Genomic DNA, 57,671 nt, shown 5'->3' on the forward strand with positions numbered 1-57,671 from the left:
TTACCGAAGATTATCAAACTCCGAATGCCATATAGATGATGACCAGGAGTCAGACTACACGAGATAAGTTGGGTAGTCAAAAGGGAAAAAGCCCAGACCACCAGCTAAGGTCCCAAAGTGCGTGTTAAGTGGAAAAGGATGTGGGATTTCGAAAACAACTAGGATGTTGGCTTAGAAGCAGCCACACATTAAAAGAGTGCGTAATAGCTCACTAGTCGAGAGGTCCTGCGCCGAAAATGTCCGGGGCTAAAACACGACACCGAAGCTGTGGATAGTAGTAATCTAACGATAACTACTGTGGTAGAGGAGCATTCTTAATACCGACGAAGCGATACCGTAAGGAGTCGTGGAGGGATAAGAAGAGAGAATGCCGGAATGAGTAGCGAGATGAAAGTGAGAATCTTTCAGGCCGAATATCTAAGGTTTCCAGAGTAAAGCTGATCTGCTCTGGGTAAGTCGGGACCTAAGGCGAGGTCGAAAGACGTAGTCGATGGACAACAGGTTGAAATTCCTGTACCTTATAAAAACAGAACTGTGGGGACGCAGAGACAAAGTCAGAGCCGGGTGAGGAATACCCGGTACAAGCGAGGTACCAGTGGAGCAGGAAAATCCGTTCCACAATGGGAAGACGTGATGTGGACCGAAATATAAGTAGGGAAGCTGATGGAGGCACTGCCAAGAAAAGCCGCTATTGTTTTTTATAAGCCCGTACCGTAAACCGACACAGGTGGATGAGGAGAGAATCCTAAGGCCGACGGGAGAAGCATTGTTAAGGAACTCGGCAAAATGACCCCGTAACTTCGGGAGAAGGGGTGCCTGTAGAAATACAGGCCGCAGAGAATTGGCCCAAGCAACTGTTTAGCAAAAACACAGGTCTATGCAAAACCGTAAGGTGAAGTATATGGGCTGACGCCTGCCCGGTGCTGGAAGGTTAAGGGGAGATGTTAGGAGCAATCCGAAGCGTTGAACTTAAGCCCCAGTAAACGGCGGCCGTAACTATAACGGTCCTAAGGTAGCGAAATTCCTTGTCGGGTAAGTTCCGACCCGCACGAAAGGCGTAATGATTTGGGCACTGTCTCGACAATGCACCCGGTGAAATTGAAATACCAGTGAAGATGCTGGTTACCTGCGCCAGGACGGAAAGACCCCATGGAGCTTTACTCTAGCTTGATACTGGGATTCGGTATTGCATGCACAGGATAGGTGGGAGGCTATGAAGCGGTGACTCCGGTTGCCGCAGAGCCGTTGTTGGGATACCACCCTTGCAGTACTGGGTTTCTAACATGTGCCCGTGATCCGGGCAGTGGACAATGTCAGGTGGGGAGTTTGACTGGGGCGGTCGCCTCCGAAAGGGTATCGGAGGCGCTCAAAGGTCCTCTCAGGATGGACGGAAACCATCCGCAGAGTGCAAAGGCATAAGAGGGCTTGACTGCGACACCGACGGGTGGAGCAGGTACGAAAGTAGGACTTAGTGATCCGGTGGTATAAAGTGGGATTGCCATCGCTCAACGGATAAAAGCTACCCTGGGGATAACAGGCTTATCACTCCCAAGAGTTCACATCGACGGAGTGGTTTGGCACCTCGATGTCGGCTCATCGCATCCTGGGGCTGTATTAGGTCCCAAGGGTTGGGCTGTTCGCCCATTAAAGCGGTACGCGAGCTGGGTTCAGAACGTCGTGAGACAGTTCGGTCCCTATCCGGCGCGGGCGTAGGATATTTGAGAGGAGCTGACCTTAGTACGAGAGGACCGGGTTGGACTGACCTCTGGTGTATCGGTTGCACTGCCAAGTGCATGGCCGAGTAGCCAAGTCGGGACGGGATAAACGCTGAAGGCATCTAAGCGTGAAGCCCCCCTTAAGATAAGATATCCCATGCGAATGCAGTAAGACCCCTGAAAGACGATCAGGTGGATAGGTTAGAGGTGGAAGTGCAGTAATGCATGCAGCTGACTAATACTAATAGGTCGAGGGCTTGACCTAAAGATTAGATGAAATCAAAAAAGTGTGTAGTTTTGAAGATACAATTTATATAAAAAGTTGTATTAAAACAAATTATTTGTTTTAATACAACTTTTTTGTTGTCTAGTAGAGATTATTCTAGTTGGATCAAAATTTCTAGTTATTCTATATAAGTGTCTCTGGGTATAAGGCTTTTACACTTGTTTAGATCAGGTCATTAGGTGTAATATATGAAAAAGATCTCAAAAGCGAGGGGATAAATATAATGGAGATAATGACAATTGATGAAAATGAAATTAGTTATTGATTTGGCGGAAGAAGGTATGAAACAGGGAGAACTAACTCCCTGTTGTAAACACTTCGGATAATATTTTGCAATTGACTTAAGCTGTCTAAAATATCTAAAATTACATAAGATCATCTGCTGTTTATCGAAAAAAATATCACTTTCCATTAAATGTAAACTAAAGTATAATGTAATTACTACACATATAGATAAACCCCAACCGATGCTTGTTTGTCTATATAGTAGTAATAAGAAGAGAGGTATATATAATTATTGGAGGTGAATGCATGAACAGAAAGAAATTAACAGCAATAATGACAGTGCTGGCAATGCTGATAACTGGAGTGAGTTTTTATGCACCAAGTGAAAAGGCAAATGCTTACGGTAATCTAATCTATGATGATTTTGAAGACAGCGTAGACGGTTGGGGTCCAAGAGGTTCAGATGCTGAAGTGGTAGCTTTAAGTTCAGAAGAGGCTTATTCAGGGGAGAACAGCCTTAAAGTATCAAATCGGACAAACACCTGGCACGGAGCAACGTGTGATAAAACAAGTGATCTTACACTTGGCGAAACATATGTATTTGGAATTTGGTTAAAATATGTAGGAGATACTTATCCAAGTATATACAAATTTAATCTCCAGCTGCAATATAATGATGGTGTCAGTGACCAATACAAAACTATAAAATCTGCCACTGTAAATAAAGGAAGCTGGACCTATCTGGAAGGTGAATACACAATACCGACAGATGCAACCAATGTGTTTATCTATGTAGAGTCTGAATATAAGACATCTGCGGGTGCTCAGGATTTAATGGATTTCTATGTAGATGATTTTAAAGCAACACCAGCAGTCCTGCCTGAGATTGAGAAAAATATAACTAGTCTAAAGGATGTGTTTGCTCCATATTTTAGTATCGGTGCAGGCGCAACAGCAAATGAAATAGCTCCTGCTCCAGGAAAAGAGCTGGTTAAGAAACATTATAACCTTTTAACCATAGGAAATGAATTAAAACCCGATGCTGTGTTGGATTACAATGCTACAATCGCATATCTGAATGATAATCCAGGTGATCAGGTAAATCCACAGGTGAATTTAAGAGCGGCAAGAACACTGCTTGAATTTGCCAGAGATAATAACATACCAGTAAGAGGACATACTCTGGTATGGCATGCTCAGACTCCGGATTGGTTCTTTAAGGAGAATTATTCAACAGCAGCGGATGCATCTTGGGCTTCGAAGGAAGTTATGCTGTCAAGACTTGAGAACTACATTAAGAATCTTATGAACCTGATAGAAGCAACCTACCCTACAGTGGAATTTTATGCCTGGGATGTTGTGAATGAGGCAGTAGATCCTAATACAGCTACTGGTATGAGAAATCCTGGTTCCAATTCTACAACATCAGGTAATTCGCCCTGGATGCAGACAGTTGGATCAGATTTTATCGTAAAAGCTTTTGAATATGCAAGGAAATATGCTCCGGTAGGCTGCAAACTTTTTTACAATGATTATAATGAATATGAAACAAAGAAGAGCGGTTTTATCTTTGATATTTTAAAAAGCTTGAAGGAAAAAAATCTGGTTGACGGTATGGGAATGCAATCTCACTGGATTATGGATTATCCAAGTCTTGATATGTTTGAAACCGCTGCAAGAAAATATAATACCTTAGGTATTGAATTACAACTTACTGAATTGGACATGAAGCAACCGGATGGCAGTAGTACGGCTCTGACAAATCAGGCAGCCCGTTATAAAATGTTGATTGATAAAGCAGTTAATCTTAAGAAAGAAGGTTTAAATATAACGGCAGTAATATTCTGGGGAGTTACGGATGCAACCAGCTGGCTTGGCGGTTATCCTTTATTATTTGATGCTGCGTATAAGGCAAAGCCTGCTTATTATTCTATCATTAAGGATTGGGATACAGGAGTAACAGCCACGCCAACAGCCACGCCAACAGCCACGCCAACAGCCACGCCAACAGCCACGCCAACAGCCACGCCAACAGCCACGCCAACAGCCACGCCAACAGCCACGCCAACAGCCACGCCAACAGCCACGCCAACAGCCACGCCAACAGCCACGCCAACAGCCACGCCAACAGCCACGCCAACAGCCACGCCAACAGCCACGCCAACAACCACCCCGACAGCCACGCCAACAGCCACCCCGACAGTTACGCCGACCATTACACCGACGGTTACACCAACAGGGGAACCGGCAGCGGGAGTTCCCGTAGTGGAGGTGAGTACAACTAATAATGGAAATTTTATAAGCCAGAAATATACGGTGTCCGCAACACAGGGTATTATTGATGTTTCAAAAGTGTCAATAACTTTTACTGGAACAGGAATGAGTGAGAAGGAGCAAAATTTCTGGTGTGACCATGCTGCATTTAGACTTTCTGTTGCACCTTACTATAAATCCTTAAATGGTTATGTGACGGGTACTATCAGTAATAAGATATTGACCTTAAGTATCGGCAAGAGTGAAGAATTGGCAGCAGGTACTGGAAATTTATCTATTGAAGTACGTTTTGCCAAGACAGACTGGTCAACCTACGATACAATAACAAATCCAGTTCTTAAGGTTTATTATAATGGAAAGTTAGTTGAGTAAGCATAAATTAGTTTAGTGCATTGGTTGAAGTTCATAATTAGGAGAAAATTGGGCCTGTAAACAGTATAGTATTCTGTGTACAGGCTCTTCATAGTTATAAATGAAAAAACAGAATAAAAACAGCAGTATTCCAACTATATAGGTAATTAACACTATTTGTATAATAAGTTTGAATTTTGTAGAAATTTATACTATAATATGATTATCCATTATCGGAGGAAGTAAATAAAACGTAAGGGAAAGAGCTTAAGGGAGGAATAATAATGGAATCTGGAGTTTTGTTGGAAAGCGGAACTAACGAGTTGGAAATATTAGAGTTTAAAATCGGTGATAATTTTTATGGAATAAATGTGGCAAAGGTTAGAGAAATATTACCATACCAAAAACCCACACCAATCCCCAATGCCCACCCCTATCTGGAAGGTATCTTCATGCCTAGAGAAGATATCATTACTCTGATTGATTTATCCAAAGCTCTTCATGCCCCTGAGACGAATATTATAGAAGGGCATATGAATATTATTACTAATTTCAATAAATTAAATATTGCTTTTCATGTTCACGGTGTTGTCGGTATTCATCGCGTTTCCTGGGAGGATATCAATAAACCGGATCAGACTATAAATGCTTCTGCAACCGGTATTTTAAAATGGAATAATAAGCTGATTGTTATTCTGGATTTTGAAAGAATTATTACAGATATAAATCCTGAAACTGGTTTGAAAATGTCTGATATTATGCACCTTGATAAACGTGATAGAAATGACATACCCATTATGGTGGTGGAAGATTCTCCTTTATTAGGTAAGTTGATTAGCGAGTTCCTGGTTAAGGCAGGTTACTCAAATATTATTATGAAAGAAAATGGTGCAGAAGCCTGGGAAGCAATTCAAAAATATAAACAAGATGGAATACTAAATGACAAGGCAAAATGTATCATTACAGATATAGAAATGCCCCAAATGGACGGGCATCATCTTACGAAATTGATAAAATCCGATAAAGAATTAAAACATTTGCCTGTAATCATATTTTCATCCCTGATTAATGCCGAAATGAGGGTAAAGGGCAGTTCAGTGGGAGCTGATGCACAGATTACCAAACCGGAGATTGGAACATTAATTGAAGTAATTGATGGTTTAGTGAGCAAATAGTCGGGGTTTAGAAATTTAAGTTTCTTGCCGATATTAATGTTATGAGAACCTTACGCAAGGTACAGCCTGATTATTAAGAGAATATTGTAGCATGAGAAAGGCCGAATTATACATGAAGGATGAGAAAGATATATTTAACAATAATGGGGATTCAAAAAGTGATGAATTAAGCAATGATGATATCTTTAGCCGATTAGATGACAATTCTGAGATGGAAGATGCGGATGATGATCTCCTGGCATTATTGGACATGATATCTGCACAGGATGAAATGCAAAAGGGCGGAAATAGTGATTATGCCTCTTCCAAGGATTCTCCTAAAAATGCAGTGCAGGAGGAAGAACCTATCTTTTCATTGGATGATTTTGATCTGGAAACGAGCGGTTTGGATATGGCTGGTATGGATACTTTCAATCCAGAGCCGGAAGATGAGATAGTCGATAGCTTTGAAGCAGACAAGATACTTACAGCCCAAGAACTAAAATCTGATGCAAAAGAAAAAAGCCTGGATAATATGGGAGACGTATTTTCCGATGCCTTAAGTGCCATGGATCGTTTGGAAGATGAAGAACTTCCTACTGCAACCAATGCTGCTGAGACAGAGAAGAAACCAGGATTCTTTCAAAGATTTTTTGGAAATGGTAAAAAAGACAAATCAGATGCAGAAGAAGAACCAAAACTATCAAAAGAGGATAAGAAAAAGGCGAAAGCAAAAGAAAAGGAAGCTGCAAAAAAGAAAGCGGTGAAGGAAAAGGCTGAGAAAGCAAAAGCTGCCAAAGCTCAGGCTAAAGAACCGGAACCTTTATCGGCAGAAGAGAAGGCAAAGCAAGAAAAAGTCAAAGAAGCAAAAGCTAAAAAGGCAGCCGCTAAAGCTGAGAAGAAGAAAGCCGCAGATGCTAAAAAAGTTGAAAAGAAAAAGGCAGCTACGGATAAAGCAGCAATAAAAGCTGAGAAGAAGAAAGCCAAAGCTGAACTTAATCCACCTGATCCGGAGGACAATATTAAACTTAATCCTCTCGGTATTGTGTTCATTATGACTTTTTTTATACTGATTGCAGGTTTTGTAATAATAGGAACAAATACGTACTCTTATAATCTGGGAATAAAGAATGCCAGTACCAGTTACTCCAGGGGCAGATATATGGAAGCATATGATAGTATCTATGGCCTTAATGTCAAAGAGAAAGATGCCGTAACTTATGATAAGATTATTACGACTATGTATGTGTATAAGCAATTGAATTCCTATTACAATTATACAGAACTTCAGAAAAAACCGGAAGCTCTGGATTCCTTGCTTAAAGGGCTTAACAGATATGATACGCATATTGAGCATGCAACTGAACTTGGAATAGAAAAGAACCTGGGTTCTATTAAGAAGCAGATCCTTAAGGAATTAAAGGAGAACTATGGAATGACAGAAAAACAAGCAAAATCATTAAATGCCATTCCTGATCATACAAAGTATAGTCTGGAAGTAATTAATATTGCAAGTGATAATAAATAATACATAATATATGCTGATTATATTATGTAAATTATGTTAATTGAGTATATAATAATATTATTAGGAAATGCCATGAGCTGCGTAAAAGAAGCACATGGCATATTTTTGACTCTGTAATAATAGTTAGGAGGAAACATTGCTCTTCCATTACCAGATAAAGAATTGTTAATATGTTGTTACTAATATAGTGCTAATATAGGGGATATAAGTTATGTATATTTGCTTGCTTGTATAATGGAGTTATGAAAGTTGATGCTCTCAGTCTTATACAAAAATACACCAGCGAACTCCAAATTTATCAATTAGATCTGCCATAAGCGGACTATAATCACATTTGCTCAATGGATTGATAATATTTGCTCCGTCTTTTATAGAATCATAAATTTTTTGAACAATGGATTCCTTTCCTTCTCCAAAGTGCAAACAGAACATCATTGTATTGCCTGAAACGGTATTTTCTTTCTCTAATTCACTCACTGCTATAACTTGACCAAAAACATCAAGCTCAGAGTGCATTAATGTTCCGTCTTCATTATAATAACTGCATATCAACACAGCATCAAATACGTTCTGATAAAACTCAAGAGCTTGAGCACTTCTTTTAACAAAAACCTGCATCATAGACCTGTACATTTATGTTACCTCCGATAATTTGAGAGAATAGAAAGAATTGGATTGCCTGTGCGAAGTTTACATTCAAAATTATTCACATGAAATCATAAAAGATGCGAACTATTACATTATAGACTAAATCTTATCTCTTTATCAATCTATTTATAGAAATTAAAAAATTTTTAAACTTGACATAAGAGAATCAAATTGATAATATAAATTTAATATGTATATACATATTAAATAGTGATTAAATCAAAGTAATAATAATATATTTTATGTTTATGTATGAAATTCTCTAGAATTGAGCCAGATAGTAATAAGTACTTGCTTGTTAAAAAACTGACTTACACATAAAAGGAAGTATAATAATTATATTCAAATATATGTATATACATGAAAATCAATTTTATTAGAAAGGAGAAAGAAATTATATAAATCAATATCCAATGAAACAGGACCCAAGTAAATTTAGGAGAATAGAGGCTGTAAATTAAGTAAAGAAATCAAACGAAGAAAACAAACAAAGAAATCAAACGAAGAAAACAAACAAAGAAACCAAACAAAGAAATCAAACGAAGAAATCAAACGAAGAAAACGAACGAAGAAACCAGACGAAGAAAGCAAACGAAGAAAGCAAACGAAGAAAGCAAACGAAGAAAGAAAACGAAGAAACCAAACGAAGAAAGCAAACGAAGAAAGAAAACGAAGAAACCAAACGAAGAAAGCAAACGAAGAAAGAAAACGAAGAAACCAAACGAAGAAAGCAAACGAAGAAACCAGACGAAGAAAGCAAACGAAGAAACCAGACGAAGAAAGCAAATGAAGAAACCAAACGAAGAAACCAAACGAAGAATCCAGATGAAGAAAGCAAATGAAGAAATCAGACAAAGAAATCAAACATAGAATCAGAAATAGAAACCAATCGAAAAATAATTGGCAAAATACCTGATGAAAAGTACAGGTAAAGATATAAGGCGAAGCTCCAGACAAAAATAAGAAATGATAATAGAAAACAGTCGGGAATATAGATTATTGACTTAGAAACTAACAAAAGGATTGGTGTTAATATGAATAGTATAGAGAAATTAATAGAGCAGAAGGCAATAACTTTGGGTTTTGAAAAATGCGGTATCATACTTACTGATCGGATGAAAGGTTATAAGGATAAGTTTAATGAACGGTTGGAGAAGGTAAAAGAATCTGAACCCTTTTACGAAGGGCAGAAAAGACTCCTTCAATTTCAATCAGATTATCCTTGGGCAAAATCCATTATTGTTATCACTATCCCTTATTCCAAATATAATGTACCGGAGGAATTGGAAGGTCATATCGGTAAATCCTATCTATATGATATTCGAATAGATAAGAGTGCCGAGGAAAACAAAAAACGTGATGAATTCGAAAGATTTTTGGAGGGGCTTGGGTTGAAAATAGCTGCAAACCATAAATTTGGTATAGTAGGTATGCGATGGGCTGCTTTGGAAGCCGGCCTTGGGGTTATAAGAAGAAATAATTTCTTCTACTCAGAGTCTGGTTCCTGGGTACATCTTGAGGCTTGGATCACGGACAGAGAGATGGAACTATGTCACGTAACAGATATGAAGACCTGTCCCTCTGGTTGTAATCGTTGTGTAAATGCCTGCCCTACAAATTCTTTAGAGGAGGGGTATACCATGAATCCATTGAAATGTATATCATTTCTTACCACCCATGGTGGCAGAAATCTTCCGGCTGAACCTCTGGCAGAGAAGTTCGGACAATGCATATATGGATGTGATATTTGCCAGGACGTGTGTCCTATGAATCACAAAAAGTGGAGGGGAGGGCAAGACTTCAACGGTTTGGCTGAAATAGCACCTTCACTTACTGCAGAAGGTATTATGAATATGAAAGAAGAGTACTACAGGAACAGGATTCAGCCAAAATTCTTCTACCTTACTGCTGAGGAATTATGGAAATGGCAGGTAAATGCGTTAAACTATATGAATAACCAATATAAGGAAAGCTATAGGGAGCTGATTATCAAAGCCTGTAATAGTGAATATGAAAAAGTTAGAGAAATGGCTGAGTATGTCTGCAGGAAGCGGAGACTGATAAGTGATAATAGTGTTGACATAGGCTGATATCTACTTTAAGATAAGTATGTCAAGAAATAAATAATATAAATCTAAAGTAAAAATAGTAAAAAACAGTATATATAAATGTAACCTTATATAAAATTATCACAAACTAAATCACCTTTAATATATTACAAAAGTGCTTTCTGTACGTAGGAGGAGTAAAGAGATGAGTAAAATGACCGAAAATAATTCGAAATTGCATGAGTGTGCATGCCGAAACCTCCGAATGACCACCAGAGTGATAACACAATATTATGATAAAGCCTTACAGCCGGCAGGAATTAAATCTGCTCAATATTCCTTATTAAATGATATTTCGGTCAAGGAAGAAGGAATATCGGTAAACGAACTGGCAGAACATGCCATGATGGATCAGACGACTGTTACCAGGAATATAGAGCTGCTTCGCAGAAATGGATTGGTTAAAGTTGAGATAGAAGAAAAGGATTCCAGAAAAAAAAGAATAACCGTAAGTACAGATGGGAAAGCGGTACTGGCGGCTGCATTGCCTTTGTGGAAAGTGGCGCAGGCAGAATTAGAGCAGACTGTTGGAAGAGAAGAATACGAAAACTTTCTAAAAACGTTGTCAGTTCTAAAGAAGATGAAGTGAGCCTTACCTTGGGATACATAAAATTCCAACCTTAGAATGCATAAATTTTCTTTTGGACTTGTATTTATGAATATGCTATTATAGAATAATGACAAAGTTGGTTAATTAGAGCTGATCAGAATTACATTCACGGAAAGGACAAAAACATGATAGCTATCATTGATTATGATGCAGGTAATTTAAAGAGTGTGGAAAAAGCTCTGCAATACCTGGGAGAAGAGACAGTAGTAACAAGGGACAAAGAGGTAATATTGGCAGCGGATAAAGTTATCTTACCTGGTGTAGGAGCTTTTGGCGATGCTATGAATAAACTTCACAATTATCATCTGGTGGATGTTATCAAAGAGGCAGCAGCCAGTGGTAAACCTTTCCTTGGTATCTGTCTGGGACTTCAGCTGATGTTTGAGTCCAGTGAAGAAGCCCCAGGAGTTGAAGGGTTAGGTATTTTAAAAGGTAAGATCGTATTGATACCGGACACCCCTGGACTTAAGATTCCTCATATGGGATGGAATTCTCTTGAGGTAAATGATAAGACAAGATTGTTTAAGGGCATCCAACAGCAATCCTATGTATATTTTGTGCATTCTTTTTATCTGAAAGCTGAAGCAGAAGAGGAAGTGGCCGCATCTGCTGAATACGGTGTTCATATTCATGCAGCAGTGGAAACAGGTAATATCTTTGCCTGCCAATTCCATCCGGAAAAAAGCGGTGAAGTTGGGCTTAAGATACTGAAAAATTTTGCAGGAATATAGGAGGCCAGTAATGTATACGAAACGAATAATCCCATGTCTGGATGTACATAACGGACGAGTAGTTAAAGGCATTAATTTTGTAAACTTAAGAGATGCCGGTGACCCGGTAGAAATCGGGAAGGCATATGATAAAGCAGGCGCTGATGAACTGGTATTTTTAGATATAACTGCTTCTTCTGACGCAAGAGATATAAAGCTTGATATGGTAAGAAGAGTGGCTGAGACTGTTTTTATACCTTTTACTGTAGGTGGTGGAATCAGAAGTATAGAAGATTTCAAAGTAATTCTAAGAGAAGGCGCTGATAAAATAGCAGTAAATACAGCAGCTATCTTAAACCCCAATCTTATTTCAGAAGCTGCGGATAAGTTCGGACGTCAGTGTGTGGTTGTTGCCATGGATGCAAAAAAAAGGCCGGATGGCTCAGGCTGGAATATTTATAAAAACGGTGGAAGAGTAGATATGGGAATTGATGCAGTTGAGTGGGCTATGCAGGCAGATAAGCTTGGGGCAGGAGAAATCCTGTTGACCAGCATGGATTGTGACGGAACAAAAGATGGTTATGATTTAGAGCTTACCAGAATTATATCTGATAATGTATCTATTCCGGTAATCGCTTCAGGAGGAGCAGGGAAGAAAGAACATTTTCTGGAAGCATTAACAAAGGGAAAAGCAGATGCTGTATTGGCGGCATCACTGTTTCATTATAAAGAGCTGGAAATCAGAGATTTGAAAGATTATCTGGCAGAAAACGATATAAGTGTCAGAAGGGACTAAAGATATGAGTGGAATTACAAATGACTGGCTTAAGGCGATTGGCGGAGAATTTCAGAAACCTTATTATTCTAACCTATACCGTTTTGTAAAAGAAGAATATGGGTGTTACGAAATATTTCCAAAGTCAGAGGATATATTTAATGCATTTCATCTTACTCCTTTAAGTGAAGTTAAGGTGGTTATACTGGGACAGGATCCCTACCATAATGTTAATCAGGCTCATGGACTGTGTTTTTCCGTTAAGCCCGAAGTTGATATACCGCCTTCGCTCCTGAACATCTATAAGGAACTACAGGAGGATATGGGACTAAAAGTACCTAATAACGGATATTTGGTGAAGTGGGCAAGTCAAGGTGTGCTGATGCTGAACACTGTTCTTACAGTAAGGGCGCATCAGGCAAACTCACATCAGGGCAGAGGCTGGGAGGAATTTACCGACGCTGTAATTCATGCTGTAAATGCAGAGGACAGGCCTATTGTATTCCTGCTTTGGGGCAGGCCAGCCGGACTTAAGAAATCCATGTTGACTAACCCGAAGCATTTAATATTGGAAGCACCCCATCCAAGTCCACTTTCTGCCTACAGAGGTTTCTTTGGATGTAAGCATTTTAGTAAAACAAATGAATTCTTAAAGGCAAATGGGCTTGCAGCTATTGACTGGCAGATTGAAGATGTATAGTTAAGAGATAAGCTGTATAAAGGTATCATGCTGCAATAAGGGGATTTGCAATCTCATGGAATCGATAAGGTGTATAATACATGATAAGGCGTATTATACATAATAAGGCACATAGTATAATAAGACACAGAGTACATAAAAAGGCAAACGAATATTTATAGAAACACGAATAATTGGTCTGATATATTTTTCTTTAAGTAAAACTGTAGTCAGACATAAAGGTTACTGTAATAAGGTCTGTCATTGAAAACACCATGGCCTTTAGAACTTTTGTAGGATTACTCATAAGATTATTTTGATACGAAGAAAGCCCTCACACCCCTACTAAAGAGTGGGAAGGGGAGGAGAGCCCAGTGTAGATATTTTAATCAGGAGGTTTGCGTAATGGTTAAATCTTACTAAGATAGAATAAGGAGTACCCTTAAACTGCCAAATCTCTCTTTGTATACAACTTATAAGCACCCCAAATAAGAAAAACCGAAAGAAGCAGCGTCAGGACAACAATAAAAATATTTAACCCATTCCCTTTTATTATTTCCGGATAGCTGAAATATTTAAAAGGAGAGAGGATATTAAGAAAATTTAATCTGTCCGTGAGATCTGTAATCTTAGCAAGAAAATATGTGGCTATTACGATACCGGAGGCAATGGAACCAGTTGCTTTCGTTTTTATCTTTCGTGAGGCTAAAAGAGTACCGAAGGATAGGAAGAGCACCTGGAGTATCAGCATACTGACTAACAGCCATATGATAACGGAGGTAAGCTCACTTCCGCCATCAAAGGAAGCGGCAATAAGCAGAGAAGAAACCAGTGTAACTGCATTTAAAAGAACAAGATTAATTGCCGCGCTTAGAAGCTTTGCTGTAAGGATTGCTCTTCTTGACACCGGTTTTGCCATTAAAAATTCAGTTGTTTTGTCTCTTTCTTCTTTGGCGACGATACTGTTTCCGAGTAGAACTGCATGAATAGCCAGAGTTATAGCAATATAAGTAAACAGAAAAGCATAGAAACCGCTCAGAGTCTTTACGTCAAAGGAAGCAAACCCAAACAAAGCTTTCATAGTATGTGGCATCTTGTCAAATATGTCACTGCTGTCACCTCCGGCTGCGTAAGCCGTGTACTTTCCCATTCCGCTTATTACCAATAAGGCCATGGATATGCTCCAGATAAGCAGTGATTTAAGATTGGATTTCATTTCGTGTTTCAATATATTCATACCTTCTCCTTTCCCAACCTGTCAGCTGACAGCATGGATATCCTTTCTTAGAAACAAAATATAACTGACGGCAATGGAAATTACGGTTACCCCTAAACCCGTTAAAAAGTAGGATAATTCATAACTTCTGTGCTGGATGATGTACACGATATCGAAGTACTTAAAAGGAGAAAAATAACGCACGATATTGCCATGTTCACCGGTTGTTAGTAAGGAACCTGCCAGGTATAAGCCAAATACGATACCTAAAGACAGTGGTAATACTGTTTTGAGTTTTCGAAAGAAAACAGAAATAACAAGGCCCAGGGAAAAGAAAATTATCTGAACGGATAGTAGGGTTAAATTAATTAAAAGAAATGTTCTGAATTCAAAAGCTTCTTGTTTTACCAAAGTAGCCAGGAGAAAAGACCCGCCAAAGAATATTGCATTCGTTATTATCAGAAGCAGAATAGCAGCAGCTATCTTAGCGGTTATCACAGTGGTCCTGGATATTGGTTTCACAAAGAGAAAATCAGCAGTTCTTTCTCTTGATTCCTTTGTTAGAAGAGAAAGCCCCAGATTCATAGCCTGAATGGCACCACCTAATAAAACAAAGGAAAAGATCATGGAGTAATAACCCAATAGGGACGTCAGATAATCAATCTGGATTCCCAGCATCTCACGTATGGAAGGTGAATAATTTGCAAGCAGATTTTTGTATTCCTCACCATCCTGTGCGATTAGCGGAAACATGGATAAGTAAAGAGCAGCCAGGGCAAGCAATGAAAAAATCCAGATAAATGTACTTTTTCGCTGGCTTTTTAACTCAAAACCTATTATATTCATATTTTTAATCCTCCTTTGCATAATAATGCAGAAAGATTTCTTCCAGATCCGGCTCGGTAATGGATAGGTTTCTAAGATCAAGTTCTGCTATTTTTCTCAAGATATCATTCAGATTACCCTTAAATATAAAATCTGCTGTATTTTCCTTTACCTTAAGATCATTGATACCAGGTACTTTGAAGCCTTTCAGATCCATTGTGGTCTTGGCCTCCAGGTGAACTCTCTTATAGCTGTTTTCCGAAAGAGTGCTCATTTTCTCAAGCTTAATAAGCTTACCATCTTTAATAAAGGCTACACGACTGCATAATCTCTGGACCTCACTTAAAATATGGGAAGAAAAGAAGATGGTAGCCCCCTTTTTATTTTCTTCCTCCATCAGTTCAAAGAATTTCTGCTGCATCAGAGGGTCTAGGCCACTGGTTGGTTCATCCAGTATAATCAGCTTTGGCTCGTGGAGAAGACCCTGTACGATACCAACTTTTTTCTTATTACCAAAGGAGAGGTCCTCTATTTTCTTTTTTAGGTCCAAATCCATGATTCTAGCAAGTTCCTGAATTCTCCTGCTGCAGTCTTTTTTATAAAAGCTGGCTGAATATTCTAGCAAATCGATGACTTTCATATTATCGTAATAAAATACTTCAGAAGGCAGATAACCTAGATCTTTTCTTACTTCCGGGTGAGCAGTGCAGTTCTTTCCGAAAATAGCTGCGGTTCCTGAATCAGGATAGATAAGACCTAAAAGGGTTCGTATAGTAGTTGATTTACCGGCTCCGTTTGGTCCGATAAAGCCAAATATCTCGCCTTCTGTAACCTGAAAGGATACATCCGAGATGCCTCTGGAATTACCATAGCTTTTGGTTAAATTGCTTATATCTATAACATTCATAATAACCTCCTCTTTCTCCGTTATAACGGCAGAAATCTATTAAATGAGCCGAAAGGCTAACTGGAAAATTAATAGCAGAAAACACATTACCTATTGCGGGAATAAATCATATCAATGGAAGCTGTATCTGGAACTTATAAAGAATATTCTACTTATACAAATTTGCCTTTAGTATATCCATGCATCTGTAATACTCCTGGCAGCGGGCTTCTAAATCTGTATAATTATGCGATGAGAATTCTTTTGCAAAACCCTCAGCCATCCAGACCAGCATTTTCATAACCAGTTTGACATCAACATCTTCTTTGAATTTTGAAATATCCATATTTTCAAAAGCTATATGGTTCCGATAAACCTCGCCTTCCGCAAGAATTACCTTTATTTCATTTCTAACGGCAGGGTCTTCTTCAAAATAAATATTTGTCAGAAAGGCAGGTATGGCTGCGTATTGCTTCATTACTGCAATTTTAACATCAGAAGCTAAAATTATACGGTCAAAAAAATCTGTGACACTCTCATCAAAATTCGATTTGATTTCGTTTAACAGAAGATCGCTGCAAAATCGAACCAGATAAAGATACATATCTTTTTTTGTCCCAAAATAGTGAAATATCATTGCCTTTGAAATGCCAGCTTCCGCTGCAATATCGCTTACAGATGCTTTCTTATAATTGTGGCTGCCAAATACTTTTAAAGCGGCATCAATGATTTTCTGTTGTTTTTCCTCGGGCAGATTATTGAAATTTTCCATCGTAAACCTCGTTATTTCTGTATTATAGAAAAATTATGAGTTATATTCGACCGATTCGGTTAATGCTATTATAATCTTATAAACCGATTCGGTCAATAATAAAAATTATATATTTTGTAAATTTTACACTTGACAAATCAGAAAATGCTCCCTATAATAGCTTTAATTTCATACAAACAAAAAGCTATGATAAGAAGAAGTAGTAATCAGTAATCCATACAGAAAGCAACCGGTTGATGAGAGGTGCATGGCAATCTGAGTATGAATACATCTTTGAGCTGCGCACCGAACAATTTAAGTAGGCTGCGACGTAACCTGCACACGTTATCGTGCTAGAGTATAACCCATCATGAATGGAGTACTCGAAGAGGTAAGCAATGTGAATTGTTTATAAATTAAAGGTGGTAACACGGGATATATGCTCTCGTCCTTTTTAGAAGGATGTGGGCTTTTTTTACGTTCTGGGAAAGTTTTTTATTCCTTTTCTGAGCAGACGCCTGGAGGTTAAGGTATCGATTAAGGCACCGTGGCAGTAGCAAGTGTCAAATTATTGTACTGAGGTTATACCTTACGGGTTTGATATCCCAAATGCAGTGATTATAAACAGTGCTTATCTCATAAATATTAGATGAGAAAGGACAGAAAAAATGATATCCGTTGAAGAGCAGATGAAAATCATAGCCAAAGGGGCTAAAGAAATCGTAGGAGAGGAGGATTTAAGGAATAAGCTGAAGAGAGCGGTAGAGCAGAATAAGGGACTTACTATTAAGCTTGGATTGGACCCGAGTGCTCCCGACATTCACCTGGGACATAGTGTAGTACTGCGAAAGATCAGGCAGATGCAGGATATGGGACACAAGGCAGTTATCGTTATTGGTGATTTTACAGGAAGAATCGGGGACCCTACCGGTAAATCCAAAGGCAGAACCGCACTTAGTGAAGAAGAAGTGAAAGAAAATGCAAGAACCTATACGGAGCAGATATTCGAAATTATGGACAGAGAAAAGACCGAAGTGGTATTTAACAGCAGCTGGCTGAAAGAACTTAATTTTGAAGAAGTCATACGTCTTGCCTCCTCCGTAACAGTTGCAAGAATATTGGAACGGGATGATTTTACAGAAAGATATAGGAATAATATTCCCATCGGACTCCACGAATTCTTCTATCCCCTCATGCAGGCATATGATTCCGTGGCTCTGAATGCGGATATTGAAATAGGAGGAACCGATCAGACCTTCAACATTTTGATGGGGAGAAGTCTCTTAAAGTGGATGGGGAAGGAACCTCAGGCAGCTATCTTTCTTCCTATTCTGGAGGGACTTGACGGTGTGGAGAAGATGAGCAAGAGCCTTGGCAACTACATCGGTATTCATGAAGATGCCAGCGTTATGTTTAAGAAAGTAATGGAAGTGCCGGATGATTTGATTATCAGATATTTCGAACTTGTGACAGATGAACATCCGGACAGGATAGCAGCACTGCAGGAAGAGTTGGAGAAAGGAGCTAATCCAAGAGATATCAAATACGAGCTTGCAAGAGTAATTACAACCCTCTATCACAGAGATAAGGCTGCGGAGGCCGAAAACTACTATCTGGAAGCCTTTCACCGAAAGGGCATACCGGATAGTATCCCTGAACTGACCATAGAGCTAGATAAAGATACCCTGGCAGGTGTCATTCCCATACTTGTGCAGGAAAAATATGTACAGAGCGGCAGTGAATTCAGAAGGCTGTTGTCCCAGGGAGGTATTTCAATTAACGGTGAGATTCTTACCACCCAGGAACTTGACAGAGTTCTGATTTGTCAGGATGTTTTAAAAATTGGTAAAAAGAAATTTCTTCGGATCATTAAATAACAAATTGCCATTCCTCTAAGAACAACAGAGTATTGATCAGCTGAGTAAATAAGGAATCCGATGGGGTATTAAGTAAGGTTTTGGCTTTTGAAAGGCGATACCGGATGGTATTCTGATGCTGGAACATCTCCAAAGAAGCAGCTTTTATATCCCAGTTGCATCGGTTTAAGGTCCTTAAGGTTCCTGTAAGATCAGAATGGTTTTCGGTGTCATAGCGGATTAGCTTATCCATTAACGTGTGATAGTATTCCAGGGCAGATTTATTCTCTGTCAGTGGCAGCAGGAAATGATACAATCCCAAGGCTGAGCTTAACATCTCTGGCACTCCTGTAAAACGGGCGGTAAGAGCGGAATAGATGCTTTTTCGAATACACAGGTCTAATTGTTCCAGGGGATGGTAAGAGTCACAGATACCGGTATAATATTGCTCCCTGTCAAGGTACAGGGAGTTAAGCAGATAGGACAAGGCCTTATCTGCCTGAGGATAGATCGGTGTCCTGTCATAATAGTAAATGATAAGAAACCCTTTTTTGTATTTTGCTAAGAAAAAAGGCGGCAGGGTGGGGTTTTTTCCTCTCTGATATTGAAGTTGATTAAAGGTACGAAATATTTGATTCTCTCCTTCTGATTCTTTTCGAAGCAAATAGAAAGAGGCAATATTGGTTCCAAGATCAGTACTCAGCTCCTTGGCATAAGCAAGGACTTCAGTGGGAGTGAAAGCGGAGTTGAGAAGCTTTTGTATTTTTTCTTCATGATAATAATACCTTTGCTTGGACTTTATGTAGTCGTATACGTTAATAACGACATCCTCCATATATACATCGGAAAAGAGGAAAATTGGTATGCTTTTCTCATCTGCAAGTCTGATACAAGCAGGTGGCAATTCCTGAAAATACACAGTTTTTACACCAATTCCTGATATATCACGTTCCATTAGATGCAAAAAAGCATCATAAATATAATCTGTTTGGTCTTTTGCAAAAAACAGAGAGGTTAGTACAAAGTCACCTTTGTTAAAATCATTATAGTTGTTTTCGATACTTTCGTATTCTAATATAACTACATTGGAAATTGTCTTAGTTAGTCCATCTTCTCCTGCAATAAGGTTAAATCTTTCAAATATATTAAGGTGAAGTAATTCAGATAGTTGTATCATACTCATATAACCTTTCTGGAAAGTGATTGATAATTACCGTGTTGCAGGTATATCTGACTGGAGGCGGTAATGCCCTAAGTCATACTATAAAAAAATCTTATGATTTCTATTATGCGAAGTAAATTTTATTATGTCAATAATTAACTCTTTGTAAAAATTACAAGCACGCAGGAGAATTTTCATAAGATGAACAGTAGCAGGGTCCAGTTCGTAATTATATAATACCTATATCAGAAAATATATAAAACACCATTTATAATTTGAAGAAAGGCTTTTAAATTTTTTAATAAATCAAAAGCCATATTTGAGATAGTATTTTGTTTATGGAAGGTCGAGAAATAGTAATCTTATATAGAGATAGAAATAGCGAGGGTGCTTAATTAGTAAGCATCCTTTTTTATTCACCAAAACTTGTTCTGTGGAGTAGATTATTTCTGATGGCAGAGAAAAAATCAGGGAGGAAATTTCATGTTCGATGAAATCAGGGAGTTAACGAAAAAGCTGGTAGCCATACCAAGCATCAATACTACTGTTGGTGAAAGGGATATTGCACTGTATATCAAAGATTATCTGAGCGAAATCCCATATTTTCAGAAACATCCGGATTATATAATAATGCAGGAATTAGAGAAGGATTATTATGATCGAATGAATGTCTTTGCATTTATTAAAGGTGAGAAGACAGAGTCTGAGGACACAATCCTTTTGCATGGTCATATAGATACAGTTGGTATAGAGGATTACAAGGGGTTGAAGGAGTATGCTTTTGACACCGGGAAATTGGCAGAGAAGCTTACAGAAATGGAGCTGCCAGAAGAAGTATTTAAGGATTTGCATTCGGGAGATTACATGTTTGGCAGGGGTGCCTGTGACATGAAAAGCGGTGATGCGGTATTTCTTGTGCTTCTAAAGAAACTAAGTGAACATCCTGAGAAATTAAAAGGAAATATTCTGCTGTCTTTGAATCCCGTGGAGGAGAATCTCCATACAGGTATTATTGAAGCCCTTAAGGTTTTAAAGGATTTGAAGGAGAAGGAGGGGTTTGCATATAAACTGGCAATCAACAATGATTTTATCTGTCCTTTGTTTCCGGGAGACAGCAGAAGATATATCTATACCGGAACAGTCGGCAAGCTTCTTCCCTGCTTCTATATACAGGGCAAGGAGACTCATGTAGGACAATGCTTTGAAGGGTTTGACGCTTCCATGGCAGCTTCTATGCTGGTAAATGAAATAAATCTGAATACAGAGTATTGCGACGGATATGACGGTGAATATACCTTGCCGCCATCTGTTTTAAAAATAAAGGATCTTAAGACTTGGTATAATGTTCAAACAGCAGACGGTGCTTTTGTGTACTTTAATTATTTTGTTCATAACAATACAGTGGAAGAAATCATCAAGAAACTAAAAGATGCTGCAGGAAAGGTACTTTTGGAATTAGTCAGTAAATATAACCTGGAATATAGGAAGTACTGTAAACTGTCAGGAATGGAGTATAAAGAGATAATTTATGACTGGGAGGTCTTGGAGTATCAGGAACTCCACAATCTGGCCCGTATGGAATTTCCTGGAGACCTGGAGGAATATCTGCGGATAATTACAGATTCAGAACTTTTGGAGGGGACGGATAAACGTGATATCCCACTGCGCCTTACCAGGGAGCTTATGACGATAGCGAAAAAGAAAAATCCAGCCATGGTCCTATTTTTTGCAGCACCTTATTGCCCCCATAATCTGCTGAAAGAAGAAGGGGGAGAAGGAAAGCTGGTTCAGGAAATCGGAGAAATTGCAAAAAGAGTTGGTGCGGAATATAAGGAGGATTACAAACTGTTAAAGTTCTTTCCAAGTCTTTCAGACAGCAGTTATTTAAAGTCCGATGATTCTCAGGAATCTGTGGAACATCTCATTCATAATTTCCCTCAGTTTGAACAATTGTATCCGCTTCCGGTGGAATCTATAAGAGATTTAAATATCCCCTGTGTTAATTTTGGGTGTTACGGAAAGGATGCACATAAATGGACGGAAAGAGTATTTATGCCCTATTCATTTCGAGTTCTGCCGCAACTGATATGGGAGACTATTCAGTATTATCTGACGTGATATTATTGTTTTGGCAGACAGGAAACTTATGATATGAAATCATAAACAAGAGGAGGGAATCCATTCCCATACCAAAAGGAGGCAGTAATGTTTGTAAAGAACGGAACAGGGGTACTAAAGAAAGTTCTTTTATCAAGACCCACCTATTTAAAACCTGCACCAATTAATGAGATTGCAAAGAAGTGGGAGAAGAGCCTGCTTGATAGAGATCTGATGGAAGAGGAACATCAACTGTTTATCAAGGCTTATAGAGAAAATGGAGTTGAAGTTGAACTGCTAAAAGCAGAGGAAAGCAGACCAAATGCTGTGTTTTCAAGGGATTTCGGTGGTTGTGTCAGAGAAGGTTATATTCTTGGGAGATTCAAAGAACCCATTCGTTATCAGGAGTATGAAGGTTATAAGCAGAAAATGGGAGAATTGGGAGTACCTCTCATTGCTGAGGTGAAGGAAGGTTACTTCGAAGGCGGAGATTTTGCATTCCTGAGAGAAGATCTGATCGCTTTGGGAATGGCTGCCAGGACAGATCAAAAAGGTGCAGCAGAAATCAGTGAAGGGCTTAGAGAATACGGATACCGTATCCTTACAGTGCCCCTAAAAGAGAAATATCTGCATTTGGATATGTGCTTTAATCTTGTTGATGAAAACTTAGCGGTTGCCTGCACCTCGGTACTTCCGGAGGAATTTTTAAAGAAGCTTAAGGAGCTGTCAATAAATATTATTGAAGTCTCTGAGGAATCCATCTTTGCCCATAGTTGCAATCTTCAAAGTCTGGGGGATAAAAAGGTATTCTCGTTAAAGCAGAACGGGAAGGTGAATGTGGCATTGGCTGCCAAAGGTATGACAGTAATAGAACTCGATATTACTGAAATTCTGAAGGCAGGAGGAGGTCCTCACTGTATGACCTTTCCCTTAGGCAGAATTTAGAGGAGGAATTTTATGAGTAAGTTTTTTGACAGCAGATACGAGGAGATGGAGGCATATGTTCCCGGAGAACAGCCTGCGGACCGCAGATATATAAAGCTAAATGCAAACGAAACGTCAATGCCGCCCTCACCAAAGGTATTGGAAGCAGTAAATTCAAAGGAAATCCTTGGTATGGGCTTGTATTCGGACCCTTATTGCACAAGGTTAAGAGAGGCTATTGCAGGGGTGTATGGCTTGGAAGCTGATCAGGTATTTGTAGGTAATGGATCTGATGAAGTACTTAGCTTCTGTTTCCTAAGCTTCTTTGGTGAAGCCAGCAAAATCTGTTTTCCGGATATCACTTATTATTTTTACCACACGTATTCTAAAACCTATGGACTTGATGCCCTTGAGATTCCTTTAAAAGAGGATTTTACTATAGATGTCAAGAATTATATCGAGACGGACAGACATGTAATTATTGCAAACCCCAATGCACCAACTGGATACCGCCTTTCAAGAAACGAGTTGAGAGAGATAATTTCAGCTAAGAAAGAACGCCTTGTAATTGTTGATGAAGCTTATGTGGACTATGGTAATGAATCCTGCATAGAGCTCATTAAGGATTATTCAAATCTTATTGTTATCCAGACCTTTTCAAAATCCAGGAATCTTGCCGGATTAAGACTTGGTTTTGCAGCAGCCTCAAAGGAAATCATTGAAGATATGAACAAGATTAAATTCACCTTTAACCCGTATAATTTAAGTGCACTGACGATAGCAGCAGGAACGGCTGCTATTCTGGACACCGGGTATTATAAGGAATGTATAGAGGAAACCATCCGTATCAGAGAAGAAACAGCAGAAAACCTTCGAGCAAAAGGTTTTTACGTGATGAAATCCCATACGAATTTTCTGTTTGTTAAGCATGATAAAATCCATGCTTCGGAATATTATCTCAGGTTAAAGGAAGAAGGTATACTGACCAGATATTTCAAGAGTGAAAGGATAAAAGATTTTCTTAGGATTACGGTAGGAACGAAAACGGAGATGGCGGAAGTACTGAGAGCCACGGAGAAAATCATAGCAGGCTGTTGAGAAAAATATCTTATCCCCAGTCAAGAAGTATGAAAGGTAAGAAGATTAAGAAGTCAGATGCAGTCAGGAGGAGGGAAATGAATATACTCATTAGTGACAGCAAAGAAGAGCTGAAGCTGTTGGAGCAGTCAGATATAAATAGGATACGAGAGAACCTGCCGGATTGTATGGTGGAGTTATATCCTTATGTCAACAAAAAGGAGTTTCTAAAAAAAATAGCAGACGCAGACGCACTTTTAACTGCATTTCTACCTATTGATAGTGAAGTTCTAAAAAAAGCTGGCAAACTTAAGATTATCTGTATAATGGCTTCCGGTTATAATAATGTTGCGGTTGAAGAAGCTAAAATGCGTGGAATCGCCATATGTCCGGCAGCAGATTATTGTACCTCGGAGGTAGCTGACCATACCTTGGCGCTGCTTTTGGCTCTGATAAGAAATCTAAAGCATTATGAAAAGGATATCGAGAAGAGAAACATATGGAATTATGGAACTGCCCCGGGAGGAATAAGACTACAGGATAGTATTCTGGCGATTTACGGATTTGGAAAAATCGGTAAAGCAGTGGCGCAGAGAGCCCTGGCCTTTGGGTTAAAGGTCTTGGTAAAGGATCCTTATATCTCAGCAGAGACCGCAAAAGCACATGGGGTTATACTGGTAGAAGATACTTATATAAAAGAAAAGGCTCATATAATAAGTAATCATATGGCCCCTACCAAAGAAAATAAGAATTATTTCAATTTTAATTATTTCAGGGAGTTGAAACAGCAGCCTATATTCTTAAATTTAGGAAGAGGAGAAACAGTTGATGAGAAAGCATTGACGCAGGCTTTGGATATAGGGTATATCAGTGGTGCAGGCCTGGATGTGCTGAAGGAAGAACCGCCTGTACTAATATCTAATCCACTGTTATATAGGGAGAACGTAATTCTGACACCGCACAGTGCTTTTTATTCGGAGGCGTCTATAATGGAACTTAAAAATATAACCTTTATGAATTTGATAAACTTCCTAAAAGGTAATTATACAGCTATAAAAGGCAGAATAGTATGACTTGGCAAAGAGAAAGAGGTAAAATTCTGATTAGGCTCGTACTATTTTGATTAGGCTCGTACTATTTTGATTAGGCTCGTACTATTTTGATTAGGCTCGTACTAATCTAATCAGGCTCGTAATAATATATTTAGGATCGTATTATTAAATGAATGTTATAAGATAATGTCGCATTGTTCTCTTTCATATAAAAACTGCCGGTATAAAATCAGTAAATAAAAGCTTTTACTGAAATGATAGCGGCAGTTTTTGGTTAATTTATACCAGGGTGTGTCTGAAAACCCAATGTCTTAAATTACATTCCGGTATCAAGACTGGTCTTTGCGGATACTGGTATCTGTTTATGGCTACTCTGAACTTCTGTCTGATGGAGGGTAGTCTTCTCCATGTTTTTAACGGCGGTAGAGAGCATTAATTTAATTCGGTTAAGCTGATTTACTTCACTGGCTCCGGGATCATAATCGACGGCAACAATGTTGGAATCCGGATACCTTTGCCTTAACTCTTTGATTACACCTTTTCCTACGATGTGATTAGGCAGGCAGGCAAAAGGCTGTGTACATACAATGTTGCTTACACCGGAATGAATCAGTTCTACCATTTCACCTGTTAAGAACCAGCCTTCACCGGTCTGATTACCTACAGAAACAATGGGAGAAGCATACTCTGCCAGTGTCTTGATAGGGACAGGCGGTGTAAAGCGCGTACTCTTTTCAAGGCATATCCTTGCTTCCTTACGGCAGAGCTCAACTGCCTGAATTAGTATGTTGCTTATGGTAGCGGAGGACTTCTTAAAGCCCAGGTATTCAGCCTTAAAGCTGGAATTGTGGAAGGAGTACATAAAGAAATCAATTAAGTCAGGAACCACCGCTTCCGCTCCTTCCGCTTCTAGTAAATCCACCAGATAGTTATTTGCAGCTGGTAAGAACTTAACAAGGATTTCTCCGACAATGCCAACTCTTGGCTTACGAATATCTTTTAGAGGCAGGTTATCGAAATCTTCAATGATACCACGAATGTTCTTTTTAAACTCTCCCCATTTTCCGTTGGCAACTGATTGCTTACATCTTTCATTCCATTTCTCATGCAGTGCATTTGCGGAACCAGGTACTGCCTCGTAAGGCCTTGTGCGGTATAAGACTCTGAGGAACACATCTCCATAAACCAAAGCCTGTACGGCACTCATAAGCAGTTTGGGAGTATACTTCATACCTGGATTTTTCTCAAGCCCGGATACACTTAAAGAGATTACCGGAATCTGAGGCATACCAGCTTTTTCAAGAGCTCTTCTGATAAAGTTAATATAATTGGTTGCCCGGCAGCCGCCGCCGGTCTGGGTAATCATAACACCGACTTTGTTCACGTCATACTTACCGGAGAGGAGAGCATCCATAATCTGTCCTACCACCATCAGGGAAGGATAGCAGGCATCGTTATTGACATATTTTAATCCCACATCAACGGCAGTACGGTTGTCATTGGGAAGGATTTCAACATTGTAACCACCTGCCTTCAGGGCGCTCTGCAGGATGTCAAAATGTATAGGCGACATCTGAGGGCAGAGAAGAGTATAATCCTTGCGCATTTCTTCTGTAAATACCACTCTCTTAAAGGCATCGGAGACAATAGGAACCTCGCAGGAGGTTTTCTTTCTGTCTCTGTCATTGACAGCGGAGAGAAGAGAGCGTACTCTGATTCTGGCAGCACCCAGATTATTTACTTCATCTATCTTTAAAACAGTATAAACCTTACCGGATTTGGTTAGAATATCATTAACCATATCTGTAGTAACGGCATCCAGACCGCAGCCAAAGGAATTCAGCTGTATAAGCTCCAGATTTGGCATGGTTTTCGCATAGGAGGCAGCAGCATAAAGCCTTGAATGATACATCCACTGATCCACTGCAACCAGAGGTCTGTCGACTTTACCTAAGTGGGAAATAGAATCCTCTGTTAATACAGCGACACCATAGGAATTAATTAATTCAGGAATACCGTGATTAATTTCCGGATCAATATGGTAAGGGCGTCCGGCCAGGACAATACCTTTTTTACCGTTTTCAACGAGATAGGCGATTGTTTCTTCGCCTTTTCTCTTAATATCTTCCCTTTTGGCCTCAAGCTCAGCCCAGGCTTTGGTAACTGCAGCCTTAATTTCCTTATCGGTTGCCCCTGCGATTTCCTTCATAACCTTAAGCAGGCGCTTCTTTAAGATCTCTTCACTTTCAAAGGACATAAAAGGGTTCTCATAACGGATATTTCCATCCTTCAGTTCTTCTACATTGTTTTTGATGTTTTCACTGTAGGAGGCAACAATGGGGCAGTTGTAATGATTATTAGCACCTGGCACCTCACAGCGTTCATAAGGAACACTTGGATAGAAGATAAAATCCACACCCTGTTTGATGAGCCACATAATGTGACCGTGAGCCAGCTTGGCGGGATAGCATTCTGATTCGCTGGGTATGGATTCAATACCCATTTCATAAATCTTTCTGGTAGATTCGGGAGAGAGGATTACACGGTAACCTAACTCTGTAAACAATGTATACCAGAAGGGATAATTTTCATACATATTTAAGACTCTTGGTATACCTACAACACCTCTGGGAGCTTTCTCAAGGGGAAGGGGTTCGTAGGAGAACAGGGTCTTTAACTTATATTCAAACAGATTCGGGATGTTATCTTTATTCTTAACCTTACCAAGTCCCTTTTCGCAGCGGTTACCGCTGATAAACTGTCTTCCCCCGGTAAAGCGATTGATGGTCAGCTGGCAGTTGTTGGTACAAGCACGGCATCTGGTCATGGAAGATTCTATTTTCAGAGCATTGATCTGATCCAGGGTAAGGAGCGTTGTTTCCTGTCCTTCAAAATGTTCTCTTGCTATTAGAGCTGCACCAAAGGCCCCCATAATTCCGGAGATATCAGGTCTTACCGGTTCACAGCCGGTTAATAACTCAAAGCTTCGAAGAACTGCTTCGTTATAGAAAGTACCTCCCTGGACTACGACATGTTCTCCTAAATCCTTAGGATCGGTAATTTTAATTACCTTAAAGATAGCATTCTTAATTACCGAATAGGCAAGACCGGAGGAAATGTCAGCAACCTGTGCTCCTTCCTTCTGTGCCTGCTTTACCTTGGAATTCATAAATACCGTACATCTGGAACCTAAGTCTACCGGATTCTTTGCAAAGAGAGCTACTTTTGCGAAATCAGCTACTTCATAATTCAAGGATTTTGCAAAGGTTTCAATAAAGGAACCGCAGCCGGAGGAACAAGCTTCGTTTAACATGATACTGTCAACCGTGCTATTCTTAATCTTAATGCATTTCATATCCTGACCGCCGATGTCCAGTATACAATCAACCTTGGGGTCAAAGAAAGCGGCAGCGTGATAGTGGGCAACGGTTTCAACTTCTCCTTCGTCCAGCATAAGTGCTGATTTAATAAGTGCTTCACCATAGCCGGTTGAACAGGAACGTATAATATTAGCACCTTCCGGGAGAAGGGAATAAATCTCTTTTATGGACTTTATGGCAGTCTTTAAGGGACTTCCGTTGTTGTTGCTGTAGAAGGAATAAAGAAGAGAACCATCGTCTCCGACTAACGCAACCTTTGTGGTAGTAGAGCCGGCATCAATTCCTAAAAAGCAATTACCCTGGTAAGTACTTAAGTCACCTTTCTTAACGGCTTGTCTGGAATGACGTTCTTTGAATTCATCATAGGCAGCTTCATCTGCAAAGAGAGGGGCCATGCGGTTTACTTCAAAATCCATGGTAATACCCTTAGACAATTTCTCGATAAGATTGCTAAAGGTTTCGATGGTTTCGTATTTGCTGTTCATGGCTGCACCGGTTGCCGCGAAAAGATGGGAGTGCTCAGGTGCTATTATGTTTTCCTCAGAAAGATCCAAGGTTCGGATAAAAGCATTCTTTAGTTCTGCTAAGAAATGGAGAGGGCCACCCAGGAAGGCAACATTGCCTCTGATAGGTTTTCCGCAGGCAAGACCACTAATTGTCTGGTTAACAACTGCCTGAAAGATAGAAGCGGATAAATCCGGTTTGGTTGCGCCGTCATTGATTAAGGGCTGAATATCGGACTTTGCAAAAACTCCGCATCTTGCAGCAATTGGATAGATAGATTTATATTCTTTCGCATACTCGTTGAGGCCGGAAGCATCCGTGTTCAACAGGGTAGCCATCTGGTCAATAAAAGAACCGGTACCGCCTGCGCAGATACCGTTCATTCGCTGTTCTATACCACCCGTAAAATATATGATTTTGGCGTCTTCGCCGCCAAGCTCTATTGCAACATCAGTTTGTGGGGCGAAATCCTGCAGGGAAGTAGATACGGCAACAACCTCTTGAACAAATGGAATTCCAAGATGTTTCGATATGGTGAGACCACCGGAACCGGTTATCACTGGTGCTACTTTCATGTCGCCAAGCTGTTCGGTTGCATTCCTTAGCAGCTTTGCCAGAACGTCCTGAATATTGGCGTAATGCCTTGCATACTCAGAAAACAGGATTTTATTTTCTGTATTTAATACCGCCACTTTTACGGTAGTGGAGCCTATATCGATTCCTAAAGTGTATGGTTTTTTGTAATCGCTCAAACGGTTTACCTCCTTACAAGAATTGTAACACTATAATATATGAGAGGAATGAAAAATGATTACAACCTCATATAGCGTAATTCCGATAAGCTATATTATACGACACAAAAATGTGAAGTTCAACACCCGAATTTGCCTTAATTACGAATAATGGTAATGAGTGCTAAATAATAACAAAACAAGTATGGATTTACCGTAACAACTCCCATAGTCTGTTAATATAATATAAGGAAACGAAACGTTAAGAAAACCACTCCCTAAGTAAGAATGATTACTGAGATTGGTGTAGAAGGAAGGACTATGAATTTCAAAGAGTACAGTTGCATGAATTATGTAATTGGCCAAGGGGATACCCTTTACAGTATCACTAGAGAATATAATGTTCCGCTGCCGCTTATCTTAAGACTGAATCCTTTTGTTGATATATATAATTTACAGGTGGGAGATGAAATTTGTATACCTGTAATGGAAGGATTTAGTGATGATACCGTATTTGAATATGTCGTGGAAGACGGAGATTCCTTACAGGTGATATTGGATAAATTCGGTATCGATTTGCAGGATATAACAAGGAATAACAATTTGAATCAGATAATGCTGCAGCCGGGAAGCACTCTTCAGATACCCAGCCATGATGCTTAATATTTATTTCCGAAATTTCACCTGTTATCTTACAGGTGAAGTTTCGGAATTTTTTACTTTGCGTAAAAAGTCTTGATAATTTTCTGAAAAATTACCCATTATATTATTAGTACTGCGTTGGGTAAGGTTTTTGGAATAAAAAAGCTTTGAATTATCAAAAATTATGTACGGCAGTGCTGACTCCTGTAACAATTGTCGTTCGACTTCCTCCCCACTGAGGTTCATGAAATTTTAAGAATTTTCATGTTTCTTTTCAAGTTTTTTATTTGACATTAAATATGAGAAAACATATAATGTAGTGGACACCAGATAACAACTATACAAAGATGCTTTTGGTATCGAAACAATAAGAAAGGACGTAAACACCGTATGGAAGCGGGACCCAGTTGTGAGTATCGACGATTAAAACCAAATAACGCACTGTACGGGGCAGTTTAGCAGTTCTTAAACTTCTTCTGCTTTGCCGTGCAGTAGAAGGAGTGTATCATGATTGAAATTTTAAAGACTTTTGAAGACGGCACACGCTATCTTGACGCTACCGAACCAGGCTGCTGGGTGGTTATGACAGACCCATCAGCAACAGAATTGCTTGAAATATCAGAAACCTGTCATATTGATATCGATCATTTGAGAGCACCTCTCGATGAAGAGGAACGTTCAAGAATTGAAGTGGAGGATGATTATACATTAATTCTTGTGGACATCCCCACAATGGAGGAAAGAAATAATAAGGACAGGTATGTAACCATACCTCTTGCTATTATTGTTGCGAAAGATTTAATCGTCACCGTCTGCCTGGAAGAGACAAAAGTATTAAAAGGTTTTATGGATGGCAGGGTCAGGGATTTCTACACCTTTAAGAAGACAAGATTTATTCTGCAGATTTTGTACAAGAATGCTTCCGTATTCTTACAGTACTTAAGAATCATAGATAGAAAAAGTGAACAAATTGAACATAAACTGCATATTTCCACTAAAAACAGTGAATTGATTGATCTTCTCGAATTGGAAAAGAGTCTGGTATATTTCACAACTTCCCTAAGATCCAACGAGGTTGTTCTTGAGAAGATGTTAAAGATAGACACGATCAAACAGTATCCTGAGGATACGGAACTGTTAGAGGATGTTATTATTGAGAATAAACAGGCTATTGAGATGGCGAACATATACAGCGGTATCTTAAGCGGAACCATGGATGCTTTTGCATCTGTCATATCAAATAACCTGAATATTGTAATGAAATTCCTTGCAACTGTAACCATTGTTATGTCAATTCCTACGATGATTGCCAGCTTTTTTGGTATGAACGTAGGCGGAATACCCGGTGAGCATTCGGGTTTTGGATTTGTTCTGATTATTGTATTTACCTTGTTGGTAACTTTTATTATAGCAATGGTATTTCGTAAGAAGGATTTATTCTAGATAAAAATAAAAGGATGTGAATGGATGAATTTTTTGAATAAACTGGAGCGTAAATATGGGAGATATGCTATTCATAATCTGATGCTGTATATATCCATATTATATGGTACCGGATTTGTTATTAATCAGATCAACCCTTATTTTTATATGCAGTATCTGATGTTAGATATTGAGAAGATACTTCACGGAGAAGTATGGAGAATTATTACTTTCCTGATACAGCCGCAGTTTAATAATATTCTATATGCTGTAATCGGTATATATTTTTACTACTGGATTGGATCAACGCTGGAAAGAGCATGGGGAGCATTCCGATTTAATCTGTACTACTTAAGCGGTATGTTATTGAATGTTTTAGCAGTTGTTGTTATATTCCTTGTCACCGGTAACAGTCAATTTCTTGGAATGCAGTACATCAATTACGCTATGTTCCTGGCTTTTGCGGTTTTGTTTCCCGATGTTCAGATTTTATTGTTTTTTATTATACCAATAAAAATAAAATACATTGCATATCTGGATGCAGTATTTATTGCAATAAGCCTGATTCAGTATTTTGCCGCAGGTAATTATTTTATGTGTCTGGCTATTCTGCTTGCACTGGGGAATTTTATTTTCTTCTTTATGACAAGCAGGAATTATAAAAGATTTTCTCCTGGGGAAGTCAAACGAAAACGTAATTTTAAGAGTCAGGTTAGAAGCGGACAGCAGGGCAGCAATGTAGTAGACTTTAATGGAAGAAAGAAAATTACCAGGCACAAATGTGCTGTCTGCGGAAGAACAGAATTGGATGATGAGAATCTTGAGTTCCGTTTCTGCTCTAAGTGTGATGGTAACTATGAATATTGTATGGATCATCTTTTCACACATGAACATGTTAAAAAGCCGGATGGCGGCAATAACTAAATAGCAAAAATAAGATTCACACACAGGCAGATAGAAGTTAACGACTAATTATCTGTCTGTTTTTATAATCAGAAATGAAAGGATAGGAGGAAATATGGCGTTATTACATGTTGATTTCTTTTCAGATGTTTTAGGAATGTGTATGCAGATGGATGTAATCCTGCCTCAGCAGACAAGGGGGCAGATTGGAATGGAAGGAAGAAAAAACGAAGGGAAAATACCTACCTTGTATCTTCTTCATGGTATGAGTGACGATCATACAATATGGCAGAGAAGAACTTCCATTGAACGTTACGTAAGTGATCTGGGGATTGCAGTTGTGATGCCCACGACTCATCTTGGCTGGTATACGAATATGGCCTGGGGAAACAGGTACCAGACATACATAGCAAAAGAATTACCTGAAATATGCCGTTCGTTCTTTCATAATCTTTCGGATAAAAAAGAAGATAATTTTGCGGCAGGGTTATCAATGGGAGGGTACGGTGCGCTAAAACTTGCTTTATCTGCCTCTGAGAGCTTTGGTTATGCTGCTTCCTTATCCGGTGGAGTAGACGTTGTACAGCTATGCAATAAGTTAGAAACGGAAGAAGAAAAACATTTCTGGCAGGGAATCTTTGGCCCCTTGGACCAGATAGAAAACAGCACCAATGACCTGTTTGCGGAAGCTGTCAGATTAAAAGAATCCGGTCAGCCCCTGCCAAAACTCTATATGTGGTGTGGGACGGAGGATTTTCTCTACAATCATAATGTAAAAATGAAAGAGCACCTTATGAAATTGGGATATGATTTGACTTATGAAGAGGGACCAGGGGATCACCAATGGAAATACTGGGATGAAAACATACAGAATGTCTTAAAATGGATTATGGAAAACAGACGAACGAAGGAATAAACCAACCGGGGGCTTAAGTAATAAAAGCCCCTTTACTCTAATTTATTTGCAGAGGACTGGTTTAATTACGGAATAATTGGTATAATGTAGAAAGGCAAAAAGCTTTATGAAAGAACCAGGAGGAAATAGCGAGAATGAATAAGCATTTAAGGGCAGTATGCAAAGATATTGAGAGAGGAAAAGAGCTTGACAGAAATCTGCCTGTATTCACGAATCAACTTATTAATATTTACAATCAGTATGCAGAAGTGAAATTCACCATACATTACTATACATTCTATGAATATTATGCTGAAAGTTATCCAGAAGGATGGGAAGAGGAAGGATTGTTAAAAGAATTTAACAATCTGTTAAAGGAATATTACTTAGAAGGTGAAGCAGGCCTTAAGACGGAGGAAGGAATCGAAAAGCTGAACAGTCTTAGAAACAGCTGCATTAAGAAGATGCAGGTGCTGACTGCTTATACTGACATCTTTCAGGTATTTGAATACGTATTGAACCGAATAGAATATCGCTTTAAGGAAATAACAGATGATATTTCAGCAGAAGATTTCTCAAGCAAAGTCATTTCTTATATTTTTGATACCCAGGATAATGTTATAGTTAATAGCAAGATCAAAGAAGTCCTCGGTCAGCTTCCTATCAGGATGACCAAGCAGAAATATTTTGAACTCTTAAAGAACAGTATTTCGGTTTATAAAGATGGTGATATAAGTTCTCTGGACAGTTTTTTATATATGATAAGAACCTGCTCCATGCTTTATAATACGGAGGAAATGAAGGAATATCCTTATCTCCTGGATTTGAGAAAAGAATTTATTGACGAAAATTACAAGGATATAACGAAAGAACGTTATGAGGAACTGACAAAGTTACTGGAAGAATCTGCAGATTATATCAACAAAAGAGTAGATTATTATTTTGGTCTACAGGAGTGTATCAATAACCTATATGTTATGCTGCTGTCCACTCCCTATATTTATATGGAAGGCGGATACAAGCTTGAGAATTTAAAAGGTGAGATGAAATACCTTATACTGCCCCAGGACAGAGATAAGTTAAGAAATATTATAGAGGGAATTAATACCAAGTTCCTGGAAGAAAAATTAACACCATTGGGAGAAGAACTGGAGGAGAAGCTTTCGTATACGGAAGGAAAACAAGAAATCTTAATTGATGAGGTAAGTCAGTTAGAGGCTTATCTTCCGGAAATTAGCAGCAGGTATGGTGAACTATTGGAAAGTATGATGTTAGGCAGAGTATTTTCCTGTTTATTATTGTCTGAGAAGCTGCTTTCCAGCAGCCTGTTCATAGACCTTGATAAAGCGGAAAGCAATGATAAAGTGGATGACGCATTGATAAATAAAACCCAGGATGAGGTCTTAAAAGAGCTTGGTGATTTATTTGCAGGAAGTGAACGTTCAGTCATAAGGGCCGTTATGGCAAATACCCTTTCTAAACTTCCGGTGTTTTTTAAGAATCAGGCAGAGATTAAGGAGTTTATTGCAAGCAGTCTGGACCAATGTCAGGATAAGGCAGAGAAAACCGCCTGTATGCGTATCATACAGTCATTTTTTGAGAATTAAACTGTATTTTTCCAATATAACTGTGGTATAATGTACACGTTAGACCTATTATTCCAGAAAAAACCAGGAATCATAAGTAGAAAGGCATGGATATATATGATTAAATGGGCAGACAAGCTGTATGTTGGTGAAAGTATCCTTTCGCGAAAGGAAAAGGTCATGAGGTCGTTGGAAAACGGCAAGATTACCTTTGCTGTTTATCTGATAACCCATGCCACAAACAGGGATAATCTGTTGGATATCATAAACGCAAATGAACTTAGCTTTCCTTACTACCAAAAGAAAGAATGTGTGATTATTGGCCTGGCCGGCTCAGCAAGTGAGGCAAAGGGATTGGTAACGGACATGATTGAAGAAATATACCGTAATACCGGAGCTTTTAAGGTAAGGGAATATTTTCAATAACAGCTTTATTATAGGAGGAACCGAGAATATATGCTCCAAGTTGTTTTACTGGTGTTAAAAATAATAGGGATAATTCTTGCCTCCGTTTTAGGCCTACTGATTGCGCTGATCTTAATCGTTTTGTTTGTTCCTATTCGATATAAAGTAAAGGCAGAGTGCCAGGAACAGCTGAAAGCAGCAGCAAGAGTTTCCTGGCTGTTAAGGATAATCTCATTTTCAGCTGAATATAATACAAAAGACTTTGCATTAACAGACAACTTGATAAATACGGAAGAAGCAGAAATTAATCTGCGAATGAGATTAAGGATTTTTGGAAGAATAATATTTGACAGCAATCGTAAGAAAGAGGACATACCGGAGAAAGCGTCTAAAGATAAGAAATTGCGTTTTTCCTTCAAAAGGAGATCACCTTCAAATGAAGAAAAAGTTCCTGCACAGGATGAGAAAGGGAATGACGAACACAGCTTAAAGAAACCTGAACCAGCCTTGATGGCTGATAATGAACCAAGAGATATAAGGGATAAAGCTGCCAGGGCTGAATTGACAAGAATATCCCGTGCCAAAGCCGAAGCGGTTACCGGATCGATTGAGAAGGAAGAAAAAGACCATAGTTCAGAAACAACCCCTTTCAGTGTTCATAATCCAATGGACCAGGCAGTAGCTGAAGAAACGCAGGGGCAGAAGGCAGATACAAATGAATTCATTCCTCATGAAATACAGGAAAGTGAAAAAGAACGAAATAAGATAGATCTAAAAGATTCTGAACAAATCGGTATTAAACAGAAAGATATAAAGCAAATAGATAGTAAGCAAGAAGGTATACAGAAAACAGTATTAAAAGAAAACCAAAAAAGTATCGAAGATTCGCAGGAGCAGATAAAAGAAAAAGGAATTTTCAACGCTTTTAGAAGATTCCTGCATGGGTTAAAAAATATAACTATCAAAATTAAAAATTTTATTACCGGTATAAAACTGAAAGCGGAAAGTATAATTGCAACACTCAGGAAATTATATGACAAATACAGTCTGGTGAAGCTGTTCTTTCAGGATGAGAATAATAAGCTTGGTTTAAAATATGGATATGACAATCTAAAGGGGATTTTAAGACATATCAAACCCAGAAAGGTCATAGCCAATATAGAATTTGGTACAGGAGATCCAAGCTCCACCGGTCAAATACTAGGAGTGGCAGCTGTATTTATGGGAATTTACGGTAACTCCGTAAAGATTATTCCGGATTTTGAAAATGAAGTGATAAAGGGAGACTTTTACTGCAGAGGCAGAATACATTCTTTTGTTCTGCTGATAATAGGCATTAAGGTTATTCGTAATCGTAATATCAAAACACTGATCAAAAACTTTCAAACATTGAAGGAGGAAATTTAATGGCAGACAACAATTTTAATAACACAGTTGAATCTCTATTTAAAGGAATGGATAGTTTCATAACCACGAAGACCGTAGTTGGTGATGCGGTAAAATTTGATGACGGCACGATTATCCTGCCTCTCGTAGATGTCAGCTTCGGAGTGGGTGCAGGCGCTTTCTCAAAAGACTCAGGCAAAAGCAATGCCGGCGGTGGTATGGGTGGTAAGATAACACCCAGTGCGGTTTTGGTAATCCAAAACGGTTCCACCAGACTTGTCAATGTTAAGAATCAGGACAGCATAACCAAAATCCTAGATTTGGTACCGGATGTTCTTAATAAGTTCAAAAAAGAAAAACCGGTGGAAGATGTAACAGATAAGGTTAATGAAGCATTAAAAAAACAATCAAATTTAAATGAGTAAAAATTCTGCTTGCATTATGGCTATTCATCTGTTAAAATAGTTTTTGTTTGCAGGTCCATCAGGCGTTGCCTGAAGACTTAGAATATACCTAGGGAGGTGCTTTTAATGGCTAAATGTGCAATTTGTGAAAAAAGTGCTCACTTTGGAAATGCTGTGAGTCATTCTCATAGAAGATCAAATAAGATGTGGAAGGCTAATGTTAAGTCTGTTAAGATTCTGGTTAACGGTGCAGCAAAGAAAACTTATGTGTGTACTTCATGTCTGAGATCTGGTAAAGTGGAACGTGCATAGTACTTATTAATTAGGACCTCCGGACAACCGTTGGTCCCGATTTTTATCACTCTGTATCAAATGCATAAGAAAATAAGCCTGCTGGTAACAGCAGGCTTATTTTCTGTCTATATTAGATGAATTTATTGTACCTGACATTTCTTCAGCAGGCAAATAAATTGTATCCAAGTATAAGAAGCAGGATAATAATGCATACGGCTATGATACCATTTGTTATAAACAACATAATAGTCATACCTACAGCTATCCAGAAAAGGATAAAACCAATCATTCTCTTCATAGGCTAACCTCGTTTATTAAAAGAAGTACGGCAAAGTACTGTGAACAGTGATTTGTAGCTTATATTAGCCAATATATGCATATAATTTTTGCTTTATATTATAATTAGAAAAAATTATGGCATAATATAATTAACAAACAATAAAGTGAATTATGATTATACCTTCGGAGAGCTTTTTGGTGTAAAAGAGTATTCTATAAAAAATAGCGTACATAGAGCCTTAAGAATAAAATTAGTATTCCATTTTTCTTAAAAAAAGGTTATAATAGAAAGGAATGGAAGATTGAATAGATAACTTACCTTTGGCTTTTGCTTTGTGAGTATTCGTCATGGTTAAAATTAATAGAATGGAGGATTCCAATGAAGGGACACATGAATACAAAAATCGGTGAAGTATCAATAGATAACGATGTGCTTGCTAAGTATGCGGGTTCATCAGCAGTTGAGTGTTTTGGTGTAGTAGGCATGGCATCTGTCAACATGAAGGATGGACTTGTAAAACTTCTGATGCGGGAAAGTTTGAAGCATGGTGTAAACATTTTGCTGGAAGATAATAAAATAATTATTGATTTGCATATCATTGTATCTTATGGAGTAAGTATTTCAGCGGTGGCTGAGAACTTGATCAGTAATGTTAAATACAAGGTAGAAGAATTTACCGGTATGGAAGTCATTAAAATAAATATTTTTGTCGAAGGCGTAAGAGTCATAGACTAGCGGAGAATTACTGTTAAGGAGGAATAAATTTGTGGTTATAAATAATATAGATGCCAATATGCTCCGGAAGATGTTTTTATCGGGAGCAAAAAGCATTGAAGCAAAGAAAGAATATATCAATGAACTAAACGTATTTCCTGTACCGGATGGTGATACAGGTACCAATATGACATTGACCATCATGTCTGCGGCACGTGATGTCAGCCAAATGGAGAATCCTACAATGGAAGGTCTGTCTAAAGCCATATCAAGCGGATCCCTAAGAGGTGCCAGAGGCAATTCAGGTGTTATCCTTTCTCAGTTATGCAGAGGTTTTTGTAAGGAAATCAAAGATTACCAGGAGCTTAACACACAGACACTGGCAACAGCTGCTTCTAAAGCTGTTGAGACTGCATACAAAGCAGTTATGAAGCCGAAGGAAGGAACTATTCTTACAGTAGCCAGAGGCGGTGCTGAGAAAGCAGTAGCTCTTGCGGCAGAAACGGATGATATAGAATATTTTTGCAGTGAGATTATTAAACATATGGAAGAAGTACTTGCACATACTCCTGATCTGTTGCCTGTTTTAAAAGAAGCAGGAGTAGTAGACTCCGGCGGTCAGGGGCTTCTTGAGATAATAAAGGGTGCATATGATGCTCTTCTTGGCAAGGAGATAGATTTTGATCAGGCTCCAGCCAGCGAACATGGGAATGCTGCCAGCAGTTCAGAAACTGTCGTTAACAGAGAAAATATCGATACTGCCAATATTAAATTCGGTTACTGTACTGAATTTATTATAATGCTTGAAAAAGAATATAATGAGAATACCGACGTGGAATTTAAGTCATATCTTGAGTCTATTGGTGATTCTCTGGTAGTTGTATCAGACGATGAAATAGTCAAGGTTCATGTACATACCAATGATCCTGGACTTGCCATTCAGAAAGCGTTGACCTTTGGGTCACTTTCCCGAATGAAGATTGATAACATGAGGGAAGAACACCATGAAAGACTGATAAAAGATGCCGAAAATCTTGCGAAGAAGCAGGCTGAGGAAAAGAAAACCAAAGAACAGGTGAAAGAACAGCCTGCCAAGGAAGTTGGCTTTATCTCAGTTTCCATTGGAGAAGGAATCAATGAAATATTTAAGGGTCTGGGAGTTGACTATATTATAGCCGGTGGACAGACAATGAATCCCAGTACGGAAGATATGTTAAATGCAATTGAAGCTGTTAACGCTAAGAATATCTTTATCCTTCCCAACAACAGTAACATTATCCTTGCGGCTCAACAGGCAAAAGAGCTGACGCAGGATAAGAATATTATTGTTATTCCTACAAAAACAGTACCCCAGGGTATTACTGCAATCATAAATTATGTCCATGATAAGACAGCAGAGGAAAATGAAACCCGCATGACTGCAGAAATGCAGAAGGTAAAAAGTGGACAGGTAACTTATGCGGTAAGGGATACGAATCTGGATGGAAAAGAAATCAAGCAGGGAAATATCATGGGCCTTGATGAAAAGACGATTCTTGCCGTAGGTACTGACATTGAGGAAACTACCTTTGGATTGGTTAGCGGGCTGACAGATGACGATTCTGAATTAATTAGTCTCTATTATGGTGAAGAAATAACGGAGGAGACTGCTGAAGCTTTAGCCGAGCGTATAAGAGAAGCTTTCCCTCAGGCTGATGTAGAGGTTCATTATGGTGGTCAGCCTATCTATTACTATGTACTGTCAGTAGAATAAGAGAAATAAGCTTCATCCACTGGTTCATAATAAATAATAATAAGGTTCTTGAAGCTTTTGTAAGATTAGCCTGTCAGGCTTAGACTTACTGGCTGCAGGAACCTTTTTTACACATTATGATGTGAGCATAAGATGGGTTGTTTTTTTACAAAGGGGACGGCAAATTGTACAATACAAAAAGAACTCATGTTTCGATTCCAAGGCACATTCGTTTCTTTTTGTATTGTACAATTCGCCTGAAATCGCATGTGAAAAACGGCTTTTGAGGCTCGATTTTTTGTTATAATTCCATGATTACGTCTGTTTATATTAACCTATAATAATGCTGATGGATGATGATAGAGCATGGAAAGGGTTATGTAATAGTATATGAGGGAAAAAACAACGAAAGAGAGAGCTTTAAAAGATATAGAAAAAAAGTTTAAACCAAAATTATTTATTTTTATATTACAGAGCCTTATATTGCTTGGTCCTTATATAAATTTTTTCTTGATTGTACTCAATAAGAATTATAAGGAGTTGATTAAAATTGGAATAGCAATAGGAATCACCCTGCCTTTATTGACGCTTAATTGGGTTTTGTATTTCTGGCTTAGAAAAGATTATAAGTCTAATGCAAAGGAATTCTATGAGATAGATATAAAATCGAAAGAAGACGGGAGTATGTGAATTTGAAAACATAATTCACTTCCTGATTTAGATGTGCAAAACACACGGACGGGAGTATGTGAATTCTAGAAAAAGCATAATTCACATCTTGATTTAGATGTGTGCAAAAGCACACAGAGGGGAGTATGTGAATTCTAGAAAAAGCATAATTCACATCTTGATTTGATGTGTGCAAAAGCACACAGAGGGGAGTATGTGAATTCTAGAAAAAGCATAATTCACATCTTGATTTAGATGTGTGCAAAAGCACACAGAGGGGAGTTTTATGAATAACCTTAAACTTAATGATTCTGTTTCCTCTGTGAAAGGGATTGGTGAAAAGACAGAACAGGGTCTGGCAAAATTAGCTGTTTTTACTGTGGCCGATCTCATAAGGCATTATCCCAGAGATTATGACGCTTACGAGCCGCCTAAACCTATCGAATCCCTGGAAGAAGGGGAGAAGGCTGCCATTGAGGCGTCTGTAATTACTACACCGCTGGTGAAGCAGGTGAGAAACTTGAAAATAATTGGCGTGAGGGTAAAGGATGCCAGCGGTACCATCAACATCAGCTGGTTTAATATGCCTTTTCTTAAGAACCGCCTCAGATCCGGCTACCATTACATATTCAGAGGAAAGGTCATAAGAAAAAATGGTGTTCTTGTTATTGAGCAGCCTGAGATCTATACAAGAGATGAGTACCGGACGAAAATGAATGTTTTACAGCCGGTGTATCCCTTAACAGATGGAATCACCAATAATCTCCTGACGAAATCTATTAAATATGCTCTTTCTGCGGTAGAGGATACCGGAGAGTATCTGCCGAAAAGGATTATAAAAGATTATAAACTGATGAATGGTAAGAATGCATTAATGGAAGTGCATTTTCCAAAAGACAGGGAGCTTCTTGGTGAAGCCAGAAGAAGGCTTATCTTTGATGAATTCTTTCAATTTACATTAGCATTATCCCATTTAAAGGAAAGCAAGACAGGGTGGGATAATAATTTTGTTTTAACGGAAAGAGAGGGAGTTACAGATTATCTGAATAAGCTTCCCTATAAGCTTACAAATGCTCAGAACAGAGTGTGGGGAGAGATACAGAAAGATCTGGAATCCAAGCATTCCATGAATCGTTTGGTACAGGGAGATGTAGGTTCCGGTAAGACTATTCTTGCAGCTCTGTCGCTTCTGTTAACTGCACTGAACGGATACCAGGGTTGCCTGATGGTTCCCACAGAAGTCCTTGCGAAACAGCATTTTGAGAGTATCAGTGACTCCTTTAAGAATTATGGAGTCAATACAGTGCTCTTAACCGGTTCAATGACTGCTGCCACAAAGCGGGGCGTTTATGAGAAAATTAAAAATGGTGAAGCTCAGATAGTAATAGGAACCCATGCATTGATACAGGAAAAGGCGGAATACAAGGATTTGGCACTGGTGGTAACCGATGAACAGCATCGATTTGGTGTGAGGCAAAGAGAAACATTATCGGATAAAGGAAACCATCCTCATGTCCTGGTTATGAGTGCTACTCCAATTCCAAGAACCCTTGCGATTATACTTTATGGTGACCTGGATATTTCCTTGGTGGACGAGCTGCCGGCTGGAAGAAACCCTATTAAAAATTGTGTGGTTGATACAGGATACAGAAGTACTGCTTACCGATTCATAGGCAATCAGGTAAAAGAGGGTCATCAGGCTTATGTAATCTGCCCTATGGTGGAGGAGAGTGAGGCAATTGAAGCTGAAAATGTCATTGAATATACGGAAAAGCTAAGAGAAGCCATAGCGTTTGCAACAATAGATTATCTTCATGGGAAAATGAAACCGCAGGAAAAAAATGAAATAATGGATCGCTTTACAAAAGGAGAAATACAGGTGCTGGTATCAACTACCGTTGTAGAGGTAGGAGTAAATGTTCCCAATGCGACCGTTATGATGGTTGAGAATGCGGAACGTTTCGGATTGGCTCAGCTTCATCAGTTAAGAGGAAGAGTGGGACGCGGTAATGCCCAATCCTATTGTATTCTGGTTTGTGGCAGAGCTGGAAAAGAAATCAGAAAAAGACTTGAGATATTAAATCAATCCAATGATGGTTTCTATATTGCCGGTGAGGATCTTAAGCTTCGTGGGCCGGGTGATATGTTTGGTATCAGACAAAGCGGTGAGATGGAATTCAAATTAGGCGATATCTATCAGGATGCTAAAGTGTTAATGGAAGCCAATGAAGCTGCAAAACAGCTGACAAAAGCAGAGTTGGACACTATACTAGCAGATGCTCCTGAATTAAAGGTAAAACTTGAGACATTTAAAGGCGGAACCTTATAATTTACCTCTTTTTATTTTGATAGTGATATTGTATAATATTTCTATATAAGTTTAAATTTAGTATCGGTGCAATGAGTTTCAAACACACCCTGACAGTTACTACCGGTGATACAGCTAAGGGAGAGACATATATGCGCAGCAGTTATTCAACGGAAACCTTATATGGGATTGGTAATGAAAATTACAAAAACCTGAACCTTCTTTGTTCTTTGCTTTTAAGGGAAGGCTATTGGGAGACGCCGGAAAGTGTCATCCATAAAAGTATTGAAGAGGTACTTGACCTTTATATTCAGGCGGTGGCCGTTTCATTATGCAATACCTGTAACCTGCTAACGAAAGAGGAGACGAGCTATATCCTTAAACTAACGAAAAAGGATATGTTAGGCTTTGGAACAGAAGGGAATGACGATGAGAAATTAACAGATGCGGCACAAAGGGTCATGAATTCACCACCCATCCTGCTTCAGCTATGCAATCTTTATGATGTTGAGAATAAAGATAGTCTGGCAGCACAGTTTACGGACTCCCTGTTTAACATCCTTCTATCGCTAACGGATTTAAGTCATGCCAGAAACAGGGATACAGCTTCTTTTTTAATGGCATATTACAAACGGATAAGTGTGTTTTACAGCAATGGAAATGATATTTACCGAATGAGTGAAAGGGAAGTATTTCGTAAGATCAACAGTGAAGAATTCAATGCCACACCACTGTATCTAAAGACCTTTAATCGTGCAGCAGGAGAAGAAGATTACCAAAGAAAAAGAGATAAAATAAGAAATATACAACAGATAAACCATGGTACTGACCCAGGTGATTTCTTAAAGCGAAAGGACAGTACCCGGCAATCGGTATTAATAGACGATCCCTTAGCCCAGACTGAGCCGGAAGCAGAAGAAGCACAAGACTGCAGGTTATCGGAGCTGCTAACAGAATTAGATGCATTGATTGGCTTGTCCAATGTAAAGAAGGAGATAAATTCCCTTATCAATCTCATAAAAATGAAGAGCATCAGGGAAGAATATGGAATGCCTGAAATGAACCTCTCCTATCATATGGTCTATACGGGAAATCCGGGAACAGGTAAGACCACCATAGCCAGACTTATCGCTGAGATTTATAAGGAGTTGGGCATCCTCAGCAAAGGAAATCTGGTTGAGACTGACAGAAGCGGTCTAGTGGCGGGATATGTGGGTCAAACGGCACTTAAGGTTAAAGAAGTGGTAGAGGAAGCTTTAGGAGGAGTACTTTTTATCGATGAAGCCTACTCTCTTGCAGGAAATGAAGTTGCAGGGGATTTTGGGAAAGAAGCAGTAGATGCATTGGTGAAGCTGATGGAGGATAACAGAGATAATCTGGTGGTTATTGTAGCCGGTTATACGGAGGAAATGAGAACCTTCCTAAAATCAAATACCGGATTAATATCAAGATTTAACAGATTCATCGACTTTCCTGACTATACCATTGATGAATTGACAGCTATTCTTACACGAATGGCTAAGAATGCCGGGTTAAGTATGGAGGAAAAGGCAGTAGCATACGTAAAAAATTATCTGAGCACTTTAGATAAATTAAATACGAAAGAATTTGGCAATGCCAGAGGGATACGTAATATTTTTGAGAAAATCCTGGTTAATCAGGCAAACCGCCTGATATCCAGTACGAAACCTACGAAAGAACAGGTAGAGACCGTTACACTGGCAGATGTCACTGATATAGAATAAGAGAAAATAAAAGGAGTAGCGTATGAGATATAAGTATGTTGTTGTAGGCGCAGGACTGGCTGGATTGACAGCGGCGGAGCGTATAGCCGAAGTACTGGATGAAGAGGTACTGGTTATTGAAAAAAGGAATTACATCGGGGGAAATGTTTATGATTCCTACGATGAAGAGGGAATACTGATCCATAACTACGGACCGCATATTTTTCATACAAATGATAAGGAAGTTTATGAATATTTAAGCAGGTTTACTCCCTGGCATCATTTTTGGCACAGAGTACTGACTTATGTTGACGGTAATCTGGTTCCAATGCCTATTACAGTTGAGACTATCAATAAGATATACAACTTAAACCTTAGCTGCTTTGATGTGGAGGAGTTCTTAAAAAAACAAGCAGTTTCCATGGATGAGGTATCTACCAGTAAAGATGTGGCTCTCAGTAAAGTCGGAGAGGATCTGTATAAAAAGATCTTTGAAAACTATACAAGAAAGCAATGGGGAGTTGACCCGGCAGAATTAGATACTTCTGTTATATCCAGAATTCCCATACGTGCAAACCGTGATACCAGATATTTCAATGATACTTATCAGGGGATGCCGAAGTATGGATATGCAAAGATGTGCCAGAATATGATCAGTAATAAGAAAATCAAAGTAATGCTTAATACGGATTACAAGGAGATTATCAATGATCTGGAGTATGATAAGTTAATTTACACCGGACCTACGGATTACTTCTATGATTATAAACATGGCAAGATGGCATACAGAAGCATTGATTTCCAGTTTGAGACCTATTCCAGGGAGGAATATCAGGAAGCTCCGGTAGTGAACTATCCCAATGACTATGATTTTACCAGAATAACGGAGTTTAAGAAACTTACAGGTCAGGAACATAAAAAGACCACTATCTTAAAAGAATTTCCAACCAGTGAAGGTGAGCCCTATTATCCCTTCCCTACGAAAGAATATCAGGAACAGTTCAGGCTTTATCAGGCAGAAATGAAGAAAGAAGAAAAGGTAGTATTTCTTGGAAGACTGGCAGAATATCGTTACTATAATATGGATGGAGTGGTAAGGCGCGTATTAAATGCCTTTGGAGGAGGTTTCCGTGGATAAGCTGTTTATAGTCATACCGGCATATAATGAGGAAGCGAATATCGTTAATGTTATTGATGAATGGTATCAGGTAGTTCAACGAGCAGGAGACGGCAGCAGACTGGTTATTATCGATGACGGCAGCAAAGACAGAACCTTTGAAATGATGAAGGAGGCTTCAAAAGAAAGAGAGGCTTTTCTTCCACTTACAAAACCAAACGGAGGACATGGCGCAACCATTCTGTATGGATATCATTATGCTATTAAGGAAGGCGCTGACTATATTTTTCAAACAGATTCAGATGGACAGACGCTGCCGGAAGAATTCTGGCAGTTCTGGGAAGACAGAAAAAATCATGACATGATTATTGGTTACCGTAAAGGCAGGCAGGATGGTCTCTCCAGAATCTTTGTAACCAAGACTTTAAAATTAGTGCTGCAGCTGGTATTCCATGTTAATGTAAAAGATGCAAACACACCATTTCGTTTAATGGAGAGTAAAACCTTAGCGGAAAATATAAAGCTAATACCAGAAAATTATAATCTGTCCAATGTTATAATATCTGTTATCTATGCGAAAAAACATAAAAAGGTAAAATATGTACCAATCACCTTCCGTCCCAGACAAGGTGGTGTAAATTCAATTAATATGAAAAAAATCTTTCGAATCGGTAAACAGGCGGTAAAAGATTTTTCTTCCATAAACAAGTATATTCACTAAAGATTCCAATACTTTTACACCTTGTACAACAAAATAGATACCAATTAAACGAATTAGTAAACGATTAATTCAGAATATACGAATATTCATAGAGGAGCAGGTGTTAGATGGAGGATAGAAAGAAAGGGATAGGAAATATCCTTTATACAGTACTTATAGTAACCTTGATGTTTTTTACATTTTTAGCAGGACACATGCTATTGGGTGAAGATTTTACTTCTTTTTTTAAATGGTGGGCTGTACTCTTCCTGATCGGTATGGTTTTTCTGCCGATGTCAGGAAAAGTATTTCGGGGATTTCACGATAATGGCTATTTGTTTTCAAAAACCATAGGAATTGCCTTAACAGGTTATCTTGTGTGGTTGTTGTCATCACTAAGAATATTGAAATTTACTTCTGTAACCTGTGTTATAGTACTTATTATTCTTCTGGCAGTCAATGCAGTGATAATGTACAGAACGAGAAACAAGAAAATAACCTTTGAGCCGGATATCGTTAAGTCCATCCTTTCAGAGGAATTACTGTTCCTGATTTTCTTTTTGCTCTGGACATATATCAGGGGATTTAAACCGGAAGCACATGGAACAGAAAAATTTATGGACTACGGTTTTATGGCCTCTATGATGAGGGCGGATTATATGCCCCCCAGTGATATGTGGTTTGCCGGCGGTACCATCAATTACTATTATGTTGGCCAGTTTCTGGCAACTTTCCTTACAAAGCTATCTTTTGTAAGAGCAAATGAAGGCTACAATCTTATGTTAATGACCCTGGCAGCCTTTGGTTTCATGCTTCCATTCTCTATTGCATATAATATGACCCTCCATTATTTTAAGGACAAGCGCATAAAGGGCAGGAACAAGGCGCGTCTGGCAGGTATATTATCCGGAGCGGGCGTATCACTTGCAGGAAATATGCATTTTGTACTATTCTACTGGGTGGTCCCGGGAGTCCGTTCATTTTTTGGAATAACTGGAGATTTCAAGGACTATTGGTTTCCGAACTCCACCAGATACATTGGTTATAACCCAGATACCAACGATAAGACCATACATGAGTATCCAAGTTACTCTTTTATACTTGGAGATCTTCATGCGCATGTATTAAATATAATGTTCGTATTAACAGTAACGGCAATATTATTTGCCTGGCTGCTCAAAAGAAGGAGCCTGAAACAGGAAGCGAAGGCAGGAAATAACAACAGAAACAGCAAAGAGAATTACCTGGCAATCTTCAAAGAGGTGATTAACCCTCATACCCTTTTAATCGGTTTCTTTATTGGTGTCTTTCATACTACAAATTTCTGGGACTATCCCATTTACTTTGTAGTAGCAGGAGCTGTTATCTTATTCTATAATCTGGATTATCATAACTTTAAGCTGAAAGCACTTTGGATTACAGCTCTTCAGGGAACAGCTATTATAATCTTATCCAAAATAACCGCTTTGCCCTTTACGTTGAATTTCGACCAGATTTCCACGGAAATCAGCCTGGCTGAAACCCATACCCCCATTTATCAGCTACTTATACTCTGGGGTTTGCCGGCAGCTCTGATCATTGCATTGTTAATCGAGTTAATAATGGCAAACAACAGAAGACAGAAGCTTTTGCTGGAGGAAATATGCAAAGTAAACGGAACCTTAATACCAGATGACACAAGGGAGAAACAGCAGCTTCTTGCGAACTATACCGGTAATGAGAAAGAACAATATACCGGAATAAAAGCCTTCTTAAAAAACCTAACGATATCTGATTTATTTGGTATTACACTTGGACTTTGTGCTATTGGCCTGGTTCTGATTCCTGAATTGATCTATGTAAGAGATATTTATACAGGGGATTATAAAAGAGCCAATACCATGTTTAAGTTAACCTATCAGGCATTTATCCTGTTCGGAACCTGCTCCGGTTTTATCTTTTCAAAATTTTTGCATAAACCTATCTTTACCTGGCAGAAGAAGTTTACCATCGTAACCCTGGTCATGTTCCTATGTACCTTATGGTATAGTGAGGTATCCATAAAAGCCTGGTATGGCAATGTATTTGATACAGAAAAATATAAAGGCCTTGATGCCATTGCTTTTATGGAAGAAACGATGCCGGATGATTATGAGGCTGTTAAATGGCTCAATGAAAATGTTACAGGAACACCGGTGGTTTTAGAAGCAAATGGTGACAGTTATTCTGATAATGAACGGATATCCATGGCGACAGGTCTGCCAACGGTTTTAGGCTGGTATGTCCATGAATGGTTATGGAGAGGTGATACTTCCATCCTGGAAGAAAGAATTGCCGATATTAAAACCTTATATACAACAGCAGATATTAATGAGGCAAAGCAGATCATCGACAAGTATAACATCGAATATATTTATGTTGGAGAACTTGAGAAGGAAAAATTCCCTGAAATGAATCCTGAGCTTGTAAAGAGTCTTGGTGAACTGGTTATGGAATGGCCGGAAAGAGAGGATAAGCTTTATTACTCCTTCTTGATAAAAGTATCTGATTAATCTGGTCAAAGCAGAAAAATCAATCCTATGCAAATTAAGAGTGGAAATTAGAAATCAATTTCCACTCTTAAATAAACTTTAAGGTTAAATGTCGGTTACATTGAAGGAAGTCATCCTAAATTTCATATCTGTACAGTACTGCGGGAAGATTCAAACTTCGTTCTATAGGAATCTAAGTGGACCAAAGACATTTCATACGATTTCAGGCTAATTGCACAAAGGAGAAAGAACGAATGCGCCTATGAAAAGGTATTAGAAGTCCTTTTCTCTGAAGGTTTTGTGCTATAATCTAAAACAGATTGTCTGAGCGTAGCGAGTTATCTGTTTTAGATTATGACCAGCACAAAACCTTCAGAGAATTAGGACTTCTTATGCCTTAGAATTGAAGCATGAGTTCTTTCTCCTTTGTGCAATTAGCCGTCCACTCACTAAAAACTCACCCGTGCCATAAATATAAACATAATTATAAAATTCAAATAAGTGTCAAATTCACAAAATTCTTTTAAAATCCTATAGCCAAAAATTACCTGAGTATTTCTATTTTTTCGGAACATAATATTAGTGTAACAAACAACAACAAAGAATTATCTGATGCCCAAAGGGCAGGACAGATAAGAGAAAATGGAGGAGTTTATTATGTCAAGAAACAGAGCAGAAGTGCCTCAGGCAAAAGAAGCTTTAGACAGATTTAAGTATGAAGTTGCAAACGAAATCGGCGTACCTTTAAAACAAGGTTACAATGGAGATTTAACTTCCTACCAGAACGGTAGCGTTGGTGGTATGATGGTTAAAAAGATGATAGCCGAACAGGAAAAGAAAATGTCTGGCCAGCAGTAATATAGAAGAGATTGAAGGAAGGGTCAGTAGTTATAATATAACAAAGGGTTATATTATAACTACAACCCTTCTTTCTTTTATTGATTATTTCAGGAAATTAAGGTAGAATAATAAGAGCATCCTTACTCACTAGGAAACTTGTACTAGGGGGTAAAATTGGGTTGACAAAAGAAGATAATAATATACAATAATAATAGATATTTTAATGAATTGCAGCGCTATTTCGCTGTTATTTATGTTTACAGGAGTAATTTATATGAGAGTTATAGCAGGCAAAGCCAAGAGAATAATGCTACAGACCATTGAAGGTCTTGAGACAAGACCAACAACAGATCGGATAAAGGAGACTCTGTTTAACATGGTGAACAATAGGTTGGCAGACTGCGATTTTCTGGATTTATTCAGCGGCAGCGGAGCCATTGGCATCGAAGCTTTAAGCAGGGGCGCAGCTTCCGCTGTTTTTGTTGAAAATAATAAAAGTGCTATGGACTGCATCAAACGTAATCTTATTGCGACAAAACTATCGGATAAAGGCCAGCAGCTATTAATGGATGCGGTTTCTGCAATCAGAGCGTTGGAAGTGCAGGGGAAAGTATTTGATATCATTTTCATGGATCCGCCCTACGATCATTTGCTGGAGAAACAGGTGCTCACTGCTCTCATGAATTCAGGTATTGTTTACTGTGATACTTTGATTATCGTAGAAGCTTCCAGGGAGACAAGCTTTGATTATATGGAAGATACTCCTTTTCAAATCACAAAAGAGAAAATGTATAAGACAAACAAACATGTTTTTATAGAGATGAAATAGCCCTTAAAGGACATTCGAAAGAAAATCAGGCAGTACAGTTAAGAAAAGAGGATATTATGAGAATTGGGATCTATCCGGGAAGTTTTGATCCGGTTACCTTTGGACACCTTGACATCATTAGACGCGCATCAAAATTAGTGGATCTCTTAATTATCGGTGTATTAACAAATAGCAGTAAAAGCCCTTTATTTACAACTGAGGAACGTATTGAATTCCTTAAAATAACAACAAAGGATATCAGCAATGTTCAGATTGAAGGATATATGGGACTGTTAGTAGATTATGCTAATGAGAAAAAAGCTGAAGTAATATTCAGAGGTTTAAGGGCAGTAACGGATTTTGAGTATGAACTGCAGTTGGCACAGACAAACCATATATTGAACCCCAAAGTTGATACGGTATTTCTGACTACCAGTGTAGAGTATGCCTATTTGAGTTCCAGTACGGTTAAGGAAATTGCCAGATACGGCGGTAATATCGAGAAGTTTGTTCCAGCTCCCATTGCTTTGGCAATTAATGATAAATATCAAGAGTTAAGGAGAATTTAGTATGGGTGCCAGCAGAATAGAACAATTAATTGAAGATATCTATGAATTTGTGGAAAGCTGTAGAATGCAGCCCCTTTCATCCACAAAAGTAATAGTTCCCAAAGATGAGCTATATGATTTGTTGGATGAGTTACGCTTAAGGACACCGGATGAGATTAAGCGCTACCAGAAAATCATAGCAAACAGAGATGCAATCATCGCTGATGCAGAAGAAAAAGCAGCAGCTATACTTGCGGAGGCCGGAGAAAGAGCCAATGCGCTGCTGGATGAAAGTGAAATAATGCAGCAGGCATATTATCAGGCTGATTCTCTTGTAAAAAATGCATCGGAAGAAGGCAGCCGTATAATAAATGAAGCGAATGAAGATGCAATTCAGATACGGCAGGGAGCACTTGCCTATACTGCTGACATGCTTACAGATGCAGAAGCGGCTATTCAGAATGCCTATGAAAGCAGTAGAACAAAATACGAGAATCTCTTAAATGCTTTAAGAGGAAATCTTGATATCCTTGCCAGCAACAAAAGAGAACTGGTCAGTGAGCCCTCTCCTCAGGAGACAGCCTATAGGCAGGAAGCAGCACAGACCAGGGAAAACGCGGAACAAGTTGATTATGATGATGACTATGAATTTGACGAAAATACCTTTCTAAAAGGCATTGACGAATAATTTAATCAAAGTTGCTATCAGCAGTCTGTGTTATTAAGAAAGTTGTACATAAAGGATTGCCATAAATAAAGCGATGAACATATGCAGCACCTTTTGAATAAAATATGTACGAATGGATAGCCTTGTATTACTGATAACACTGTTGGTTTGCGCCAGACCGGACAAACCGCCGAAGGCAGTTATCATGGTAATCAGGGCTATTTTCAGGTCCATTGACAGGGGGGCAGTACTTAATTTATTTATACCAGTAGTGATTTCCAGAAATCCTAATAAAACCAGTTTAAATGGGCTGCTGCCGGTAAGAGTATCCGTAATTATCTGAGCGGCAATAGAAAACAGGATAACATAACCTCCGACTCGGGTTATAATATCAAAGGCATCCATAATACTATTGTCCAGTTTTTTCATATCAAATTGGTTACTGCTCTTTGATACGACAGTGCTATCCATGCTTAAGGTCGATATGGATCGATGCAAGAAGGGAAGATGCTGCCAGAGCATAGTAGCAATCAGTGCGGAGGAATAGAGAATCAGCAATAGGATAAAGCGGATTTCTGGTTTATTAAGCTGTGACAGGGAAATATAACTCATAATAAACATCGGACTTGCATTGTTGCATAAGCCCAAAAGGTACTGGCCTTCGTTTTCGCTGAGTTCTCCTCTCTCAAGCATATCTGCCGTGGTCTTGGCTCCAACTGGTATTCCGGATAAAAAACCAATCAGTACCGGATAACATCCGTTTTCCGTAACCTTAAAGATCCGATGGAATACAGGATATAAGATACGGCTTAAGGGCACTGTGATTCTCATTCGGACAATCAGGTTGGATAATATCATAAATGGCAGCAATGTGGGAAGCAGCGTGTTAAACCAGAGCATAAGTCCTTTTTTTGCCCCTAGATAAGAGGAAGAGGGAAATATAAGGAGGAAAGCAAGAAATACTAAAATTCCGGCTTTCGGTAAATTTCTTTTAATATAATTTTTCCTTGCGTTCATTTAGATTATGTTAGATTAAGATCTAGCCTTTCCTTCAAGTGTTATTATAATCTATTTGACATGCAGTAGGTATATGCCATGAATTAAATTTCATCTGTAAAAAAAGGTATTATTTACCTTGGATTCTATGTTATAATAGAGGGCGGAAAAACTTATGGGCATAGCAATGCTAATCCTATTGTGTAATATGTGGTAAGATTCATGTGAATGATAAAAAGAGTATATTTGGTGGGTACAAAGACCAAATGAATGGTGTGAAAGAGAAGAAATACATGCAAAAATATATGACTGCGGCTCAAGCCTGCAGGGAAAAGAAAGGTATGGTTATTAATATGGCACAAGCGAAACTCAAAAAACGAAGTGAAATCCAACAAGCGGATAAATGGGCAATTGAAGATCTTTTTGAAAAAGATGAGTTATGGAAAAAGGAATATAATGAAACAAAAGAAGAAGTGGAAAAAATAAAAGCTTATCAGGGCAAACTGTTGCAGTCCGGGAAACAGCTGCATGAATTTTTGAAGCTCCAGGATGAGATATCCTACCACCTTGAGAGGGTTTATGTATATGCCAACCAGAAATACCATGAAGATACAGGGAATGCTCTATACCAGGGATTCGCTGATCAGGCAGGAAATCTGGCTGTCGCTTTTGATTCTGCAACCTCCTTTGCCAATGCAGAAATCTTATCTATACCTGAGGAGATTCTTGAGAACTTTCTAAAGAATACACCGGATTTATCTCAGTACAGATTTGCATTAAATGAGATAATTCGAAATAAACCTCATACACTTAGCGGTGAGATGGAAGAACTCCTGGCAGAAGCTGGGGACATGGCTTCTTCACCTCAGACAATTTTCTCAATGTTTAATAATGCGGATATTAAGTTCCCGTCAATAGAAGATGAGGAAGGAAATCAGGTGGAAATTACTCACGGCAGATTTATTGCATTTCTGGAGAGTGCTGACCCGAGAGTAAGAAGGGATGCCTTTAAAAATCTTTATGCTACCTATATGAAGAATAAGAATACCCTTGCAGCAATATACAGTGCAAATGTTAAGAAAGATGCTTTCTTTGCAAAAGCCAGAAAATTTCCTTCTGCGATGGCGATGAAGCTGTATGGAAGTAATATACCGGCAGAAGTGTATAAGAATCTGATAGAATCCGTACATGAAAAAATGCCTCTTATGCACCGTTATGTAGCTTTAAGAAAGAAACTGATGGGTGTTAAAGAATTGCATATGTATGACTTGTATACACCCATCATTAAAGATGTGGATACCAAATACAGCTTTGAGGAAGCGAAAGAGCTGGTTGTTAATGGCCTTGAACCCTTAGGCGAGCGTTACAGAAAAGTTCTGTTGGAAGGATTTAATGACAGATGGATCGATATCTATGAGAACGAAGGAAAAAGAAGCGGTGCTTATTCCTGGGGTGCCTATGGAACACACCCCTATGTTCTATTGAATTATAACGGAAGCCTTGACAATGTATTTACCTTAGCTCATGAAATGGGGCATGCCCTTCACAGCTACTTCTCTGATAATGCCCAGCCTATTACTTATGCCGGTTATAAGATCTTTGTAGCAGAGGTTGCATCTACCTGTAATGAAGCGCTTCTGATGGAATATCTGCTATCAAAAACAGAGGATAAGAAGCAGAAGGCTTACCTTATCAATCATTTCCTGGAACAGTTCCGTACAACGTTGTACCGACAGACTATGTTTGCGGAGTTTGAGATGCTGGTTCATGAGAAAGCTTTAAAAGGGGAAGCATTAACGGCGGAGAATTTAAGCGCCCAGTACAAGGAGCTTGTAAGTCTTTATTATGGCAAGGATATTGTGGTAGATGACGAAATTGCTTATGAGTGGGCAAGAATACCGCATTTTTATACGGCTTTTTATGTGTATCAGTATGCAACAGGTTATTCTGCAGCAATAGCTCTTTCCAGAAAAATATTGAAGGAAGGCGGCAAAGCAGTCGAGGACTATATCGGCAAGTTCCTTCAGGGAGGAAGTTCCGATTATCCAATCGAGCTGTTAAAGAAGGCTGGTGTGGATATGAGCAGCCGAGAGCCGGTTATACAGGCACTTAATCTATTTGAAGAATTACTGGATGCAATGGAGAAGTTAGTGGATTAATCAAATACAGGGAATCATATTGCAGGAAGTTAATCCTGTAATATGATTCCTTGTTTGTATTCACTCTTTGGTAATATACCAAATTTATGATAAATTACTTCATTATACAAGGCTGCTGCAAATAAATCTTCCTTAAACATTTTCTGTCCAGTCTCCTTTAGCTTATCAGCAGCTCCACCAACCTTTGTAATAAGAGGAAGATTACTTTTCTTAGCCATGGCACGCAGGAGAGGAGAAGAACTTTTCCTGATGCCAAGAATTCTGGCGTATTGGGCATAACCTTCTGCTTTGTACAGTTTCATGGTGTCCTCTGTTATATTAAGCATTATATGCAGCAGGGAGCGGTTAATTCTGGTGAGTGTCCACTGTCTGGATTTCATCTCCCTGGCAGCATCCAGAAAAGTCAGACCGGGTCTTAATATACCGGCAATTCGGTTAGCCAGGTCAGGTGTGACATCCAGATACTTCGTCAAGGATTGCTTGCTTTCTGCCATTAGTTTGTATTGGAGCAAAAGGGAAAAGTCGTCTTCTGTCACTGGCCAGGTTATTTCATAGGAGTTCTTTAAGTAAGGGTAGGCCTCTGAAGGAATATGCTGCATTAATGCAGACAGTCCAATACCATCTTTTAAGGCCTTTCTGATAGCAGTAGCACTGCTGATAACGGAATCCTTCCCTTCATTGAGATCCTCCTTGTGATAACCGGCAAAAACCCGTTTGATTGTATAGGGGGTAATGGGACTTTGCAGGGTGTGCAGGGCTCTAATGTATTCCATGCCTAATATATTATTCGGTGAGGCCAGGAAAGAGGCATCCGAGTCGGACAGAAAGGGTGCAAGTGCTTCCATTCTGGCTTGAGGAAAAGTCTTACCATCTTTTAAGGCTTCGTTAAGCTTTGACTTAAACAATGGAGGTTCTGTCTCAAGTATTTTAGAGGCCTCCTCCAAAAGGCTGATACTTCCGCACTCACTGCCAAAACACAGGGAATCTACAACACCTATACCGTTTAGCAGAGATACAGCCCCCATGGAAAAATACTCTGCACTGCTGCTGGCAAAGGATACAGGCAATTCCAGAACCAGATCTGCTCCGCAAGCCAGGGCCATTTGTGTTCGGGTGTATTTATCCAGAAAAGCCGGTGCTCCTCTTTGCACATAATTTCCGCTCATGACCACGACACAGTAGTCAGCACCGGTTTCCTTTCTGGCTTCTTTTATATGATAATAATGCCCGTTATGGAAGGGATTATATTCGGTAATTAAACCAACAACTTTCATGTAGACCTCATACTTTCGCTTTTTATATATCTACTATAGTTGAAAAAAGGCTTTATGTAAAGGGATATAAACCAGGTACCACGAAGTGCTCCCAGACAACCAGAATTTAACAAAATTTTCAAAAAATGATGCGAAACCATGGAGTAGTTGGTATAATAAGTATGGAAAATAGTAAACTGGGGGGTAATATGATTAAAATTGCGCTATGTGATGATCAAACAGATGAGCTTGCTATGCTTGACAATGTCATTAAGCAATACGGTAACGAGAGAGATTTAACGCTTAAGACCTTTTTATTTCGAAGGGGTGAAGAGCTTCTGACTTCCTGGGAAGAATTTGACATTGTATTTCTGGATATTTATATGGGTGGAATTGATGGAATGGAGACTGCCAAGAGTATTCGCAAAAAGGACAAGCAGGTTGAAATCATCTTTATAACCAGCCATATAGGCCTTACGAAAGAAGCATTATCCGTTCATGCCTTTGAATATCTGGACAAACCAGTCAGCAAGGAAATGATTTATAAGCAGATGAATGAGGTGCTTGAGAAACTCACACAAAACAAGCCAAGTTATGGCAGAAAAAAAGAGATGGTGGAAATAAACACCGGCAAGAGTACCATGCGCTTTGCGGTGGAGGATATTTTTTATTTTGAAAGGAATGACCGTAAGATCAAGGTTGTTACCTCGAAGGGGAATTATATAGTCAATGAAACCATATCTTCTTTAGAGGAGAAATTTCGTAAATATGATTTTGTGATGCCTCATCAGAGCTTCGTGGTTAACATTAATCATATGCAGGATTATTTCAAGGACGAAATAATAATGACAAATTATGATGTTATCCCGGTTGCTCAGAAAAGATCCTCTGAATTTAAACGGGTTATGAGGGATTTCCTTCAAAAACAAATGGAAAGGAACCTATAATAGGTAATCGGATAGGGATTAGTATGAATGAGGTAATTTATATAGTGGGGCTATTTTTGTCCAGTTTTGTTTCAGTACATATCATAATTGATTTTATGGGAACATTGTTTGAGAAGAATCGGGCAAGATGGGTTTATTTATTGATTGAAACGTTATTTGTTCTCTTGCTGGCAGGAGTGAATGCCCTTAACAACGCATGGCTTAACCTTATAACAGTGTTCGGGATAACTGTCATACT

At 38.8% G+C, this 57,671-nt stretch carries 47 protein-coding genes, 1 rRNA gene and 1 other annotated feature (2 of these 49 only partly in view); of the genes, 38 read left to right on the forward strand and 10 right to left on the reverse strand.

The annotated features are described in order from the left end of the window. The 4 genes from R2R35_RS21475 to R2R35_RS21490 all read left to right on the forward strand — a co-directional run. A 23S ribosomal RNA gene (locus R2R35_RS21475) occupies positions 1-1,980 on the forward strand (it extends 929 nt beyond the left edge of the window). Between the two features lie 552 nt (positions 1,981-2,532). Next, positions 2,533-4,872, forward strand: a complete 2,340-nt coding sequence (locus R2R35_RS21480) for an endo-1,4-beta-xylanase (protein WP_317731905.1) — start codon at positions 2,533-2,535, stop codon at positions 4,870-4,872. Between the two features lie 263 nt (positions 4,873-5,135). Then, entirely contained in the window at positions 5,136-6,026 is an 891-nt protein-coding gene (locus tag R2R35_RS21485; RefSeq protein WP_317731906.1) for a chemotaxis protein, read from the forward strand. Between the two features lie 91 nt (positions 6,027-6,117). Further along, positions 6,118-7,533, forward strand: a complete 1,416-nt coding sequence (locus R2R35_RS21490) for a hypothetical protein (RefSeq protein WP_317731907.1) — start codon at positions 6,118-6,120, stop codon at positions 7,531-7,533. A gap of 264 nt (positions 7,534-7,797) precedes the next feature. Here the strand turns inward: R2R35_RS21490 and R2R35_RS21495 are convergent, their stop codons facing one another. Next, complete coding sequence (locus R2R35_RS21495; protein ID WP_317731908.1) at positions 7,798-8,166, reverse strand: VOC family protein; 369 nt, start codon at positions 8,164-8,166, stop codon at positions 7,798-7,800. A gap of 1,049 nt (positions 8,167-9,215) precedes the next feature. Between R2R35_RS21495 and R2R35_RS21500 the strand changes: the two genes are divergently transcribed. The 5 genes from R2R35_RS21500 to ung all read left to right on the forward strand — a co-directional run bounded on the left by R2R35_RS21500 (position 9,216) and on the right by ung (position 13,084). Continuing rightward, the gene (locus tag R2R35_RS21500; protein WP_317731909.1) at positions 9,216-10,271 is read left to right on the forward strand and encodes an epoxyqueuosine reductase; all 1,056 of its coding nucleotides are present in this window, start codon (positions 9,216-9,218) and stop codon (positions 10,269-10,271) included. Between the two features lie 163 nt (positions 10,272-10,434). Beyond that, the gene (locus R2R35_RS21505) at positions 10,435-10,878 is read left to right on the forward strand and encodes a MarR family winged helix-turn-helix transcriptional regulator (protein ID WP_317731910.1); all 444 of its coding nucleotides are present in this window, start codon (positions 10,435-10,437) and stop codon (positions 10,876-10,878) included. A 146-nt stretch (positions 10,879-11,024) separates the two neighbouring features. Next, the gene (gene hisH, locus R2R35_RS21510; RefSeq protein ID WP_317731911.1) at positions 11,025-11,630 is read left to right on the forward strand and encodes an imidazole glycerol phosphate synthase subunit HisH; all 606 of its coding nucleotides are present in this window, start codon (positions 11,025-11,027) and stop codon (positions 11,628-11,630) included. A 10-nt stretch (positions 11,631-11,640) separates the two neighbouring features. Continuing rightward, positions 11,641-12,405, forward strand: coding sequence for an imidazole glycerol phosphate synthase subunit HisF (gene hisF / locus R2R35_RS21515; RefSeq protein WP_317731912.1), 765 nt, complete (start codon positions 11,641-11,643; stop codon positions 12,403-12,405). A gap of 4 nt (positions 12,406-12,409) precedes the next feature. Then, positions 12,410-13,084 (forward strand): uracil-DNA glycosylase, encoded by a 675-nt coding sequence (ung, locus tag R2R35_RS21520; protein ID WP_317731913.1) that lies wholly within the window; start codon positions 12,410-12,412, stop codon positions 13,082-13,084. Positions 13,085-13,505: 421 nt separating this feature from the next. Here the strand turns inward: ung and R2R35_RS21525 are convergent, their stop codons facing one another. The 4 genes from R2R35_RS21525 to R2R35_RS21540 all read right to left on the reverse strand — a co-directional run bounded on the left by R2R35_RS21525 (position 13,506) and on the right by R2R35_RS21540 (position 16,762). Then, entirely contained in the window at positions 13,506-14,300 is a 795-nt protein-coding gene (locus tag R2R35_RS21525; RefSeq protein ID WP_317731914.1) for an ABC transporter permease subunit, read from the reverse strand. Between the two features lie 21 nt (positions 14,301-14,321). Next, positions 14,322-15,125, reverse strand: a complete 804-nt coding sequence (locus R2R35_RS21530) for an ABC transporter permease subunit (RefSeq protein WP_317731915.1) — start codon at positions 15,123-15,125, stop codon at positions 14,322-14,324. Positions 15,126-15,129: 4 nt separating this feature from the next. Next, positions 15,130-16,011, reverse strand: a complete 882-nt coding sequence (locus R2R35_RS21535; protein ID WP_317731916.1) for an ABC transporter ATP-binding protein — start codon at positions 16,009-16,011, stop codon at positions 15,130-15,132. A 148-nt stretch (positions 16,012-16,159) separates the two neighbouring features. Further along, positions 16,160-16,762, reverse strand: coding sequence for a TetR/AcrR family transcriptional regulator (locus tag R2R35_RS21540; protein ID WP_317731917.1), 603 nt, complete (start codon positions 16,760-16,762; stop codon positions 16,160-16,162). A 177-nt stretch (positions 16,763-16,939) separates the two neighbouring features. Continuing rightward, positions 16,940-17,197: a binding site (T-box leader), on the forward strand. A gap of 212 nt (positions 17,198-17,409) precedes the next feature. Between R2R35_RS21540 and tyrS the strand changes: the two genes are divergently transcribed. Then, positions 17,410-18,618 carry a tyrosine--tRNA ligase gene (tyrS, locus tag R2R35_RS21545; RefSeq protein ID WP_317731918.1) on the forward strand — a complete coding sequence of 403 codons (1,209 nt, stop codon included), beginning with the start codon at positions 17,410-17,412 and terminating at the stop codon, positions 18,616-18,618. On the opposite strand, the gene R2R35_RS21550 is transcribed toward tyrS, so the two are convergent. After that, a complete protein-coding gene (locus tag R2R35_RS21550) occupies positions 18,611-19,780 on the reverse strand; it encodes a PucR family transcriptional regulator (RefSeq protein WP_317731919.1) in 1,170 nt (389 codons plus the stop codon). The genes tyrS and R2R35_RS21550 overlap by 8 nt on opposite strands. A gap of 462 nt (positions 19,781-20,242) precedes the next feature. On the opposite strand from R2R35_RS21550, the gene R2R35_RS21555 reads away from it, so the two are divergent. The 4 genes from R2R35_RS21555 to R2R35_RS21570 all read left to right on the forward strand — a co-directional run bounded on the left by R2R35_RS21555 (position 20,243) and on the right by R2R35_RS21570 (position 24,930). Further along, on the forward strand, positions 20,243-21,877 hold the full coding sequence (locus R2R35_RS21555) for a M20/M25/M40 family metallo-hydrolase (protein WP_317731920.1): 1,635 nt from the start codon (positions 20,243-20,245) through the stop codon (positions 21,875-21,877). 87 nt (positions 21,878-21,964) lie between these two features. Further along, positions 21,965-22,801 (forward strand): dimethylarginine dimethylaminohydrolase family protein, encoded by an 837-nt coding sequence (locus tag R2R35_RS21560; RefSeq protein ID WP_317731921.1) that lies wholly within the window; start codon positions 21,965-21,967, stop codon positions 22,799-22,801. A gap of 12 nt (positions 22,802-22,813) precedes the next feature. After that, positions 22,814-23,878, forward strand: coding sequence for a histidinol-phosphate transaminase (hisC, locus tag R2R35_RS21565; protein WP_317731922.1), 1,065 nt, complete (start codon positions 22,814-22,816; stop codon positions 23,876-23,878). A 77-nt stretch (positions 23,879-23,955) separates the two neighbouring features. Then, positions 23,956-24,930, forward strand: a complete 975-nt coding sequence (locus R2R35_RS21570; RefSeq protein WP_317731923.1) for a C-terminal binding protein — start codon at positions 23,956-23,958, stop codon at positions 24,928-24,930. Between the two features lie 295 nt (positions 24,931-25,225). On the opposite strand, the gene R2R35_RS21575 is transcribed toward R2R35_RS21570, so the two are convergent. After that, positions 25,226-29,545, reverse strand: a complete 4,320-nt coding sequence (locus R2R35_RS21575; RefSeq protein ID WP_317731924.1) for an acyl-CoA dehydratase activase-related protein — start codon at positions 29,543-29,545, stop codon at positions 25,226-25,228. A gap of 300 nt (positions 29,546-29,845) precedes the next feature. Here R2R35_RS21575 and R2R35_RS21580 point away from each other — a divergent pair, with 300 nt between their 5' ends. The 9 genes from R2R35_RS21580 (at position 29,846) to rpmB (ending at position 37,479) form a co-directional block, all read left to right on the forward strand. Then, positions 29,846-30,187 (forward strand): LysM peptidoglycan-binding domain-containing protein, encoded by a 342-nt coding sequence (locus R2R35_RS21580; protein ID WP_317731925.1) that lies wholly within the window; start codon positions 29,846-29,848, stop codon positions 30,185-30,187. A gap of 486 nt (positions 30,188-30,673) precedes the next feature. Next, positions 30,674-31,609 carry a magnesium transporter CorA family protein gene (locus R2R35_RS21585; protein ID WP_317731926.1) on the forward strand — a complete coding sequence of 312 codons (936 nt, stop codon included), beginning with the start codon at positions 30,674-30,676 and terminating at the stop codon, positions 31,607-31,609. Positions 31,610-31,633: 24 nt separating this feature from the next. Next, positions 31,634-32,512, forward strand: coding sequence for a rhomboid family intramembrane serine protease (locus R2R35_RS21590; protein ID WP_317731927.1), 879 nt, complete (start codon positions 31,634-31,636; stop codon positions 32,510-32,512). Positions 32,513-32,606: 94 nt separating this feature from the next. Beyond that, entirely contained in the window at positions 32,607-33,407 is an 801-nt protein-coding gene (locus R2R35_RS21595; protein WP_317731928.1) for an alpha/beta hydrolase, read from the forward strand. A gap of 134 nt (positions 33,408-33,541) precedes the next feature. After that, a complete protein-coding gene (locus R2R35_RS21600; protein ID WP_317731929.1) occupies positions 33,542-34,993 on the forward strand; it encodes a hypothetical protein in 1,452 nt (483 codons plus the stop codon). A 96-nt stretch (positions 34,994-35,089) separates the two neighbouring features. After that, entirely contained in the window at positions 35,090-35,398 is a 309-nt protein-coding gene (locus R2R35_RS21605; protein ID WP_317731930.1) for a hypothetical protein, read from the forward strand. A 30-nt stretch (positions 35,399-35,428) separates the two neighbouring features. Then, positions 35,429-36,784, forward strand: coding sequence for a DUF2953 domain-containing protein (locus tag R2R35_RS21610; protein ID WP_317731931.1), 1,356 nt, complete (start codon positions 35,429-35,431; stop codon positions 36,782-36,784). Next, on the forward strand, positions 36,784-37,188 hold the full coding sequence (locus R2R35_RS21615) for a GerW family sporulation protein (RefSeq protein ID WP_317731932.1): 405 nt from the start codon (positions 36,784-36,786) through the stop codon (positions 37,186-37,188). The genes R2R35_RS21610 and R2R35_RS21615 overlap by 1 nt, the downstream gene beginning before the upstream one ends. Positions 37,189-37,293: 105 nt before the next feature. Next, on the forward strand, positions 37,294-37,479 hold the full coding sequence (gene rpmB, locus R2R35_RS21620; RefSeq protein ID WP_033166847.1) for a 50S ribosomal protein L28: 186 nt from the start codon (positions 37,294-37,296) through the stop codon (positions 37,477-37,479). Positions 37,480-37,621: 142 nt separating this feature from the next. Here rpmB and R2R35_RS21625 read toward each other — a convergent pair whose 3' ends face one another. Then, on the reverse strand, positions 37,622-37,759 hold the full coding sequence (locus R2R35_RS21625; RefSeq protein WP_317731933.1) for a hypothetical protein: 138 nt from the start codon (positions 37,757-37,759) through the stop codon (positions 37,622-37,624). A 360-nt stretch (positions 37,760-38,119) separates the two neighbouring features. Here R2R35_RS21625 and R2R35_RS21630 point away from each other — a divergent pair, with 360 nt between their 5' ends. The 12 genes from R2R35_RS21630 to R2R35_RS21685 all read left to right on the forward strand — a co-directional run bounded on the left by R2R35_RS21630 (position 38,120) and on the right by R2R35_RS21685 (position 52,099). Continuing rightward, entirely contained in the window at positions 38,120-38,476 is a 357-nt protein-coding gene (locus tag R2R35_RS21630; protein WP_033166846.1) for an Asp23/Gls24 family envelope stress response protein, read from the forward strand. Positions 38,477-38,507: 31 nt separating this feature from the next. Beyond that, a complete protein-coding gene (locus tag R2R35_RS21635) occupies positions 38,508-40,208 on the forward strand; it encodes a DAK2 domain-containing protein (RefSeq protein WP_317731934.1) in 1,701 nt (566 codons plus the stop codon). Positions 40,209-40,577: 369 nt separating this feature from the next. After that, positions 40,578-40,877, forward strand: coding sequence for a hypothetical protein (locus tag R2R35_RS21640; protein ID WP_317731935.1), 300 nt, complete (start codon positions 40,578-40,580; stop codon positions 40,875-40,877). Positions 40,878-41,142: 265 nt separating this feature from the next. Continuing rightward, a complete protein-coding gene (gene recG / locus R2R35_RS21645; protein WP_317731936.1) occupies positions 41,143-43,185 on the forward strand; it encodes an ATP-dependent DNA helicase RecG in 2,043 nt (680 codons plus the stop codon). Positions 43,186-43,316: 131 nt separating this feature from the next. Beyond that, a complete protein-coding gene (locus R2R35_RS21650) occupies positions 43,317-44,909 on the forward strand; it encodes an AAA family ATPase (protein WP_317731937.1) in 1,593 nt (530 codons plus the stop codon). 22 nt (positions 44,910-44,931) lie between these two features. Beyond that, positions 44,932-46,026, forward strand: a complete 1,095-nt coding sequence (gene glf / locus R2R35_RS21655) for a UDP-galactopyranose mutase (protein WP_317731938.1) — start codon at positions 44,932-44,934, stop codon at positions 46,024-46,026. Continuing rightward, a complete protein-coding gene (locus R2R35_RS21660) occupies positions 46,019-46,726 on the forward strand; it encodes a glycosyltransferase family 2 protein (RefSeq protein WP_317731939.1) in 708 nt (235 codons plus the stop codon). Before glf ends, R2R35_RS21660 begins: the two co-directional genes overlap by 8 nt. A 107-nt stretch (positions 46,727-46,833) precedes the next feature. Further along, positions 46,834-49,236 carry a DUF2298 domain-containing protein gene (locus tag R2R35_RS21665; protein ID WP_317731940.1) on the forward strand — a complete coding sequence of 801 codons (2,403 nt, stop codon included), beginning with the start codon at positions 46,834-46,836 and terminating at the stop codon, positions 49,234-49,236. A gap of 636 nt (positions 49,237-49,872) precedes the next feature. Further along, entirely contained in the window at positions 49,873-50,073 is a 201-nt protein-coding gene (locus R2R35_RS21670; protein WP_317731941.1) for an alpha/beta-type small acid-soluble spore protein, read from the forward strand. Between the two features lie 256 nt (positions 50,074-50,329). Then, positions 50,330-50,884, forward strand: coding sequence for a 16S rRNA (guanine(966)-N(2))-methyltransferase RsmD (rsmD, locus tag R2R35_RS21675; RefSeq protein WP_317731942.1), 555 nt, complete (start codon positions 50,330-50,332; stop codon positions 50,882-50,884). 56 nt (positions 50,885-50,940) lie between these two features. Next, complete coding sequence (coaD, locus tag R2R35_RS21680; RefSeq protein ID WP_317731943.1) at positions 50,941-51,432, forward strand: pantetheine-phosphate adenylyltransferase; 492 nt, start codon at positions 50,941-50,943, stop codon at positions 51,430-51,432. 1 nt (position 51,433) lies between these two features. Next, positions 51,434-52,099 carry an ATPase gene (locus R2R35_RS21685; RefSeq protein ID WP_317731944.1) on the forward strand — a complete coding sequence of 222 codons (666 nt, stop codon included), beginning with the start codon at positions 51,434-51,436 and terminating at the stop codon, positions 52,097-52,099. A gap of 33 nt (positions 52,100-52,132) precedes the next feature. Here R2R35_RS21685 and R2R35_RS21690 read toward each other — a convergent pair whose 3' ends face one another. Continuing rightward, positions 52,133-52,978 carry a hypothetical protein gene (locus tag R2R35_RS21690; RefSeq protein WP_317731945.1) on the reverse strand — a complete coding sequence of 282 codons (846 nt, stop codon included), beginning with the start codon at positions 52,976-52,978 and terminating at the stop codon, positions 52,133-52,135. Between the two features lie 320 nt (positions 52,979-53,298). Here R2R35_RS21690 and pepF point away from each other — a divergent pair, with 320 nt between their 5' ends. Further along, entirely contained in the window at positions 53,299-55,233 is a 1,935-nt protein-coding gene (gene pepF / locus R2R35_RS21695) for an oligoendopeptidase F (RefSeq protein ID WP_317731946.1), read from the forward strand. Between the two features lie 29 nt (positions 55,234-55,262). Here the strand turns inward: pepF and R2R35_RS21700 are convergent, their stop codons facing one another. Then, entirely contained in the window at positions 55,263-56,507 is a 1,245-nt protein-coding gene (locus R2R35_RS21700; RefSeq protein WP_317731947.1) for a nucleotidyltransferase, read from the reverse strand. Between the two features lie 188 nt (positions 56,508-56,695). Here R2R35_RS21700 and R2R35_RS21705 point away from each other — a divergent pair, with 188 nt between their 5' ends. Further along, entirely contained in the window at positions 56,696-57,433 is a 738-nt protein-coding gene (locus tag R2R35_RS21705) for a LytR/AlgR family response regulator transcription factor (RefSeq protein ID WP_317731948.1), read from the forward strand. Positions 57,434-57,456: 23 nt separating this feature from the next. Further along, positions 57,457-57,671 carry the 5' portion of an ATP-binding protein gene (locus R2R35_RS21710; RefSeq protein ID WP_317731949.1) on the forward strand. The gene runs 1,105 nt beyond the window's last position, so the window shows 215 of its 1,320 coding nt (coding positions 1-215); its start codon is at positions 57,457-57,459; the stop codon falls past the right edge of the window.

Origin of the sequence: Anaerocolumna sp. AGMB13020 (assembly GCF_033100115.1) — a bacterium.
Taxonomy (GTDB): domain Bacteria; phylum Bacillota; class Clostridia; order Lachnospirales; family Lachnospiraceae; genus Anaerocolumna.

What these genes read in the sequence shown, in the direction of transcription:
- R2R35_RS21480 (WP_317731905.1), top strand. Translation starts at nt 2,533, where the DNA reads ATGAACAGAAAGAAATTAACAGCAATAATGACAGTGCTGGCAATGCTG.
- R2R35_RS21485 (WP_317731906.1), top strand. Translation starts at nt 5,136, where the DNA reads ATGGAATCTGGAGTTTTGTTGGAAAGCGGAACTAACGAGTTGGAAATA.
- R2R35_RS21490 (WP_317731907.1), top strand. Translation starts at nt 6,118, where the DNA reads ATGAGAAAGGCCGAATTATACATGAAGGATGAGAAAGATATATTTAAC.
- R2R35_RS21495 (WP_317731908.1), bottom strand. Translation starts at nt 8,166, where the DNA reads ATGTACAGGTCTATGATGCAGGTTTTTGTTAAAAGAAGTGCTCAAGCT.
- R2R35_RS21500 (WP_317731909.1), top strand. Translation starts at nt 9,216, where the DNA reads ATGAATAGTATAGAGAAATTAATAGAGCAGAAGGCAATAACTTTGGGT.
- R2R35_RS21505 (WP_317731910.1), top strand. Translation starts at nt 10,435, where the DNA reads ATGAGTAAAATGACCGAAAATAATTCGAAATTGCATGAGTGTGCATGC.
- hisH (WP_317731911.1), top strand. Translation starts at nt 11,025, where the DNA reads ATGATAGCTATCATTGATTATGATGCAGGTAATTTAAAGAGTGTGGAA.
- hisF (WP_317731912.1), top strand. Translation starts at nt 11,641, where the DNA reads ATGTATACGAAACGAATAATCCCATGTCTGGATGTACATAACGGACGA.
- ung (WP_317731913.1), top strand. Translation starts at nt 12,410, where the DNA reads ATGAGTGGAATTACAAATGACTGGCTTAAGGCGATTGGCGGAGAATTT.
- R2R35_RS21525 (WP_317731914.1), bottom strand. Translation starts at nt 14,300, where the DNA reads ATGAATATATTGAAACACGAAATGAAATCCAATCTTAAATCACTGCTT.
- R2R35_RS21530 (WP_317731915.1), bottom strand. Translation starts at nt 15,125, where the DNA reads ATGAATATAATAGGTTTTGAGTTAAAAAGCCAGCGAAAAAGTACATTT.
- R2R35_RS21535 (WP_317731916.1), bottom strand. Translation starts at nt 16,011, where the DNA reads ATGAATGTTATAGATATAAGCAATTTAACCAAAAGCTATGGTAATTCC.
- R2R35_RS21540 (WP_317731917.1), bottom strand. Translation starts at nt 16,762, where the DNA reads ATGGAAAATTTCAATAATCTGCCCGAGGAAAAACAACAGAAAATCATT.
- tyrS (WP_317731918.1), top strand. Translation starts at nt 17,410, where the DNA reads ATGATATCCGTTGAAGAGCAGATGAAAATCATAGCCAAAGGGGCTAAA.
- R2R35_RS21550 (WP_317731919.1), bottom strand. Translation starts at nt 19,780, where the DNA reads ATGAGTATGATACAACTATCTGAATTACTTCACCTTAATATATTTGAA.
- R2R35_RS21555 (WP_317731920.1), top strand. Translation starts at nt 20,243, where the DNA reads ATGTTCGATGAAATCAGGGAGTTAACGAAAAAGCTGGTAGCCATACCA.
- R2R35_RS21560 (WP_317731921.1), top strand. Translation starts at nt 21,965, where the DNA reads ATGTTTGTAAAGAACGGAACAGGGGTACTAAAGAAAGTTCTTTTATCA.
- hisC (WP_317731922.1), top strand. Translation starts at nt 22,814, where the DNA reads ATGAGTAAGTTTTTTGACAGCAGATACGAGGAGATGGAGGCATATGTT.
- R2R35_RS21570 (WP_317731923.1), top strand. Translation starts at nt 23,956, where the DNA reads ATGAATATACTCATTAGTGACAGCAAAGAAGAGCTGAAGCTGTTGGAG.
- R2R35_RS21580 (WP_317731925.1), top strand. Translation starts at nt 29,846, where the DNA reads ATGAATTTCAAAGAGTACAGTTGCATGAATTATGTAATTGGCCAAGGG.
- R2R35_RS21585 (WP_317731926.1), top strand. Translation starts at nt 30,674, where the DNA reads ATGATTGAAATTTTAAAGACTTTTGAAGACGGCACACGCTATCTTGAC.
- R2R35_RS21590 (WP_317731927.1), top strand. Translation starts at nt 31,634, where the DNA reads ATGAATTTTTTGAATAAACTGGAGCGTAAATATGGGAGATATGCTATT.
- R2R35_RS21595 (WP_317731928.1), top strand. Translation starts at nt 32,607, where the DNA reads ATGGCGTTATTACATGTTGATTTCTTTTCAGATGTTTTAGGAATGTGT.
- R2R35_RS21600 (WP_317731929.1), top strand. Translation starts at nt 33,542, where the DNA reads ATGAATAAGCATTTAAGGGCAGTATGCAAAGATATTGAGAGAGGAAAA.
- R2R35_RS21605 (WP_317731930.1), top strand. Translation starts at nt 35,090, where the DNA reads ATGATTAAATGGGCAGACAAGCTGTATGTTGGTGAAAGTATCCTTTCG.
- R2R35_RS21610 (WP_317731931.1), top strand. Translation starts at nt 35,429, where the DNA reads ATGCTCCAAGTTGTTTTACTGGTGTTAAAAATAATAGGGATAATTCTT.
- R2R35_RS21615 (WP_317731932.1), top strand. Translation starts at nt 36,784, where the DNA reads ATGGCAGACAACAATTTTAATAACACAGTTGAATCTCTATTTAAAGGA.
- rpmB (WP_033166847.1), top strand. Translation starts at nt 37,294, where the DNA reads ATGGCTAAATGTGCAATTTGTGAAAAAAGTGCTCACTTTGGAAATGCT.
- R2R35_RS21625 (WP_317731933.1), bottom strand. Translation starts at nt 37,759, where the DNA reads ATGAAGAGAATGATTGGTTTTATCCTTTTCTGGATAGCTGTAGGTATG.
- R2R35_RS21630 (WP_033166846.1), top strand. Translation starts at nt 38,120, where the DNA reads ATGAAGGGACACATGAATACAAAAATCGGTGAAGTATCAATAGATAAC.
- R2R35_RS21640 (WP_317731935.1), top strand. Translation starts at nt 40,578, where the DNA reads ATGAGGGAAAAAACAACGAAAGAGAGAGCTTTAAAAGATATAGAAAAA.
- recG (WP_317731936.1), top strand. Translation starts at nt 41,143, where the DNA reads ATGAATAACCTTAAACTTAATGATTCTGTTTCCTCTGTGAAAGGGATT.
- R2R35_RS21650 (WP_317731937.1), top strand. Translation starts at nt 43,317, where the DNA reads ATGCGCAGCAGTTATTCAACGGAAACCTTATATGGGATTGGTAATGAA.
- glf (WP_317731938.1), top strand. Translation starts at nt 44,932, where the DNA reads ATGAGATATAAGTATGTTGTTGTAGGCGCAGGACTGGCTGGATTGACA.
- R2R35_RS21665 (WP_317731940.1), top strand. Translation starts at nt 46,834, where the DNA reads ATGGAGGATAGAAAGAAAGGGATAGGAAATATCCTTTATACAGTACTT.
- R2R35_RS21670 (WP_317731941.1), top strand. Translation starts at nt 49,873, where the DNA reads ATGTCAAGAAACAGAGCAGAAGTGCCTCAGGCAAAAGAAGCTTTAGAC.
- rsmD (WP_317731942.1), top strand. Translation starts at nt 50,330, where the DNA reads ATGAGAGTTATAGCAGGCAAAGCCAAGAGAATAATGCTACAGACCATT.
- coaD (WP_317731943.1), top strand. Translation starts at nt 50,941, where the DNA reads ATGAGAATTGGGATCTATCCGGGAAGTTTTGATCCGGTTACCTTTGGA.
- R2R35_RS21685 (WP_317731944.1), top strand. Translation starts at nt 51,434, where the DNA reads ATGGGTGCCAGCAGAATAGAACAATTAATTGAAGATATCTATGAATTT.
- R2R35_RS21690 (WP_317731945.1), bottom strand. Translation starts at nt 52,978, where the DNA reads ATGCTCTGGTTTAACACGCTGCTTCCCACATTGCTGCCATTTATGATA.
- R2R35_RS21700 (WP_317731947.1), bottom strand. Translation starts at nt 56,507, where the DNA reads ATGAAAGTTGTTGGTTTAATTACCGAATATAATCCCTTCCATAACGGG.
- R2R35_RS21705 (WP_317731948.1), top strand. Translation starts at nt 56,696, where the DNA reads ATGATTAAAATTGCGCTATGTGATGATCAAACAGATGAGCTTGCTATG.